Source organism: Bradyrhizobium sp. AZCC 1678, from assembly GCF_036924765.1.
Taxonomy (GTDB): domain Bacteria; phylum Pseudomonadota; class Alphaproteobacteria; order Rhizobiales; family Xanthobacteraceae; genus Bradyrhizobium; species Bradyrhizobium algeriense.
Map to the genome: position 1 here is coordinate 5,335,040 of NZ_JAZHSE010000001.1, position 55,827 is coordinate 5,390,866.

Annotated in this window: 58 protein-coding genes and 1 tRNA gene (1 of these 59 running past the window's edge); 22 read left to right on the plus strand and 37 right to left on the minus strand. The window is 62.6% G+C overall.

Annotation, left to right across the window (positions count from 1 at the left end):
* Positions 1-598: 598 nt before the first annotated feature.
* Positions 599-1,189: a hypothetical protein gene (locus tag V1294_RS25520; protein ID WP_334500969.1), complete on the minus strand. Its 591-nt coding sequence runs from the start codon at positions 1,187-1,189 to the stop codon at positions 599-601.
* On the opposite strand from V1294_RS25520, the gene V1294_RS25525 reads away from it, so the two are divergent.
* Both V1294_RS25525 and V1294_RS25530 read left to right on the plus strand, forming a co-directional pair.
* Entirely contained in the window at positions 1,152-1,544 is a 393-nt protein-coding gene (locus V1294_RS25525) for a hypothetical protein (protein ID WP_334500971.1), read from the plus strand. The genes V1294_RS25520 and V1294_RS25525 overlap by 38 nt on opposite strands.
* Positions 1,545-1,665: 121 nt before the next feature.
* A complete protein-coding gene (locus tag V1294_RS25530) occupies positions 1,666-2,325 on the plus strand; it encodes a peroxiredoxin (protein WP_334438931.1) in 660 nt (219 codons plus the stop codon).
* A 98-nt stretch (positions 2,326-2,423) separates the two neighbouring features.
* Here the strand turns inward: V1294_RS25530 and V1294_RS25535 are convergent, their stop codons facing one another.
* The 3 genes from V1294_RS25535 to V1294_RS25545 all read right to left on the minus strand — a co-directional run bounded on the left by V1294_RS25535 (position 2,424) and on the right by V1294_RS25545 (position 5,679).
* Complete coding sequence (locus V1294_RS25535; RefSeq protein WP_334500973.1) at positions 2,424-2,825, minus strand: DUF2177 family protein; 402 nt, start codon at positions 2,823-2,825, stop codon at positions 2,424-2,426.
* A gap of 111 nt (positions 2,826-2,936) precedes the next feature.
* Positions 2,937-4,673, minus strand: coding sequence for a methyl-accepting chemotaxis protein (locus V1294_RS25540; protein ID WP_334500975.1), 1,737 nt, complete (start codon positions 4,671-4,673; stop codon positions 2,937-2,939).
* Between the two features lie 130 nt (positions 4,674-4,803).
* Complete coding sequence (locus tag V1294_RS25545) at positions 4,804-5,679, minus strand: DMT family transporter (RefSeq protein ID WP_334500977.1); 876 nt, start codon at positions 5,677-5,679, stop codon at positions 4,804-4,806.
* Positions 5,680-5,952: 273 nt separating this feature from the next.
* Here V1294_RS25545 and V1294_RS25550 point away from each other — a divergent pair, with 273 nt between their 5' ends.
* Positions 5,953-8,211: a cation:proton antiporter domain-containing protein gene (locus V1294_RS25550; protein ID WP_442895385.1), complete on the plus strand. Its 2,259-nt coding sequence runs from the start codon at positions 5,953-5,955 to the stop codon at positions 8,209-8,211.
* 125 nt (positions 8,212-8,336) lie between these two features.
* Here V1294_RS25550 and V1294_RS25555 read toward each other — a convergent pair whose 3' ends face one another.
* Complete coding sequence (locus V1294_RS25555) at positions 8,337-8,783, minus strand: hypothetical protein (protein WP_108518287.1); 447 nt, start codon at positions 8,781-8,783, stop codon at positions 8,337-8,339.
* Between the two features lie 337 nt (positions 8,784-9,120).
* Between V1294_RS25555 and V1294_RS25560 the strand changes: the two genes are divergently transcribed.
* Together V1294_RS25560 and V1294_RS25565 are read left to right on the plus strand one after the other, a co-directional pair.
* On the plus strand, positions 9,121-9,378 hold the full coding sequence (locus tag V1294_RS25560; protein WP_334479648.1) for a hypothetical protein: 258 nt from the start codon (positions 9,121-9,123) through the stop codon (positions 9,376-9,378).
* 139 nt (positions 9,379-9,517) lie between these two features.
* Positions 9,518-9,594, plus strand: a tRNA-Arg gene (locus tag V1294_RS25565).
* Positions 9,595-9,663: 69 nt separating this feature from the next.
* Here V1294_RS25565 and V1294_RS25570 read toward each other — a convergent pair.
* Entirely contained in the window at positions 9,664-9,927 is a 264-nt protein-coding gene (locus V1294_RS25570) for a hypothetical protein (RefSeq protein ID WP_334500979.1), read from the minus strand.
* A gap of 151 nt (positions 9,928-10,078) precedes the next feature.
* On the opposite strand from V1294_RS25570, the gene V1294_RS25575 reads away from it, so the two are divergent.
* On the plus strand, positions 10,079-10,699 hold the full coding sequence (locus tag V1294_RS25575; RefSeq protein WP_334500981.1) for a TetR/AcrR family transcriptional regulator: 621 nt from the start codon (positions 10,079-10,081) through the stop codon (positions 10,697-10,699).
* Between the two features lie 36 nt (positions 10,700-10,735).
* A complete protein-coding gene (gene fabA, locus V1294_RS25580) occupies positions 10,736-11,266 on the plus strand; it encodes a bifunctional 3-hydroxydecanoyl-ACP dehydratase/trans-2-decenoyl-ACP isomerase (protein WP_334479645.1) in 531 nt (176 codons plus the stop codon).
* Positions 11,267-11,813: 547 nt separating this feature from the next.
* Here fabA and V1294_RS25585 read toward each other — a convergent pair.
* The 4 genes from V1294_RS25585 to V1294_RS25600 form a co-directional block, all read right to left on the minus strand.
* A complete protein-coding gene (locus V1294_RS25585; RefSeq protein WP_334500983.1) occupies positions 11,814-12,158 on the minus strand; it encodes a hypothetical protein in 345 nt (114 codons plus the stop codon).
* Between the two features lie 332 nt (positions 12,159-12,490).
* On the minus strand, positions 12,491-12,907 hold the full coding sequence (locus V1294_RS25590) for an EAL domain-containing protein (protein ID WP_334500986.1): 417 nt from the start codon (positions 12,905-12,907) through the stop codon (positions 12,491-12,493).
* Complete coding sequence (locus tag V1294_RS25595; protein ID WP_334500988.1) at positions 12,888-13,904, minus strand: alpha/beta hydrolase; 1,017 nt, start codon at positions 13,902-13,904, stop codon at positions 12,888-12,890. The genes V1294_RS25590 and V1294_RS25595 overlap by 20 nt, the downstream gene beginning before the upstream one ends.
* A gap of 476 nt (positions 13,905-14,380) precedes the next feature.
* Positions 14,381-15,556, minus strand: a complete 1,176-nt coding sequence (locus V1294_RS25600; RefSeq protein WP_334500991.1) for a cupin domain-containing protein — start codon at positions 15,554-15,556, stop codon at positions 14,381-14,383.
* Between the two features lie 325 nt (positions 15,557-15,881).
* On the opposite strand from V1294_RS25600, the gene V1294_RS25605 reads away from it, so the two are divergent.
* Positions 15,882-16,250 carry a hypothetical protein gene (locus V1294_RS25605; protein ID WP_334500994.1) on the plus strand — a complete coding sequence of 123 codons (369 nt, stop codon included), beginning with the start codon at positions 15,882-15,884 and terminating at the stop codon, positions 16,248-16,250.
* 19 nt (positions 16,251-16,269) lie between these two features.
* Here the strand turns inward: V1294_RS25605 and V1294_RS25610 are convergent, their stop codons facing one another.
* Together V1294_RS25610 and V1294_RS25615 are read right to left on the minus strand one after the other, a co-directional pair.
* Entirely contained in the window at positions 16,270-16,737 is a 468-nt protein-coding gene (locus V1294_RS25610) for a hypothetical protein (RefSeq protein ID WP_334479636.1), read from the minus strand.
* A gap of 142 nt (positions 16,738-16,879) precedes the next feature.
* On the minus strand, positions 16,880-17,461 hold the full coding sequence (locus V1294_RS25615) for a hypothetical protein (protein WP_334500996.1): 582 nt from the start codon (positions 17,459-17,461) through the stop codon (positions 16,880-16,882).
* Positions 17,462-17,731: 270 nt separating this feature from the next.
* On the opposite strand from V1294_RS25615, the gene V1294_RS25620 reads away from it, so the two are divergent.
* On the plus strand, positions 17,732-18,127 hold the full coding sequence (locus V1294_RS25620) for a VOC family protein (RefSeq protein ID WP_334504821.1): 396 nt from the start codon (positions 17,732-17,734) through the stop codon (positions 18,125-18,127).
* A gap of 176 nt (positions 18,128-18,303) precedes the next feature.
* On the opposite strand, the gene V1294_RS25625 is transcribed toward V1294_RS25620, so the two are convergent.
* Positions 18,304-18,753, minus strand: a complete 450-nt coding sequence (locus V1294_RS25625) for a hypothetical protein (protein WP_334479633.1) — start codon at positions 18,751-18,753, stop codon at positions 18,304-18,306.
* Between the two features lie 237 nt (positions 18,754-18,990).
* Here V1294_RS25625 and V1294_RS25630 point away from each other — a divergent pair, with 237 nt between their 5' ends.
* Positions 18,991-19,341, plus strand: coding sequence for a GrlR family regulatory protein (locus tag V1294_RS25630; protein ID WP_025590730.1), 351 nt, complete (start codon positions 18,991-18,993; stop codon positions 19,339-19,341).
* A 7-nt stretch (positions 19,342-19,348) separates the two neighbouring features.
* Here the strand turns inward: V1294_RS25630 and V1294_RS25635 are convergent, their stop codons facing one another.
* Complete coding sequence (locus V1294_RS25635) at positions 19,349-22,030, minus strand: PAS domain S-box protein (protein WP_334500998.1); 2,682 nt, start codon at positions 22,028-22,030, stop codon at positions 19,349-19,351.
* Between the two features lie 118 nt (positions 22,031-22,148).
* The gene (locus tag V1294_RS25640) at positions 22,149-22,934 is read right to left on the minus strand and encodes an AraC family transcriptional regulator (RefSeq protein WP_334500999.1); all 786 of its coding nucleotides are present in this window, start codon (positions 22,932-22,934) and stop codon (positions 22,149-22,151) included.
* Positions 22,935-23,010: 76 nt separating this feature from the next.
* On the opposite strand from V1294_RS25640, the gene V1294_RS25645 reads away from it, so the two are divergent.
* Complete coding sequence (locus V1294_RS25645; protein ID WP_334501000.1) at positions 23,011-23,433, plus strand: nuclear transport factor 2 family protein; 423 nt, start codon at positions 23,011-23,013, stop codon at positions 23,431-23,433.
* 7 nt (positions 23,434-23,440) lie between these two features.
* On the opposite strand, the gene V1294_RS25650 is transcribed toward V1294_RS25645, so the two are convergent.
* The 12 genes from V1294_RS25650 to V1294_RS25705 all read right to left on the minus strand — a co-directional run bounded on the left by V1294_RS25650 (position 23,441) and on the right by V1294_RS25705 (position 35,452).
* Positions 23,441-24,364, minus strand: a complete 924-nt coding sequence (locus tag V1294_RS25650) for a DMT family transporter (RefSeq protein WP_334501003.1) — start codon at positions 24,362-24,364, stop codon at positions 23,441-23,443.
* A 131-nt stretch (positions 24,365-24,495) separates the two neighbouring features.
* Positions 24,496-25,296, minus strand: coding sequence for an NUDIX hydrolase (locus V1294_RS25655; protein WP_334501005.1), 801 nt, complete (start codon positions 25,294-25,296; stop codon positions 24,496-24,498).
* Positions 25,297-25,300: 4 nt separating this feature from the next.
* On the minus strand, positions 25,301-26,257 hold the full coding sequence (locus V1294_RS25660) for a dihydrodipicolinate synthase family protein (protein WP_334501007.1): 957 nt from the start codon (positions 26,255-26,257) through the stop codon (positions 25,301-25,303).
* 117 nt (positions 26,258-26,374) lie between these two features.
* Positions 26,375-27,256 (minus strand): SDR family oxidoreductase, encoded by an 882-nt coding sequence (locus V1294_RS25665; protein WP_334479624.1) that lies wholly within the window; start codon positions 27,254-27,256, stop codon positions 26,375-26,377.
* Positions 27,257-27,455: 199 nt separating this feature from the next.
* Positions 27,456-28,316: a MaoC/PaaZ C-terminal domain-containing protein gene (locus tag V1294_RS25670; RefSeq protein WP_334501009.1), complete on the minus strand. Its 861-nt coding sequence runs from the start codon at positions 28,314-28,316 to the stop codon at positions 27,456-27,458.
* A gap of 198 nt (positions 28,317-28,514) precedes the next feature.
* On the minus strand, positions 28,515-28,904 hold the full coding sequence (locus V1294_RS25675; RefSeq protein WP_334501011.1) for a Zn-ribbon domain-containing OB-fold protein: 390 nt from the start codon (positions 28,902-28,904) through the stop codon (positions 28,515-28,517).
* Positions 28,904-30,052: a thiolase domain-containing protein gene (locus tag V1294_RS25680; RefSeq protein ID WP_334501013.1), complete on the minus strand. Its 1,149-nt coding sequence runs from the start codon at positions 30,050-30,052 to the stop codon at positions 28,904-28,906. The genes V1294_RS25675 and V1294_RS25680 overlap by 1 nt, the downstream gene beginning before the upstream one ends.
* A gap of 1,073 nt (positions 30,053-31,125) precedes the next feature.
* A complete protein-coding gene (locus tag V1294_RS25685) occupies positions 31,126-31,512 on the minus strand; it encodes a DUF1330 domain-containing protein (protein WP_334501015.1) in 387 nt (128 codons plus the stop codon).
* A gap of 302 nt (positions 31,513-31,814) precedes the next feature.
* On the minus strand, positions 31,815-32,435 hold the full coding sequence (locus V1294_RS25690) for a hypothetical protein (RefSeq protein WP_334501017.1): 621 nt from the start codon (positions 32,433-32,435) through the stop codon (positions 31,815-31,817).
* 4 nt (positions 32,436-32,439) lie between these two features.
* A complete protein-coding gene (locus V1294_RS25695; protein WP_334501019.1) occupies positions 32,440-34,260 on the minus strand; it encodes a hypothetical protein in 1,821 nt (606 codons plus the stop codon).
* 215 nt (positions 34,261-34,475) lie between these two features.
* The gene (locus V1294_RS25700; RefSeq protein ID WP_334501021.1) at positions 34,476-34,781 is read right to left on the minus strand and encodes a CorA family divalent cation transporter; all 306 of its coding nucleotides are present in this window, start codon (positions 34,779-34,781) and stop codon (positions 34,476-34,478) included.
* A complete protein-coding gene (locus V1294_RS25705) occupies positions 34,682-35,452 on the minus strand; it encodes a CorA family divalent cation transporter (RefSeq protein ID WP_334501023.1) in 771 nt (256 codons plus the stop codon). The genes V1294_RS25700 and V1294_RS25705 overlap by 100 nt, the downstream gene beginning before the upstream one ends.
* 918 nt (positions 35,453-36,370) lie before the next feature.
* On the opposite strand from V1294_RS25705, the gene V1294_RS25710 reads away from it, so the two are divergent.
* Positions 36,371-37,003: a nucleoside deaminase gene (locus V1294_RS25710; protein ID WP_334501025.1), complete on the plus strand. Its 633-nt coding sequence runs from the start codon at positions 36,371-36,373 to the stop codon at positions 37,001-37,003.
* A gap of 246 nt (positions 37,004-37,249) precedes the next feature.
* Here V1294_RS25710 and V1294_RS25715 read toward each other — a convergent pair whose 3' ends face one another.
* A complete protein-coding gene (locus V1294_RS25715) occupies positions 37,250-37,825 on the minus strand; it encodes a methyltransferase family protein (protein WP_334501028.1) in 576 nt (191 codons plus the stop codon).
* Positions 37,826-38,308: 483 nt separating this feature from the next.
* Between V1294_RS25715 and plsY the strand changes: the two genes are divergently transcribed.
* Positions 38,309-38,995, plus strand: a complete 687-nt coding sequence (plsY, locus tag V1294_RS25720) for a glycerol-3-phosphate 1-O-acyltransferase PlsY (RefSeq protein WP_334501030.1) — start codon at positions 38,309-38,311, stop codon at positions 38,993-38,995.
* 99 nt (positions 38,996-39,094) lie between these two features.
* Here plsY and V1294_RS25725 read toward each other — a convergent pair whose 3' ends face one another.
* The gene (locus V1294_RS25725; RefSeq protein WP_334501032.1) at positions 39,095-42,592 is read right to left on the minus strand and encodes an indolepyruvate ferredoxin oxidoreductase family protein; all 3,498 of its coding nucleotides are present in this window, start codon (positions 42,590-42,592) and stop codon (positions 39,095-39,097) included.
* 277 nt (positions 42,593-42,869) lie between these two features.
* Between V1294_RS25725 and V1294_RS25730 the strand changes: the two genes are divergently transcribed.
* Both V1294_RS25730 and V1294_RS25735 read left to right on the plus strand, forming a co-directional pair.
* Positions 42,870-44,081, plus strand: a complete 1,212-nt coding sequence (locus V1294_RS25730) for a cytochrome c (protein WP_334504823.1) — start codon at positions 42,870-42,872, stop codon at positions 44,079-44,081.
* Positions 44,082-44,283: 202 nt separating this feature from the next.
* Entirely contained in the window at positions 44,284-44,721 is a 438-nt protein-coding gene (locus tag V1294_RS25735; RefSeq protein WP_334479610.1) for a hypothetical protein, read from the plus strand.
* Between the two features lie 174 nt (positions 44,722-44,895).
* Here the strand turns inward: V1294_RS25735 and V1294_RS25740 are convergent, their stop codons facing one another.
* Together V1294_RS25740 and V1294_RS25745 are read right to left on the minus strand one after the other, a co-directional pair.
* Positions 44,896-45,708 carry an isocitrate lyase/PEP mutase family protein gene (locus V1294_RS25740; RefSeq protein ID WP_334501035.1) on the minus strand — a complete coding sequence of 271 codons (813 nt, stop codon included), beginning with the start codon at positions 45,706-45,708 and terminating at the stop codon, positions 44,896-44,898.
* Between the two features lie 68 nt (positions 45,709-45,776).
* Positions 45,777-46,085: an NIPSNAP family protein gene (locus tag V1294_RS25745; RefSeq protein ID WP_334501037.1), complete on the minus strand. Its 309-nt coding sequence runs from the start codon at positions 46,083-46,085 to the stop codon at positions 45,777-45,779.
* A 174-nt stretch (positions 46,086-46,259) separates the two neighbouring features.
* On the opposite strand from V1294_RS25745, the gene V1294_RS25750 reads away from it, so the two are divergent.
* From V1294_RS25750 to V1294_RS25760, 3 genes are all read left to right on the plus strand, one after another.
* A complete protein-coding gene (locus V1294_RS25750) occupies positions 46,260-46,958 on the plus strand; it encodes an ArsR/SmtB family transcription factor (protein ID WP_334385871.1) in 699 nt (232 codons plus the stop codon).
* Between the two features lie 296 nt (positions 46,959-47,254).
* The gene (locus V1294_RS25755; protein WP_334479605.1) at positions 47,255-48,280 is read left to right on the plus strand and encodes an alpha/beta fold hydrolase; all 1,026 of its coding nucleotides are present in this window, start codon (positions 47,255-47,257) and stop codon (positions 48,278-48,280) included.
* 84 nt (positions 48,281-48,364) lie between these two features.
* Entirely contained in the window at positions 48,365-48,619 is a 255-nt protein-coding gene (locus V1294_RS25760; RefSeq protein WP_108518213.1) for a GCG_CRPN prefix-to-repeats domain-containing protein, read from the plus strand.
* Between the two features lie 168 nt (positions 48,620-48,787).
* Here the strand turns inward: V1294_RS25760 and V1294_RS25765 are convergent, their stop codons facing one another.
* Entirely contained in the window at positions 48,788-49,150 is a 363-nt protein-coding gene (locus tag V1294_RS25765; protein ID WP_334501039.1) for a twin-arginine translocation signal domain-containing protein, read from the minus strand.
* A 169-nt stretch (positions 49,151-49,319) separates the two neighbouring features.
* Between V1294_RS25765 and V1294_RS25770 the strand changes: the two genes are divergently transcribed.
* A complete protein-coding gene (locus V1294_RS25770) occupies positions 49,320-49,838 on the plus strand; it encodes a hypothetical protein (protein ID WP_334501041.1) in 519 nt (172 codons plus the stop codon).
* A 111-nt stretch (positions 49,839-49,949) separates the two neighbouring features.
* Here V1294_RS25770 and V1294_RS25775 read toward each other — a convergent pair whose 3' ends face one another.
* From V1294_RS25775 to V1294_RS25795, 5 genes are all read right to left on the minus strand, one after another.
* Entirely contained in the window at positions 49,950-50,297 is a 348-nt protein-coding gene (locus V1294_RS25775) for a hypothetical protein (protein ID WP_334501043.1), read from the minus strand.
* Positions 50,298-50,381: 84 nt separating this feature from the next.
* Complete coding sequence (locus tag V1294_RS25780) at positions 50,382-51,371, minus strand: Bug family tripartite tricarboxylate transporter substrate binding protein (RefSeq protein WP_334501045.1); 990 nt, start codon at positions 51,369-51,371, stop codon at positions 50,382-50,384.
* Positions 51,372-51,583: 212 nt separating this feature from the next.
* Positions 51,584-52,474 (minus strand): hypothetical protein, encoded by an 891-nt coding sequence (locus V1294_RS25785; RefSeq protein WP_334501047.1) that lies wholly within the window; start codon positions 52,472-52,474, stop codon positions 51,584-51,586.
* A gap of 163 nt (positions 52,475-52,637) precedes the next feature.
* Positions 52,638-53,897 carry a cell division protein FtsZ gene (gene ftsZ, locus V1294_RS25790; protein WP_334501049.1) on the minus strand — a complete coding sequence of 420 codons (1,260 nt, stop codon included), beginning with the start codon at positions 53,895-53,897 and terminating at the stop codon, positions 52,638-52,640.
* A 51-nt stretch (positions 53,898-53,948) separates the two neighbouring features.
* A complete protein-coding gene (locus V1294_RS25795; RefSeq protein ID WP_334479594.1) occupies positions 53,949-54,446 on the minus strand; it encodes a hypothetical protein in 498 nt (165 codons plus the stop codon).
* 243 nt (positions 54,447-54,689) lie between these two features.
* Here V1294_RS25795 and V1294_RS25800 point away from each other — a divergent pair, with 243 nt between their 5' ends.
* The 3 genes from V1294_RS25800 to V1294_RS25810 form a co-directional block, all read left to right on the plus strand.
* A complete protein-coding gene (locus V1294_RS25800; protein ID WP_334479593.1) occupies positions 54,690-54,899 on the plus strand; it encodes a hypothetical protein in 210 nt (69 codons plus the stop codon).
* Positions 54,900-55,044: 145 nt separating this feature from the next.
* On the plus strand, positions 55,045-55,395 hold the full coding sequence (locus V1294_RS25805; protein ID WP_334501051.1) for a cupin domain-containing protein: 351 nt from the start codon (positions 55,045-55,047) through the stop codon (positions 55,393-55,395).
* Positions 55,396-55,620: 225 nt separating this feature from the next.
* Positions 55,621-55,827, plus strand: the 5' end (the start) of a protein-coding gene (locus tag V1294_RS25810) for a VOC family protein (RefSeq protein ID WP_334501053.1). Its footprint extends 249 nt past the window's final position; the window shows 207 of its 456 coding nt (coding positions 1-207); the start codon lies at positions 55,621-55,623; its stop codon lies off the right edge, out of view.

Sequence of the window (55,827 nt, forward strand, 5' to 3'; positions counted from 1 at the left end):
CACCGCCGGGCAAATCACCCGCATAACTCCGCGCGTCTCACCCAATTGAGGGGCGCTCGCGATCGTCACGAACGTGCGGTGAGATGCGGTGGACGCTGGTGGCGCGATAGACGTGCGCGCCGGATGCGTACGGCGAAGTCGTGTGGTTCGGGCGCCGCGGTGCTGGCGTTAAGTTCTCGAGAAGCAAGCTTCTTGGGGGCGACGGAGGCAAAAGAGCCGTTCTCCGGGAAGAGCACGAAGTAAGCCGTAAAGCCACTGCGCAGGGAAGGCCGGGATGCTCCGCCTGTACCTGTATGCTCGTGTGCGTGTTCTTCTGTGCACGTTGCACACGAGACCGCGGGTGCAGCAAGCACCCGGTCTTCCCTGCGCCCTCTATTTCGAGGAGGGCAAACGAAGATGCAAACCTCGGACGCAATGCGCCGCGAGATCGCAAAACTGTATCCACCGTCATTGCGAGCGAAGCGAAGCAATCCATCCCACCGCGAAAAGAAAGATGGATTGCTTCGCTTCGCTCGCAATGACGGCCTCAACAGCGGTGCCAAAACAAAACGGCGGGGAATGACCCCGCCGTCTTCAGATCAGTGATCGCCAGATGAACTTACAGCATCCCCATATCCAGCATGCCCGGCAGTTGCACGAGTGGCAGCGCGGCGGCGCCGATCAGGGTTGCGACCAGCGCTGTGAGGCGGTGGTTGACGCGGCGCTTGCCGCGCATCTGGCTGGCAAGCCATTCCAGCACCTTGGTATCGATCTTGGCGGCTTGCGTCGGCGCCCAGCTCTCGATGTCGGTATCGGGCGACAGCGCCACCGTGCGCGGCGGCACCGGCAGGCCGGATTCGGACGCCGCATGATGGGCGACCGCCTTGGCCAGCAGGTCGTCGAAACGTCCGTCGTCGGTACGCTCGGCGGCGGCGTCGCTGATTTCAAACAGCGCCTCGACTTCGGCGCGGCTCACCGGCTGATGCTCGACCGCGCTGACGGTCAGGATGCGCGCGCACCAGGCAGCGTCATCGGCATCGAGCGCGCGGGAAAAATGGATACGGCCCTTGGTCGTGGGCCCCTCGCCGGTGATCACGCCGTCGCGCACAATGGTGAGCGCGTGCGCCGCGGTCTGACGGCAGGACGGTTGCGGGACGTCGTCGGATGTCTCAATGGACGTTTCAGTGGTCTTGGCAGTCGGGGCAGGCATAGTTGCACTTCTCGATTTCTTTTTCAGGTCCAGCATTTCCATACCGGGCATGAACGAGCGGTTAACGATTCGAAACTGGCATTTCGAGATTTTTACATGGTTGCCAATTGGTCGCTGTGATGCCGGTCACGGTTCAGGCCAAAGCACCCACAACGCACCCTCGGGTGCAAAGCGGCCCGGCGTGATGCGGGCGATAAAAGGCGACATCGGGGCAGCGGCGGCAGAAAAGTGGAACAGTATTGAAAAGATTGCGATCAAACAAAAGGATAGCTCCAGAACCTTACTCATCTTCGCCAAATGCGGGAGCAAACGGGTTCTTTTCGTCGCAGAGGCGCGGATCAAAAGAAGATGCTAGGAGTTCCGGGTTTGCGGAGAAGGATCTCACCTTTTGCGCTAACCGGTTCACTTAACCGCCTCAGACTCGTATAATGCTAGAGACGAATTCTCCTGTAACTTTAATAAGATGAGGTCACATCATGGCACTCCCTATTGGCGCAACCGCCCCCGATTTCGAAGCCCAGACCACCGAGGGAAAAATCAAATTCCACGACTGGATCGGCAATAGCTGGGCGCTCTTGTTCTCGCACCCGAAGGATTTCACGCCGGTTTGTACCACCGAACTCGGCGCTCTCGCGAAGTTGAAGCCGGAGTTCGACAAGCGCGGCGTCAAGCTGATGGGCCTGAGCGTCGATCCCGTCGACCGGCATTCGAAATGGTCCGAGGACATCAAGGAGACGCAGGGGGCGGCGCCGAACTACCCGATGATCGGCGATACCGACTACAACGTCTCCAAGCTTTACGAGATGCTGCCGGCTTCGACCTCGGGCGATCCCCTCACCCGCACGCCTGCAGACAACCAGACCGTCCGCAACGCGATCGTGATCGGCCCCGACAAGAAGATCAAGCTGACGATCGTCTATCCGATGACCACCGGCCGCAACTTCCAGGAGATACTGCGCGCGATCGACTCGCTGCAGCTGACCGCAAAGCATCGCGTCGCGACGCCGGCCGACTGGAAGCAGGGCGAGGACGTCATCATCGCAGGCTCCGTCAGCGACGACGAGGCGAAGACGATCTATCCGGCCGGCTGGAAGGCGCCGAAGCCCTACATCCGGATTGTACCGCAGCCGAAGTGACGAATTGAGATGTCGTAGGGTGGGCAAAGGCGTGCTTGCGCCGTGCCCACCATCAAGAGCGATGCAAGAAGTGGTGGGCACGCTACGCTTTGCCCACCCTACATTTTCGGCACCACCCAATCCGCCACGAGCAATCCGGCGGTCGAGGAGACCGCCGTCACGAACGCCCCCCACGCGATGTCGACGACCGCAACCGGCCAGCTCCAGTGCTTGAGCAGCGCCAGCGAGGTCAGGTCGAAGGTCGCGTAGCAAAAGAAGCCGAACAGCGCGCCGTAGAGCAGCGTCGATTGCCAGGTAGCGCCCGGCCCGCCGCTGACGAAGATCACGACGCCGGCGACATAGAGCAGATAGAACAGGATCGCGGGTGCGAGCTTGATCTCGCCCAGCATGTTGCCGACCTGGGAGGTGAGGAAGTCCCTGGCGACGACGCCAAGGAACAGGAAATCAAGGGGGATGATTACAAGCAGCGTCACCAGATAGAGCGCGGCGTATCGGTTCACGGAAGCCCTCCAGCCCGGGAAACGAGGGCAGTCATTCGCAGTATGGAGAAACTACGAATCCGGAGGCTTCCGGTTTCACCAGCGACGCGATGCGTCGCCGCGACGATGCGGTCAGGCAGCGCGGACGCGGTCGAGGAATTTTTCGACCTCGGCCTTCAGGTGCAGGCTCTCGCTCGACAGATTCTGCGCGGACGCGAACATCCGGCTCGAGGTCTCGCCGGTCTCGTCGGCGCCCTGCGCGGCGTTGCGGATGTTGGCCGCAACGTCTGCCGTGCCGCTGGCCGCCGCGCGAACGCTCTGGGCGATGTTCTGGGTAGCGCCGCGCTGCTGCTCTACCGCCGCCGAGATCGAGGTGGCGATATCGCTGATGCGTTCGATGGTCTGGCCGATCGCCTTGATCGCGCTGACCGACTCTTCGGTCGCAAGCTGCATGTTGCCGATCTGGCTGGAAATCTCCTCGGTCGCCTTCGCGGTCTGGCCGGCGAGGCTCTTGACCTCCTGCGCCACCACGGCAAAGCCGCGGCCGGCATCCCCTGCCCGCGCCGCCTCGATGGTGGCGTTGAGCGCCAACAGGTTGGTCTGCTCGGCAATCGAGGTGATCAATTTCACCACGTCGCCGATCCGGGCGCCGGCTTCGGACAATTCGTTGATGCGCTGGTCGGTGGCGGCCGCCTGCTTGACGGCGTCGGCCGCGATCCCGTTCGATTCCTGGACCCGGCGGGTGATTTCGGCGATCGAGCTGGAGAGTTCGTCGGAGGCGGTCGCCGCGGTGCGGACATGCTCGGAGGCGGTCTCCGAAGCGCCGGCCGACTTGCCCGACAGGCCAGCCGTAGTCCGCGCGGTCTCGGTGAGCTGCTGCGCGACACGCTCGAATTCGCTGGAGGAGTTCAGCACCTTGTCAAGGATGCTGCCGACGCTGGTCTGGAACTCGTCGACGAAGCTCCGCAATTCAGTCTTGCGCTGCTCGGCAGCGGCGGCGGCAGCCGCAATCTGTTCGTCGCGCAGGCGACGGCGTTCGACCGAGTTGTTCTTGAAGACCGCGAGAGTACGCGCAATCTCGCCGATCTCGTCCATTCGGTCGTGGTAGTCGACCTCAACCTCGGTGTTGCCGTTGGCGATTGCCGTCAGCGAGGCCGTGACCGAGATCAGCGGCTTGGTCACCCGGCGCACCAGCACCATGGTCAGCATCATCACGAGCAGCGCAGCGATGCCGGCTGCGATCGCCATGTTCTGAATGGCGTGCGACAGCATGCTCTCGTAGTGCGCCATGGGAATGCCGACATAGAGAAGTCCGATCACCTTTCCGGCCGGATTCATGATCGGGTAGTAGGCCGTCATGAACGTCTTGCCGAACAGCGTCGCCGGCCCCCGGTAAACCTCGCCGCGGCGCACGACCGCCTGCCCCGGATGGTCGGGGGCGAGCTGGGTGCCGACGGCACGGTCGCCGTTCTCCTTCTTGACGTTGGTGGTGCGGCGAACGAACTGGTTGCTGGCATCGTCATAGACGAACAGCGTCGCGTTGCCGCCGGTATAGCCGACTGCACGATCGACGATCGCGTGGTCCTTGAACTCGGGCATCTTGGCAATTTCGGCGCGGACGACGGCCCCGTCCTTGATCGTAATCTTGGCGTCGCTGTAGGTCTCGGCAAACGCCAGGCCCAGGGTGCGCAGGTTGACCTCGATGTCCCGCAGCGCCCGATCGCCGAACTCGGAGGTAAGCGACCAATGGGCCGCTCCCACCACCAGCGCGGTATTGACCGCAATCAGAAGGATGGCCGAGATAACGGCTTTGGTGCCGAGCCGCAGCTTGAGCGCCGGCAGGAACTTTCCAATGGATTGCGTAGTCATACGAGAAATCCCCCAAAATCGTGCCCAATCTGACCCGTTTTGCTTACGATCGCCTTAATGGGCACAACCCAGAGAAAATATTGAGAAGCCTCATGAAATTTATACGTGCATGAAGGTCGAGAACTCTACTTCAAACTGAACGGCGGTTGACCACCAGCACCGCAGCAGCACAGGCGATCATGCCGACAATCGAAACCGCGTCGAGCTTCTCGCCGAACAGCACATACGCCATCAGCGACGTCACGGCCGGGACCAGATAGAACAGGCTCGCCACCGACGTTGCGGCCGAGCGGCGGATCAGCCAGTACAAGAGTCCGATCGACCCGATCGACAACACCACGGCAAGCCAGGTCAGCGCCAGGATGAACTCGGTGGTCCAGTGCACCACATTGGTCTCGAACAGCCATGCGCCGAGGCCGAAGAACATCGTCACCGCGACGTATTGCACGAGATTGCCGGAACGCCAGTCGATCGTGCTGCAGTAGCGGCGCTGGTAGAGCGTGCCCAAGGTGATGCTGACCAGCGATATGGCCGAGGCGAGCCATCCCCAGCCCGCCTCGCCGCTCATCGGCCGGTCGTGCAGGATCAGCACGACGCCGGCGAGCCCGAGCAGCAATCCGCCCCATTGCAGTGGCGTGACGCGTTCACCGAGCCAGCGGCTTGCAAGCGTCGAGGTAAGAATCGGCTGCAGCCCTGGGATCAATGCCGAGAGCCCCGCCGGAATCGAATGCGCGATCGCGATCGCCGTGCCGCCGAGATAGATTCCATGCACCAGAATGCCGGCGACGGCGCTGTGCGCGATGCCGATGCGATCCGGCCAGCGTGGCCGCGCGATCGCCACGATGATCGCCATCAGCCCCACGACGCAGGCCATGCGGATCGCGAGATAGGTCAGCGGCTCGGCATTGTTCAGCACATATTTGGTGCCGATGAAGCCCGTGCTCCAGAGCACGACGAAAATCGCCGGCGCCGCGCGCGCGGCCATTTTTTCGAAGTCGCCAGTCATTTGCGCCCCTGTTGCCCGATCATATGCCACGCGGCAAGGACTGATCGCGCCGGGCTGCCGAGCGCAACCACCCCGGCCGCGATCCAGGCGCCAAACATTCGTTCAGCTGCCAACGCCGCGCGGCCGGATTCGCGTTCGATCCAGCGATCGGCGCTGCCCCCTCATGCCAAAGGTTCGTTAGCCGCTTGAAACCAATCAGCATGAACGCAATTGACTCCGGAAAGGCACGGAATCCAAAAAACTTCCGAATCGCGGATTTTGGGGAATTAAGCGATGGCAGTCAGATGGTGCCGGTCGCGAACCTTGTGGGCGCTCGCTGCATTCCTGCTGATGACAACCATCGCCAGCGCCGAGGGAGAAAAATCAGCCCGTCCGTCCGAATTCCTGCTGCTTGCCCAGATCGCACTCCTGGTGGCGGTTGGACGCGGGCTCGGCGAAATCATGCAGCGGATCGGCCAGCCATCCGTGATCGGCGAACTGTTGGGCGGCCTGTTGCTTGGCCCCTCCCTGTTCGGATGGGTCTGGCCCGCCGCGCACGCCGCGATCTTTCCCCCCTCGCCCGAACAGAAAGCGCTGATCGAGGGCATCGCGCAGGTCGGCATCCTGTTGCTGTTGCTGCTGACGGGGATGGAAACCGATCTTAAGTTGGTCCGCAAGGTAGGCCGTGCGGCTGCCTCGGTATCGATTGCGGGGATCGTGGTCCCATTCATCTGCGGCTTCTCGCTCGGCCAGGTTCTGCCGCAGAGCCTGCTTCCGCATCCCGAAACCCGCCTCGTGGCCTCGCTGTTTCTCGGTACCGCGCTCTCGATCTCGTCGGTAAAAATCGTCGCTGTGGTCGTGCGCGAAATGAACTTCATGCGGCGGAATGTCGGCCAGATCATTGTTGCCACAGCCATCATCGACGACACCATCGGCTGGATCATCATCGCCATGATCTTCAGTCTGGCATCGCACGGCACGCTCGATGTTTTTTCCGTCGGTCAGGCCGTGCTTGGCACCCTTCTCTTCCTGGCCATCAGTTTCACCGTCGGCCGACGGCTGGTGTTCCGCCTGATCCGCTGGACCAACGATTATCTGGTGAGTTCAGCCGCGGTGATCACCGTCATCCTGCTCCTGATGAGCACGATGGCGATGATCACGCACCTGATCGGGGTTCATACCGTGCTCGGCGCGTTCGTCGCCGGCATCCTGGTCGGCGAATCGCCGATCCTGACGCGGCAGATCGACGAGCGCTTGCGTGGCTTGATCACGGGTCTGTTCATGCCAGTGTTTTTCGGTATGGCCGGCCTGAGCACGGATCTGACCGTGCTTCGGGATCCTGGTCTGCTGATGCTGACGGGCGCGCTGGTGCTCATCGCCAGCATCGGAAAATTCGGCGGCGCGTTTGCGGGCGGCGCGCTTGGTGGGCTCACGCCAAGGGAATCCTACGCGCTGGCAAGCGGAATGAATGCGCGCGGCTCGACCGAAGTCATCATCGCCACCATCGGTCTTTCCATGGGGGTACTTAGCCAAAACCTGTTCTCGATGATCGTGACGATGGCGATCCTCACCACCATGGCGATGCCGCCGATGCTTCGCGGCGCGCTTTCCCGTCTTCCGCTCGGGAAGGATGAAAAGGCGCGCCTTGAGCGCGAGGAGTTCGAGCAAAAGGATTTTGTCGCGAATCTCGAGCGCCTGTTGCTCGCCGTGGATGAAGGCGCGAATGCGAAATTTGCCTCTCGTGTCGCGGGCCTGCTCGCAGGAACTCGTGGCCTGCCAATTACGGTTCTTCATGTAGGTGCCCGTGCAAAGCAACAGGAAGGAAAGCGCCAGGATGAAGAGAGCCACGAAGCGGTCGTAAGAGAAGCCGCCACGAAAATCGCAGAGGCCGACCAAGAGAGCGTGGGCGACGTCGAGATAACGACGCGTGCCCGGGCTCAAAAGGCCGCCGATGCCGTCGAGGAAGAGGCGCGAAAGGGATTCGATCTTCTCGTTGTCGGAATGGAGAATGTCTTGGGCAAAGACGGCTTCGACCAGAAAGTCGAAGACGTCGCCTCGGGCTTCAAGGGGCCTGTTGCTCTCGTTGCGGCAAAGGGCGTCCACCTCAAGCAACCCGCGGGTGCGGAGTTCAGGATCCTGGTTCCGGTTTCCGGAAGTGCCGTATCGCGACGCGGTGCGGAGGTCGCGGGCGCGCTGGCGCGCTCGAGCCCTTGTCCACTCAGGGTGGTTTATGTGTCCACGACGAGGGACAAAGGCGCGCGCCGGCGCGGCGCCAGCATGTCACTCGCGCGCGAGGAAGGTATTTTGAAAGACGCCGCCGCGGCAGCGGCCCGCTATGATGTCGACGTCAGAACGACGCTGCGTGCGAATGCGACTCCTGAAGAGGCCATCTTGCAGGAGATCGAGACCAGCGGCGCCGATCTCGTCATATTGGGGGTCGATCGGATGAAGGGGGATGCGCTGAACTTTGGCGGCGTAGCCGCCGCGATTCTCAGCAAATCAAAAGTGTCGGTGCTGCTGATCGCGGACGGAGAAGCCAACCGGAAAGACTAGAGCATTATCGGTTCTGATTGAATCAGAACCGAAGCTCTAGATTCTTGTTTTGACGCGTTTTCTTTACGCGAACCGGTATCCACTTCGCTCAAAAACGCTATAAGCCGCGGCAGACTTGCTGCGCCTCACCACTCTTCCGGGCAGGCATCGACGATCTTCCAGAGCTCGCCGCCGTTCTTGATTTTCTTCATCTCGGTGGTGAGCCCGCCATTGCGGCGGATCCAGTCCTTCACGGTGTCCGGGTAATAGGACATCAGGTCCGACGTCCCTTCCAAACTCGTGACCTTCATGCCGAAGGTGAAGGCTTTGTCGTAATAGGCCTGGTGGAAACCGAGGCTCGCCTTCGGCGTCACGCAGATCTTGTTCATCGGCACGATGCCGAACACCAGCGTGCAGGCCGAGTTGCAGATGCCGTCGATGATGACGCGCTCCTTGCGGTCGCGGATGCGCTTGTACTTGGCCTTGTACTCCTCGACATATCCGCCGTGATCGCGCCTAATATGCAGGTCGGCGCGCGCTGGCGTCGCGACCAGAACCGAGAGGGACAGCAGGGCAAGGGGCGTGATGCGCATGGGTCGATCGGGAACCGGATAGCCTTTGTCAGACGCGGGATAAGTCGGCCCGTAGAGTCAGGACCGGACAGCAAAACTTTGGCCGGACTGTGTTGGGAATTCGTTAAGCATCCCTTGAGGCCAAAAATGGGCGCGTTACGATGCTTTTCCGCAGCTTTTCTACCCGCTTCTCCTAGAATGCGAAATCAGATCAGCCAAAATGTCAGGGAAAACGGGCTTCGATCGAATCAGAGGTTCAGCGTCTATCATATTGTTTTGACGTGCTTTTCTTCACACCAACGGCTATCCGCTCAGCTCGAATTCGCACCTGTTTCTGTGAAACTTCCGGAGAATCGAAATGACCAAAGCGAAGTTTTTCGTTGCCGCCACCCTCCTCGCCACCGCGACCCTCGCCCCAGGTCTGGCCGACGCCCGCCATAATCGGCACCACCTGCACAATTGGGGGCTGCCCTACCCGATCAGCTACCTGCACAATTACGGCCCCGGCCTGCAGCCCGGCACCTTCGCCTATTACGACGGTCCCTCTACCATCCTCTGCCGCCAGGGCGCCGCCGCCTATATCGGCCAGGACCGCCGGCGGTATCCCTGTTACTAGAGCGAAGTGGGGACCGGTTCGCGTCAAGAAAACGCGTCAAATCGAGAATCTAGAGCCCCGTTCCGATCTCAATCGGAACAGGCTCTAGGCATCCGCTGCTGGCCCTGCCGGGCCAAGTCTGATAATCGGCAGACCGCACGCGCTCGTAGCTCAGCTGGATAGAGCATCGGATTTCGATTCCGAGGGTCGGGAGTTCGAATCTCTCCGAGCGCGCCAATTTCACTATTGCGATGTTGAACCCTGCCGTTGCCGCAACGTGCGTTGCTGGCCATGTGGTCACGGTGGTCATGCAATGCGCAAATCGTCCACCCATGCCTCCCCCGTCGGAATCACGTTCATGCTGCTGGACGCAGTGACCGTGAGTTCGAGCTCCGCCCATCGTGCTCCTCGATCGGGAATCGGCACGGATCGTGTGGTCCATTCGTCTTCGGCTGGATCCGAATGCGAGGCTGCATCAACGACCTCGCCATCGACGGTGACCCGAAAGCTCGCCTCGTCGCCGAATGGCACAGCCACAGACAGCCGGAGGCGACGGCGGTAGCGCAGCATGAGTGGCCGACCCGGTAGCTCGATGGTGATGGCAGCCGTCTGCCGTGCCGGTTTAAGCGGAAGCGCTGCTACCTGCCAGGGAAATGTTCGACTTGAGTCCCGACCCGGAAGTCGATATTGAATTGAATTCAATTCAGCGATTGGATCAAAGATGACCCCAACAATCGCGACACGAGAAAGATTGGTCCGAGCGGCCCAGGACGAGCTCATCCAGTGCCATGGCCATCTGGAAATGCAGGCCGTCGCGAAGCGCGCGCGGGTTTCGGTCGGGCTGGCCTATCACCACTTTGGATCGAAGGCGGGCTTGATCGCCGCCGTTGTTGAAGCGTTCTACAGCCGTCTCGATGGAGAGGTTTTCAATGACGCGTGCCGGCCCTCGGAAGGCTGGGCAGACAGGGAAAGGCGGCGCATAGCCTCCTATATCGCCTTCCACTACGAGCACCCCTTCGCACCCCTCGTCATCGGCGCCTTGAGCCGCGCGCCCGAAGTCCTCGATGTCGAGCGAGCTTTCACCAGCAAACAGCTCGCCGGCGGCGCATGCATGATCGAGGCGGCGCAGCGTGACGGCTTCGTTCCCGATCACGTCGATCCACATCTCACCATCGCGCTCATGATCGGCGGAATTCGCCAGGCCCTGATCGGTGCCCTGCTGAGCGAAGCGCGACCCGATCCGGAGAAACTCACGGATGAAATTTGGGCCTTCATAGCCGGAGCCCTGCGCCTGACGGCTGGCGCCGGCATCAAAAAAACCGAACGCGACAAAGTCGCCTGACGCCGAGCTAGCGGCAGCCAAACGAAGGAGTTTGCCTTGTCCAACCCTCGCGACTTTCACGCGCCGCAATCGTCCTACACCAAGGAAGATCTGCTCAGATCGAGCGAAGGCGGTTATTTCGGCCCGGGCAATGCCCAACTGCCGGCACCGCCCATGCTGATGATGGACCGTATCACCGAGATCAGCCTGGACGGCGGCGAATTCGGCAAGGGCCACGTTATCGCCGAGCTGGATATCACGCCTAGCCTCTGGTTTTTCGACTGCCACTTTCCCAGCGATCCCGTGATGCCGGGATGTCTGGGTCTGGACGCCATGTGGCAGATCGTCGGCTATTGGCTTGGCTGGTCGGGCTCACCGGGCAAGGGCCGCGCCGTCGGCGTCGGCGAGGTCAAGTTCCGGGGGCATATAACGCCAGACGTCAAGCGCGTGCGCTACGAAGTCAACATGCGCCTCGTAAGGCGTGGCAAGCTGGCTGTTGGCATTGCTGACGGCAGCGTGTTTGCCGACGACGCATGCGTGTATCTCGCCAAGGATATGAGGGTCGGACTGATCGCACCTGCAATCTGAGATGCGGTCCGAGGAGACTGTGGCCTTTTCATCGGCCGCAGCCCACCGCGCCCCTCACAGCCGAGCGCCGTCAAAAACCAGCAGGCATGCCGATCAGGAACAAATCCAGATGATCGCAACCGCAATCGGGAGACCCAGACCAAGCGCGCCGAAAATCGCCAGGACGAATTCGGAAAGCAGACTTGCCTGGTGTCGTACGCCAGGTGACGACATGACGTTACTCCTTGGAGCCCCGCGAGCCTCAGCCCGCCCCCAAGATGAACGATCAATCGCGCCTCGGACCAAAGCCCGTGGCGACTCTCTACAGAGGGGCAATGCTGGGGCGTTATGGTTAACAAGTGGTTAATGGCATAAAGAGAAGTTTGCAGACCGCGCCTTGACGACGCGCCGCTTGATCGTGAATCGCGTGCCGGCGGTGCACACGTCGTTTCGGCCAATGTTCCGGAAGAGCGCCTCGCCGGCATCGTCGGCCGCTCCCCCGTCTCGCCCGCCGCCGTCAAGGAATAGCGCCTACTCGGCGCCATTCCTTTTCAGCGGCGCACGCCGATCAGAATGAGCAGCCATACGCCGTGAGCGAGGCCTTCGTCGCATCCAGCGTCTGCTTGCAGGTCGATTCCATGGTCGCCTTCGCCGATGGATTCTTCGCCATGTCGACCCACGCCTTGCGCGTCTGGTCGATCTGCGTCTTGTACATCGCGCGCTGTGCCTCGGGGACCTTGGAGACGATGCAGGCATCGTATTTGGTCAGGAAGTCGTCACAGGCTGCGATACCCGTGCTCTGCGCGTGAGCCGTGGTGACGCCCGCGAGCAAGGCGATGCCCGCCGCGAGTGACAGCACTTGTCGGCGGTTCGCGCTCGAACCTGCCGCGGCCTTCGATGTTGCTTGACGCATAACTCTCATTCCTCTGTATCAACTGAATAATTCGGATCGCCGGCAAGCGCCCGGCATCGCCCGTATCTCCCCGATCTATCCGCAAAGCGTCGCGCGCCGACAACCGGTCGGCGTTGCGCACGTTGAGCAGTTCAAGCGTTGAGCAGTTCGAGGCGAGACCGGGCACCTTCATGCCGGCCACGAATAAATGTTCCGTCAATTTGGCGACATTAAGGGTGACAGCGTGGTGACATTGCGACGGCCCACGCGATCAATGACAGGTTGTCGCCATCATGTGCGATTCCGCTGCACTGTGCGGCAACGGCGCTACGACATCAGGTGTCGATCGAATCTCACCCGGCCACGGCGGCGAGTCGCGGATGATCCGACATGCGGTAGCTAGCGATGAACCTCTCGACCTCACCCTGCGGCATCGGCTTCGCAAAGAAATATCCTTGCATCGTCGAGCAACCGAGACGGCCGATGATCTCGACCTGCTCGGCCGTTTCCACACCTTCGACCACGCAGTCGAATTTCAGGTTGCGGCACAGGTCGATCACCGTCTTGACGATGTTGCGGGCGTTGTCCTGCGTCGCGATATTGCGAATGAAGCCCCGGTCGATCTTGATTTTGTCCAGCGACAATTGATGGACATAGCTCAGGCTGGACTGCCCCGATCCGAAATCGTCCAGCGCCACCTTCAATCCCATCGATCGCAGAATCCTGCACCGCTCGTAATAGGCACCCGCTTTACGCGGCTGAGGTATCAATCGAACGGCGTATCACCCGCCGCACTTCCGCATTGGACAGGAACAAATCGTGGTTGATGATGCCCCAGCCGGCCTCGGAGGCATCGATGACGCGCACCCCGAGTTGCTCGATGGCGGCCTTCTCGGCGGCGCCGACCCGTGTCATCCCGCCAGCCAGTCGTCCCGACAGCGCCAGAGCGCGGTCGTTCGTCGCGGCGACGACGGTGATCTTGCGGCCGAGCGGACCGATGCGGACAACCGCCGACGAGAACACGTCCATATCGATGTCAGGTGAGGCAAACACCACGGCCCCGATCTTGTCCGTAACGCTGTCGCCATTTCGCGCATAGAGCTGGCGCAGGCTTTCGAGCGTCAGCATGGTGCCCATACTGTGCGCGACGATGTGAACGCGGCCGACGCCGCGAGCCGTGACGGCGGATTGGAGCACGCGTTCGAAGCCATCGCGCGACCACATCGCGCTGTCACGGTCATAGGCGTAGTCGAACAATCCCGCCTTGGACGGCCAGGAGAAGACCATCGTCTGGCCGCGGAATTTGATGCCATCGGCAAGATGTGCGGCATCGAGCGCCGCTGTCTCAAATGTTTGCTTGAAACCGTGCACATAAATCAGGACGTCGCCTCCGCCGCTGGCGAGAAGATCGCTGACCTCTCCCGACACCGGCTCGACCCCATCGAGACGCCAATCGCCAATACCGGCTGCGGCGAGCGAGAAGCGGCTCTCGTCAGGCGGCACCAGCTTCGCCCGGCCGACGGTCATCCTTGTCGCGCGCTCCGGCCCGAACCAGGGTTTCGTCCGCCCGCCGTTCACCGGCTTGCGCGTGGTTGCAACGAGCAATGTCGGCTCCGCCGAGAGCGACGCCGCATCGTAACGCGCGCCCGTCGCGCCCAAGTTGGCGCAACCGCCGAGCGCGAGCACGCTGGCTGAGGACGCAATCCCACGCAGGAACGCGCGGCGGGACGTAATAGCCTCGTCTTGCAGCAAATGTCGAACGATCACGCGGAACCTTTGGGAACACGGCCTTCGCAGACCTGCCGCCGCAGGTCTCTCGAACTAGGATGGCGAGAAAAGGGCGGGCGATGACGATCGAACGTCCAGTTCCGTCGCGATTCCGTGATCCGCAGGCGGCGCAACGAAACCATTTCGATCCGCCGCGAAGTCCTCCGGAAACAAAGGTCCCCTACGGTGTTATCAATCAAACCCCGGGGTTAGATCATGTTTGTATCGGTCCTCAACCTCATCTACCGCGAGTTCCTCAAGCGTGCCCTTCTCGGCATGACCATACAGGGAGGAAGGCTATGACCGAGGTCGTGACGGCATTCCTTATCTTCGTCAGCATCGGCATATTCCTGGCTCACGCATTTGACGCCTACCGCCTGCGCTAGATCGGCGCGATAGCACACGGACGCAATTGCGCCACGAGATCAGTCGACGTTTTAATGCACGCTTGTTAATCCAGGCTTGGCGGCCCTCTCCTATCGGGCCGCCCCATCCTTGCCGGCGATGAACACGTCGCGATCCGGGAATTTTCCGAACACTTCCGCCGGTTGGCCAAAATTCGTGGCGAGCACATCCTTTGGATTTGCCGCGATCCATTGCGACAGGTCGATGGTCTCGTAGATGCCGGCATTGAATCCGATCAGGATGCGCGCCGGTCCGCTGCCGACATTCTCGATCGAGTGACCATAGCCTTGCGGGATGTAGCCGACGTCGCCCTTCTGCAATCGCTCGACCCGGTAGCGGCCGTGCGAGCCGAACAGAGTGACGCTCACCTCACCCTCAACGACGTACTGCCACTCGTCGGCGTTCGGATGCCAGTGCAGCGTCCGCAGCGCGCCGGGATCGAGATCGAGTACGACGCCCGTGATCGTCTTCGCAATCGGGAAGCTCAAGGAATCGACGCGCCACTCGCGGCCGCCCCGATAGGTCGCATGCGGCGGCTGCGCCAGCAGGCGGTATTTATGGGTCTGCGGCGGCAGCTTCCAGCCCTGCAGCGGCTTCGACGGCTCGGCAGGCGGCAGATTGCCGCGCGCAAAATACACTTCCTCCTTCGGAAACGTTGCGAACGCTGCTTCGGGCAGGCCGAAATTCTTCGCCAGCAGCGCCGGCGGCGTATGTCCGACCCAATCGGTGATGCTGAAGGTGCCGAATTCGGAGAAGTAGCCGTTGTCGAAGATCAGGATGAAGTGACAGGGCTTATCGCCAAGGCATTGCAGCATGTGGCCATGGCCGCGCGGGAAGTACCAGACGTCGCCGGGATCGAAATCGTTGGTCTCGGCGAGGCCACCTGGGTCAACGACGGTGGTGCGGACGCGGCCCTCGAGAACGAACGCCCATTCCGCCGCGGTGGCGTGCCAATGCAACTCGCGCATCGCGCCGGGCTCAAGCCGCATCGAGACGCCGGCGATCCCCTTGGAGATCGGCAATTGCGCAACCGTCGCCTCCTTGCCGTAACTGTTGCCGATGACCTTGCCGTCCGACTTCTCCAGCGCGAATTTGAAGGTCGGCAGATCCTTGCCCGCGAGCGTTGGGTCCGGAACATTGTTCATGAAACTCGGGTCGCCGCCGGCGGCCGGCTGCGCTCCGCCCAGCGCTGCCAGCGAGGCAATGCCTGCGGCGGCCAGAAACTCCCGACGTTGCGGATCGGACATTGATGCTCTCCCTCTGCGGGCCAGCGAAATGCTCCGGCGCCGCCCACGCGACCGCCGAAGGGAGTGCCCACTAGACTACAAAGCTGGCGATGGGGTGTGCCGACCACAAGCGGAGCGGCCCGGGGCAACGAGACGTCAAGCAAGGTCCGGCCCTCCGGGCGGCCGCAGGCTCAATTGAATGGCTATTAAATCAACAAGTTAGACAGACGCTCGGGGATGATGCTAGAGAATGCAGGCGCGCAGCGGGACTTCGATTCCGAGGGCTCGGGAGTTTCTGGTCTCTCCAGGCGCGCTCGTTCGGCTTGCAGCTATTCGGACATTTCACATGAGAAAGATCATACTGACGCTGGCGATCCTGTATCCGGCGGCGGCGCTGGCTCAGGGGACCGCCCCCGCCAATCCTCCGACCATTGGCGGCAAACCGCTGGTTGTGGTCGGGTCGCAGAAAGCTGCTGCGGGCAAGAAGGAAAAAGAAAAGCCTTCATCGGTCGCCCAGAAGTTGCAGGCCTGCCAGGACATCGACGATGCGACCAAGGAACGGCTGAATTGCTACGACGCCGTTTATGCGCCGCAGCCCAAGCCGAAGGCGCCGGCAGCGAAGGGCGTCAATGACTGCCGCTTCCTCAAGGAGGAAGACGAGCGGCTGACCTGCTACAACGGTTTTGCGGATAAGATTCCGAAGCTGCCGCGCTAACTAAATCAGGCGGGGCACCCTACCAGGTGCTGTTCCAGTTCGAACCGCCGAAGAAGCCGAAATGCGACTGCTGCGCGACCCGCATTTGCGGCGGCTGCGCGAACTGCATCGGCGGCGCCTGACGGCTCTTGGCGATCTTGCGCTTGCGCTGAACCTGCGGCTCGGGCTTCTTCGCCTCCGGGGGCACGAACTGGGCAAACGTCTCCCGCGCGCGGGCCTGGGCGGTGGCATCGGCCGAGGCCACGGCAGGCACCGACGGCGCGACGGCCCGGGCCGTCACAGTCGGCGGAACAATCGTCGGAAGGCTGGTGTCATAAACCACCCGCTCCGGCGGCTTCTGGTCGGAACGAATGCGAACCACGGTCTTGTCGACCGAAGGAGCGGTCTGGCTGGCCACGACGGCCTGCTGCGGGACGAGCGCATCGATCGCCAACAACAGCGCGAGCAGCACTCCGCCGACAAACAGGAAATAACGCGCTACGGGCATCGATCTCGCTCCCCCCGCGCGAGCACCGCGCGGTTCAATCGCCTAACGGGCGATACACCAGTTAGTTCCTACCCCACCGGCAAGGTTCAAAGGCGGCGATCACATTTTCGGGTACGGGAGCGCGCGTTTGATTCGCACAGGGTTAAATTCGGCTGGCTGTAACCACTGAACATTTCGCCTTATTTGCGTTGACGTTGACGAACCCGACCAGCATGCCGGCATAGCGCTTCCGGCTCTTCATGTTCACGGTATCGGGAATGATACGCCTGCGGTCGGTCAGGTGGCTGCCGTCCCGGCGGGCGAAACTGCAGGCGATTTCGATATCCCTCACCGCGTAGTCATTGGCGTTGCGGAGCGTGAAGGTCACCAGCGCTTTCGAGCCCAGTCCGCCCCTTCGCCACGACTGCGAAATAATTTTCAGGCCGTCGAGCGGCGACGTGGCGGATTCCACCGTTTCCGGCGGCGCGATGTCGAGAGGCGCGGCAGCCGGGTTGGCATCGGTCGGCGCCGGGCTCGACAGGGTCGCCTGGGTCCCGGCCGTGTCGTCGTTGCGGGATGTATCTTGCGTGACGCGGGTGACTTCAGGAGACGTTGCAGTGGCATGCCCCTCGGCATCGCTTGCTTGCGGGAGCATCAACCATATGGCGCAGCCCGCGATGGCGATGGCCGGTAGCACGGCGAGCCGTGCTTCGGACTTCCCGAACGACCACCCGGCGATTCTCATAGCCGCGCCCTCACCCCGCAGCGCCGGCGATTGCCGTGCCGCGCACGAAAAAAGCCCTACGGGCGTTTCCCCGTACGGCTTCTGTCACGACCGCCGCTGTACGGATCCCGCCGCCCGTCAACAATCACCCAGAGCAGAAATGGTTTCATGCCACCTCGACAATATTGCGGCGGCGGCCCAACCGGGATGGAATTGCGGATGCGCGGCGGCTACATTGGCCGCGCCGCAACCGGCCTTGAGCGCCGCAACAACAATAATGGGGAGACCGAAATGCCGACCGTCGATTGGGCACTTACTTGGGATCATGTTCATCTGCGCAGCCCCGATCCCGAAGCGACCGCGGCCTGGCTGGAAGACATCCTGGGCGGCGAGATCATCCGTGGTCCCGGGCGGATCGACGTCAAGCTCGGCGGCGCCAATGTGTTCATCGCACCCGTCACCGCCGGCGACGGCGTCAACACCCCGCCGGTGACGCCCTATCAGGGTCTCGACCATTTCGGCCTGACCGTGAAAAACATCGACGCGGTCGCCGCCGAGATCAAGGCCAAGGGCGTCGAGTTCACGAAGGAGCCGACCACCATCCGGCCCGGCGTACGCATCTGCTTCATCCGCGGGCCGCAGGGCATTTCGATCGAGCTGCTGGAGCGCGACAAGAAATACGCGTGAGCGTCGCTTGATCCTCATGGTGAGGAGCGCGGCACGCGCGTCTCCGGACGATGCTGCGCATCGCCGTGCGAACCATGAGGCCACAAGCGGGCCTGCATCATTCGAGACGCCGCTGGCGCGGCTCCTTCGGAATAAGCGCAAGAGCGCTTATTCCGAAGATGAGGATTGATGGTTGCTCACGTCATGCTGCCCGGCATGAAGCAGCGGATGCTCAATCCTTGATAACCGCGCATCGGCCAGACCATGGTTCGGCCGACGCGATTTGGTTCGGTGATCACGGCGTCGTCAGGCACCTCGTGCCATTCGCCGTCGATCCGCACGCGGTAATGCCCGTTGCCGGACTCCCAATCGACATCGCTCAGCGCATATCCATCAGCGTCGGAACAGCACGGCCCCTTGCCGCTTCTCAGACTGTCGAACCATTGCTTCAGCGGTGAGTTGGCATAGCGTCCGTCGGGATCGCGGGCCTCGCCGCGATCGGCGGCGAGCGGCAACATCAACAACACGCTGCCGATCATCATCCACTTTTTCCAGCGGCCCGCGCGATGACGGCCCGTAGTTTCACGGTTGCTGTTTCCGATGTATGGGTGCGGCACGTGGCCGCCGGAATTGATCCAGTTGGTCACCTGTTTCTCTTGCTCCAGCACCCGCCGGCCGGTGCCATACTGAACTATGCATTTCGCGGGCCAACTTGATTCGGTCCATCGTCCATCACCCTCGCATCACGTCGGAGTGGTACGCTTCGCGTTTGCTTCCTGCACGGGGAATTGGCAGGCAGCCTGACGCGTTGACGGTGCATGCCGCACTTTGGCATAACTCCTTGACCGGCTTCCGTGGGCGCGGCGGCCGGCATCTGGGACGTCATGAAGAACGGGCTCTATTCGATCCACGTCACCCTGCTGGATGGGCGCATCGGCAAGGGCAGTGGCGTCATTCTGTTCCGGGACGGCCAGATCCTCGGTGGCGACGCCTATCTGTTTTATACCGGCAGCTACACCGTCAAGGGCGATACCTTCAAGGGCGAGGTCCTGGTGCAGCGCCACACCACCCCGCGCGACAATGACAATCCGCTGTTCGGCGGACCTAACCCCGTCGGCATCGGCGTATCCGGAACTTTCACCGACACCCGCGGCAGCATGAATGGAACCGCGCTGGTCGGCAAAGCGAGCCAGATCTTCGGCGCCACGCTGCACAAGCTGGCTGACATCAATTAGCAGTTCCCTATTCCGCCGCCTGTTCCAGCGGCGCGGTGCGCGGCAGGATCATCTGGATGCGCGTGCCGCCGCCTGGCTGGGAATCGAGATCAAGCCGGCCGCCCAATCGCGTCGTCACAATGCTGTAGACGATGTGCAAGCCGAGCCCGGTGCCGCCCTGGTCGCGCCGCGTGGTGAAAAACGGATCGAAGGCGCGGCGGCGGACGTCGAGGCTCATGCCGATGCCGTTGTCCGAAAAGATGATCTCGACATTGTCCTTGCCGGACTCCCGCACCTGGATATCGACCGTGCCGGGCTTGCCGTCCGGGAACGCATGCGCCACCGAATTGAGGAACAGGTTGGTGAGCACCTGTCCGTAAGGGCCGGGATAGCTGTTCATCATCAGATTGGGCTGGCACTCGACATTGAGCGTCAGATTGTGTTTGCGCAGGCCCGGCCGCAGGCTCATCACCACCTGCTCGGTGAGATCGCCGAGGTCGAAAGAGCGCTGGTCGGAATAGTTGCGGTCGGCGGCGACCTGCTTGAACGACTGGATCAGCTCGGCGGCGCGGTTGAGGTTGGCGACGAGCTGTGATGATGCATCGCGGCTGGTCTCGAGAAAATCGTTCAGGCTGGAGCGCCGCAGTTCGCCGCGGGCGACCTCCGCGGTAAAGTTCGACGTCTTGCGCTCCAGCGCGGACGCAACCGTCAGGCTGATGCCGACGGGGTTGTTGACCTCATGGGCTACGCCCGCCACCAGCCGGCCCAACGCCGCGAGCTTTTCCGCCTCGATCAGCGAATTCTGCGTCTCGCGCAAGTTCCGCAGTGCCCCCTCCGCCGAGTCCTTGGCCTTGCGCATCTCGGATTCGACGCGCTTGCGCTCGCCGATGTCGAGCGCGACGGTGACGATGTTCTCGATCTCGCCGGCCGCATCGAGGATCGGCAGCTTGTTGACCAGCCATTGCCGCATATGGCCGGACGCATCCTTGTATTCCTCCTCGTAAAAGCCGAGCTCCTTGCCGGCCGCCAGCACCCGCTTGTCGGGCTCGTCGGTCTTTGCGGCGCCGTAGCGCGACATCAGATCCGCCGTGGTGCGGCCGATTGCATCCCCCGGCTCGACCCCGAAAATGCCGGCCATATAGCGGTTCATCAGGACGTAGCGGAGCTCCTTGTCCTTGACGTTGATGACCGCGGGCACGGTGTCGATCACCATTTGCAGCAGGCGGCGGCCTTCGGCGATCGCGTCCTCGGCCCGCTTCTGGTCGGTAATGTCGCGCACCGTTCCCTCGTAGCGGACGATGACGCCGGCCTCGTTGTGCACGGCGCTGGCGCTGTCGGAGAGCCAGAGCACCAAGCCGTTGCGCGTGCGAACCTGGTACTCGTATTCACGGACCATGCCGTCGCGCTGCATCAGCCGCTCGTATTCCGCCCGCGCCTCCGGATGGACATAGACCGTACCCGCGATGTCGCCGATGCCGTTGATCAGATCCTGCGGCGTGGCATAGCCCATCATCCGCGCCAGCGCCGGGTTGGCGTTCAGCAGCGTGCCGCCGGGCGTCGTGACATAAATTCCGTCGACCGAGGACTCGAACAGCTTGCGGTAACTTTCCTCGGCAAGCCGCTGTTCGGCGAGCGCGCGCACCGCCGCCTCGCGCGCCGCGTCTGCGTCGACCAGCGTTTGCCGGAATACTTCGGCCGCGCGGGCAATGTCACCGATCTCGTTGTCTACATCCGTCGCCGGGATCGAGGCGTTCTTTTCGCCGCCGGCCACCGCGCGGATCGAGGTTGCGATCGCGCCAAGCGGACGCACAGTGCGGCGAACCACCAGCAATGACGCGAATATCCCGATCAGCACGCCGGCGGTGCCAAGCACGATGCTCTGCCACTTCGCTTCCGCCAGCGTCCTGGCAAAATCACGCGAGAGGACGCGACCCCGCCGCTCACTGACCTCGCGCAGCAATTCCGTGACGCGCTGGATCAGGCGGCCCTCTGCGCCCAGCACTTCCTTGTCGATGTCCGATATCTGCCCTTCGCGCCTCGATATGCCGATAATCACGTCGGCATAACCATCAACAGCCGCGCGAAGCTTCGGCTCCGTAATGGTCATCGAGCGCATGCCCTCTGCGGCATTTTCGGCAGCGGATGGATTACGCGCCAGCAGCGCCGAGGCGATCCGGCTCTGGGCCTGAAACAATGCCGACGCAATGTGAGGATCGGGCGTGTCGGCGATCGCGGCATCGAACCTCTCCCGCAAGGGCGGCAGGGCCACGATCATTTCGGCGCGGCGATTGATCAGCGCGGAAATGCGCTCGATGCCGTTTCGATAGGTCGTCAGGCGCTCGGTGACGCCGTCGATCATGTCCTGCTGCTCGGGGGCGAGCTCCAGCCGCGTCTTCTTCAAGACGTCGCCGAGCGCGGTCGCGGCTTCGCCGACCTGGACCGACTGCGTGCCGGGGTCGGTAACGAAATCCCGCGCGGCGAGCCGCAATTCGTTCATGCGGCGGTCGATGTCCTGGGCGAGGTCGCCGACGCTCTGCAGCCGCTGCAGCTCGGCAAAGGTCGAATCGATGTGGCGGATGGCGATGACACTGGCGGTCGAGGTGATGATAATCACCGCCAGCACCAGCATGAAACTGCCGAATGTCAGTTGGCCGATCGAAAGCGAGAACGATCGCGGCGGCAGCGAATTCGGCGGCGTTTCAGCGGTCATGTGGGTCGGGGCCGGCTCCTATCGGGGCGCAATATACGATTTATTTCAGGCCATGGGGAACATGCCGGCCGGTGGTTAATGGCGTTATATAAGTCGAATTCCTCGGGGCTGGCCCGGCTCACAGCCCGGTCACACTTGGGCCCCCCGGGCTCAGCGCCCTCGCCAAATCCGACGGCGTCATGCCGAACATGTCGCGAAAAGCGCTGGAAAAATGCGCCGAGCTGGCAAAGCCGGCGGCGTGGGCCGCTTCCGTAAGCGAGGCGCCCTCGCCGCTGGCGCGAAGCGCCGCGCCCATCCGGTTCCAGATGCGGTAGCGCCGCAGCGGCACCCCGGTCTCCGCCTTGAACAGGTGCAAAAACCGCGATGGCGACAGGCTCGCCCGCGCCGCCAGGGTCGTCAGCCGATGGGCGCGCTGCGGTTCATCCCGCATATGCCGTAGGGCTGCGGCAATGCGCGCGCTGGTTTTCCCGCGCGTCCCCACACCCAGCAGTTCGCCGAGCAATGCGCGTCCCTCCTGCGGCGCGATCCGGCTTTCGGCCAGGCCGGTCATGATTTCGATCACGCCGGACTCCTCCCTGAGGTCGAAGGCGGCCCGTGGCGTTGCGTTCGTCATCCGCACGATCAACGCCTTGAGGTCGCGCCCCAACGGATCGACATAGAGGAATGCCATCCGGCCCCGTTCGATGCGCAAATGATGCAGGCTGTTGGGCAGGATCAGCACGCTGCGGGCTGCGCGATAATGCGCCGTGCGATCCGCCGGATCGTCAGCGACTTCGAGCGGCTCTTCGAGGCCGACGGCAAGGACGGCGGTCGCATTCCGGTGCGGCGTCAGCCCGAAGGCCGGGCCCAGATACAGCACCCGTGCGCCCCACCCGATCAGTTTCGCTGCCGTTATTGCGCGCATAGCCAGTTCTTGAAAGCCCGGATTGTCGGGTGGATCTAATGTCAGGGATGGCAATGATCCCCCGAGATGGACAAGGATGGCAAATAACCGGTCCGAAATCGAGCACCAGGCCGCGATTGAGCGCACACGACTGGTCGTCAGCCGCTACGCGAGCGCATGGCTCGCTGGTGACCACGCAGCGCTTGCCGCCTGTTATCATGACGACTTCACGCTGCACTATTTCGGCCGCAACCCGCTGGCTGACGACCACGCCGGCAAGGCCACAGCGCTCGGCATCCTGGCCGAGGTGACAAGGCGGACCAATCGCAAACTGCTTGCCATCGTCGATGTCATGGCCGGGCCTGAGCGTGGTGCGCTGCTGGTCCGCGAGCGTTTCGAGCGCGACGGCAGGACGGCCGAAGTCGAGCGCCTGCTGGTCTATGCCGTGCGCGATGGACTGCTGTCCGAATGCTGGGTCTACCACCAGGACCAGGCGCAGGTCGACGCCTTCCTGACGTGAAGTCCGTTCAGGCAGCCTCCCCGATCGGTCTCGTCTTCCGCGCCGGAATTGTCATCGCGGCGACGCCGACGACGACACAGGCGAGCCCGATCCAGGCGGTCGAACTCAACTGCTCGCCGAGGAAAACCACGCCCACCGCGACGCCGATCGGCACGCGCAGATAGGCCTGCGCCGTGGCGCCGATCGATCCCAGGGTCTGGATCAGGCGGAAATAGATCACGAAGGCGAGCGCGGTGGAAAACACCGCGAGCGCGAGCAGCGCCAGCATCGAACCGGCCGACGGCTGCAGCGTCCACGGCCGCTCCAGTACCAGGCTCACGGGAATCAGGATCGCCGCGCCGCACAGCAACGATCCCGCCGCGGGGACAATCGGATCGAGATCCCTGAACCCCCGGCCGAGGATGGCGGCGCCTGCGTAAGCGATGGCGGCAAGCACCATCGCGAGCTGGGCCGTCAGTTCCTCGCCGAAGCCGGACAGCGCCTGCATCCCGACGATCAGGCAGATGCCGGCCATCCCGGCGAGGACGCCGAGCAGCTTCCGTGACGTCACCGCCTCATGGCGCGTGATGGCGAGCGTCAGGAAAAACGTGAATATCGGCGCCGTGGAGTTGAGGATGGTTGCCACCCCCGCATCCAGCGTCCGCGATCCCCAGGCAACCATCGTCCACGGGATGACGCTGTTGAGGCAGGCCTGGAACAGGAAGCGCCGCCAGGTCGTGGCATCGACGGGCATTCTCACGCCGCGCCAGCGCATGATGGCCAGCAACAGCAATCCGGCAATCAGCGTGCGGCACGCGATCAGGGTGATCGGCGGGATGGTCGCAACGCCGATCCGGATGAAGGTGTAGGACGCCCCCCACAGCGTCGCGAGCGCAAGCAGCAGCGCCAGTTCGGCCGCCGCGCTGGCGCGCTTGGGATGGCTATCGCCCATGTCCGTCCTTTCCCGGTCTCGATCAATTCCGGGACGGACATTACAGCCGGACGCCCGTCGATACTTCGTTATGCGCCGAAGTGTGGATGCAGCTTTCGCCCACGGCGGGGGCGTCGCGCGCGACGGACGCGTCAGCCGACCGAGCCGACCTCGAACACCTCGCCGTCGTAACCGGCTTCGAGGGGAATCCGGAGCTGGCGGCCGCCATTGTTCCGGGTCATGACAGGCGTCACGGTGACGACGGATTTGCCTCTGGAGTCGTCGAGTGCTGCCTTTACGCTCGCCTGCTTGCCGAGCTTGATCAGGTTGCGCGTGGTCGGGAACGGCAGCTTAAAGCGCCCGCTCTCGCCGCCCTCCAGCGCCTCGCGCGGCGAGACCCAGATCGAATCGGTGGATTCCTTGCCGTCATGGGCGCCGACCTGTTCCGGCGGTGCGGCGGCGAGGAAGAACCAGGTGTCGAACCGCTTGGGCATTCCCTCCGGCGTGATCCAGTGCGCATAGGGCACGAGTTCGTCGAGCGCCAGCACCATGCCGTTATCGGAGAGCACCTTGAGGAAAGCGATCTTGCCGTCGCAGAGGTCGGCGCGATGCGCCGCCTCGATTTCGCTCGCGCGCTTGGCGTCGACCAGCGCCTTAGACCCCTTCGGCCGCGCCAAAAGGATACCGCTCTCCTCAAAGGTTTCGCGGATCGCGGCGATGCGGAAACTCAAGGTGGCCTCGTCGAGCCCCTCACCGCCCGAGTACAGCGCCGGCGTCGCGATGATCTCCTTGTCGCCCTTGTCGACGCTGCCGCCGGGGAACACCAGCGCGCCGGAATTGAAGTCGATTTCATAATGGCGAACCATCATGAAGACCTCGACCTCCTTGGCGGCAGCGCTGTCGCGCAGCAGCAGGATGGTGGATGCGGGACGCGGGGCGACGGCTTCGGCCATTGGACTAGCCCGCCGCGCTGGATTGCGGTTGCAGGTTGGCGCGGCGGTCGACGCGCGCCACCCGCGACAACAGATACTCGACCTCGGCCTTTGCGGTTGCCGTAATCGTCGCGCCGGGCTTGCGCTGCGCGCTGGACGAAATGATGCCGCGCTTCTGCAGCACGTATTTGCGCACCGCGAGACCCGCGCCGGGCTGCTGCTCGTAACGGATCAGCGGCAGATGGGCGTCGAACAGGTCGTGCGCGGCATCGCGCTTGCCGGCCTTCGACAGTTTTACGACGTCGATCAGCAATTCCGGGAAAGCGTAACCGGTCATGGCACCGTCGGCGCCGCGCTCCATTTCGAAATCGAGGAACAGTCCGCCATTGCCTACGAGAATTGAAAGCGGCCGCAGCGAGCCGTCTTTCTGATAGCCGCGCAGCGTGGAGATCTTCTCCAGGCCGGGCCAGTCCTCATGCTTGAGCATCACGCAGGACGGCGAGTCCATAACGATCTTGCGGATCACGGCCGGCGTGAAGATGACGTTGAGCGTCAGCGGATAGTCCTGCAGCACCCAGGGAATCTCGTCGCCGATCGCTTCCTGCGCCTGCTTGAAATAGCCCGTGATCTGGTCGTCGGTGCGCAAGTTCGGCGGCGGCGCGATCATCACGCCGGCCGCGCCCGCATCCATCGACGCTTTCGCCAGCGAGCGCATCGAAGCAAATCCCGGCGCCGAGACGCCGACGATGATCTGCATGTTCTTGGCGCGCTTGACGAAGCGAACCGCCACCTGCTCGGCTTCCGCCGCATCGAGCTTCGGCGCCTCGCCCAGAATGCCGAGCACGGTGACGCCGTCGCAGCCGACTTCGGCGTAGAAGTCGGTCAGCCGATCGATGGATTTCTCGTCGATGCGGCCGTCATCGTGGAACGGGGTCGGCGCGATGGCGAAGGTGCCGGCGGCCTGGGCGGTGAGTTTGGTCATCGAGTGCCTCTATCCTTTTCGTCATTCCGGGGCGCGAAGCGAACCCGGAATCTCGAGATTCTCAGGTGCGCAATTGCGCACCATAGTTCGATGCTTCGCATCGCCCCGGAACGACATTTACTTGAATCGCCGCGCCGACTTCTTGATATCCTCCTCGGAGAAGAAGATGTCCTTGGCGTGGGTAACGATATCCTCAGCCTTCCACCCCGTAAACGGCGGCGTCCAGCCTTCCATTTCCATCATCCGCATCTCCCGCACGCCGCGCGGGCCGGAGACGCCGAGCACCTTGCCGGTCTGGTCGCCCGACAAATCGCTGACCATGTATAGCACGGCCGGCGCGATGCCGTCCGGGCCCAGCGCCGCGCCGGGGTTCTCCTTATAGCGCGGCAGGTCGGCGGTCATGCGGGTCAGCGCGCCCGGGGCCAGCGTCCAGATCCGGATGTTGTATTTGCGGCCCTCGATCGCCAGCACGTTCGACAGTCCCCAGATACCGCCCTTGGCGGCGCCGTAATTGGTCTGGCCGAAATTGCCGATCAGGCCCGAGGTCGAGGACGTGTTGACGATGACGCCGCCGCCGTTCTCGCGCATCCATTTGAACACCGGCTGGGTGCAGCAGAAGGTGCCTTTGAGGTGCACCTTGATCACCCTGTCCCAGTTGGCCTCCTTGGCTTTTGCAAATGTCTCGTCGAGCAGGATGCCGGCGTTATTCACCAGAATGTCAGCGCGGCCGAAATTCTTGATGGCGTCCTCGAACACGGATTGTCCGCCTGCGATGGTCGAGATGTCGGATCCGTTGGCGACGGCACGGCCGCCCTCTTCCTTGATCGCGTTGACCACCTTCTGCGCCATCGACACGTCGGCGCCGGAACCGTCGCGGGGACCGCCGAGGTCGTTGACCACGACCGCCGCGCCCTCGCGCGCGAACAGCTTTGCGTAGGCCTCACCGAGCCCGCCGCCCGCGCCGGTGATGATCGCGACCTTGCCGTCGAGTAGTCCCATGGTGTTTCTCCCTTATTGCTTTCTTCCTTAACCTCGCCCCGCTTGCGGGGAGAGGTCGGATCGCCCTTGCGATCCGGGTGAGGGGGTACAGGTCTAACCAGCAACACCAGACTCGCGGATAGTCCCCTCACCCCAACCCTCTAAGAGCGAGCTTCGCTCGTCTCGACCCCGCGAAGAGCGGGGCGAGGGAGCGCACCGTCTAACCCAGCACCGTCTTGCCGCTCTTGATCACGGTGACGCCTCTCGCCTTCACCTTGGCCTCGAACGAGACGACGTTGCCGTCCTTCCACAATTCCATCGTCACGGTCTCGCCGGGAAACACCGGCGAGGAAAAGCGCGCGACGTGTTGCTTGAAGGCGGACGGATCGTAATCGGCATAGGTCTGCAGCACGCCGCGGCAGGTGATGCCGTAGGTGCACATGCCGTGCAGAATCGGCCTCGGAAAGCCGGCCTTCTTCGCAAACTCCGGATCCGAGTGCAGCGGGTTGCGGTCGCCGCAGAGGCGATAGACCAGCGCCTGGTCCGGCCGCGTCGTGATGTCGACGATCTTGTCGGGCGCGCGGCTCGGCACCTTGTGCGGCTCGGGTTGGCCTTCGGACGGCCCGCCAAAGCCGCCGTCGCCGCGCGCGAAACGCGAGGCAACCAGCGTGGCGAGCTTCTCGCCGTTCTCATCCTTCAGCACGGTCTGGTGCCGGATGACGGCGCCCTTGTCCTTGCCCTTGTCGAAGACGTCGAGCACGGCCGAGTCGGCCGTGATCTTGGCCGCGCCCGGCAGCGGCTTGTGGAAGGTGATGTCGCGCTCGCCGTCGACCACCATCACGCGGTTGAGATTCATCTCGCCGGGTCCTGACCCCCACGCCGCTACCGAGGCGAAGGTCGGTACGACCTTGAGGGGACGCGGGGTGAAGGTGCCTTCGTTGACGTAAGCGAGTTCGTTCTCGTCCATGGGGTCGGCGCCCATGCCGATACCGTAGGCGTAGAGCATCACCTCACGGTCGGTATAGGCATATTTCTGGCCGAGATTTTTCAGGGCCATGAGCTGTTCGTAATTGATCGGCATCTAGTAGTTCCTCTCCCGAACTTTCTTCTTCAGCGGCGCCAATTGCAGCGCCCTCTCCCCTTGTGGGAGAGGGCGTCACCGGCAGCAGCCACAAACTCGCTTGGGTGAGGGGTTGGCTCCGCAAGCACAGTGCTCGCGGTGAGAACCCCTCATCCGGCGCTTCGCGCCACCTTCTCCCACAGGGGGAGAAGGTACTTCTTAGGCTGCCGTGAAGAACGGCAATGGCGCGCCGTCGGTCGGCTTGAACACCACTCTCACCTTCTGGCCGATCTTCAGCTTATCAAGATCGCAGTCGACAATGTTGGTCTGCAGCGACGGGCCTTCCTTCAGCGTGACATAGGCGATCGCGTACGGGCCGGTCGGCGATTTGCGCATCAGGCTGTAGGTGTAGATCGTGGCTTCACCCGAGCTTTCTTCCCACACCGTCTTGTCGGAGAAGCAGAACGGGCAGATCGAGCGCGGGAAGTAATGCGGCTCGCCGCAGGCGGTGCAGCGCTTGATCATGAACTTGCCGGCCTTGGCCGCTTCCCAGAACTGCGCGGTCTCGGGATTGGTCACCGGCGCCGGATATTTTTTCGTTTCAGCCATCACACGCGCTCCAGAATGCAGGTTGAGGCGGCGTGACGCACGCCGAGAAGTCCGCCGGTGCCATGGGCGATTGCGAGGTCGCAATTCGGCAGCTGCACCTTCGGATGGGCTTCGCCGCGCAACTGGCGGACCGCCTCAAGAATTTTGGTCATGCCGCCGCGGTTGACCGGGTGATTGCTGCAGAGGCCGCCGCCGTCGGTGTTGAACGGCAGCTTGCCGACGCCCGAAATCAGATTGCCGTCGGAGACGAACTTGCCACCCTCGCCCTTCTTGCAGAAGCCGAGGTCTTCGAGCTGCATCAAAACCGTGATGGTGAAGCTGTCATAGATCGAGGCGTACTTGATGTCCTTTGGCGTGATGCCCGCTTCCTCGAAGGCGCGCGGGCCGGACCAGACGCCGGCGGAATAAGTCAGATCGAGATCCTTGCCGCCGCGCGGGCCCTTCATCGCTTCGCCATGGCCGATCAGCCGCACCAGCGGCTTCTTCAGGCTCTTCGCGATCTCCGGCGTCGTCACGATCATCGCGCCGCCGCCATCGGTGACGACGCAGCAATCCATGCGGTGCAGTGGGTCCGAGATCATCGGCGAGTTGATGACGTCCTCGACGGTGACGACCTCTTTCAACATCGCGTGCGGGTTGTACTGGGCGTGATGGGAAGCCGCGACCTTGATCCAGGCGAGCTGTTCGCTGGTGGTGCCGTAGTCGTGCATATGGCGCATGGCACACATGCCGTAGGCATTGTGGGTGGTGGCCCCATAGGCCGCCTCGAAATCGGCTTCCGCGCCTGCGGCGCGCGGCGGCATCACCCCGGTGCGCGGCTTGCCGGCGAGCGTGACCAGCGCGATCGAGCATTTGCCCGCCGCGATCGCCTCTGCGGCGTGGCCGAGATGGATCAAATAGGAACAGCCGCCGGTCTCGGTGGAATCGACGTGACGCACCTTCAATCCGAGATAATCGACCATCGGCCAAAGCCCGCCCGGGGCGTCGCCGGCGCAGAAATAGCCGTCGATGTCGGCCTTGGTGAGCCCGGCATCTTCGATCGCGCCCTTGGCGACCTCGGCATGCAACTGCGCAGTTGATTTATCGGGTGCGTGCCGGGTGGGATGCTCGTAGATCCCGGCAATGTAGGCTTTGCCCTTGATGGTCAAATCGTTCTCCGTTGGCGTTTCTTCTTCCTGGTTTTTTTCTGGCCTGTCGCCGCTCCCTTGGCAAGCGCCGAAATATTCCGCCGGGCGAGACGGTAGCGACTGGACTCAAGTCGGGATGATTATCGACGGAAATCGTATCAAGTCGTGAGAGGCGGATATGCCGGTACGCTCTCGCGGCGCAGCGCGCCCGAGTTGTACCTGATCGCTTGCCCCCTCAGGGATGAGAGGGCGCAGGGAAGACCGGGTGCGCGCTGCACCCGCGGTCTCGTGTGCAATATGCACGAAGAAGTGCGCACACGGGCATACAGGTCCAGCGGAGAGCATCCGGCCTTCCCTGCGCAATGGCTTGACGGCTTATGGCGCGCTCTTCCCGGAGACGAATTCCCGTTGCCTCCGTCGCTGCCGGATTGACGGCCGATCGAACCCGGTTGGATTCGATCAGCCTCCGCCAGCTTGACACCAGCCACGGGTGCCAGAACCACACGCTTTTGCCGTACGCAATAACGCCGCTCGTCCTGCGCGGATCAATCGCTCACAGCCTCAAGACCAAGCTCAAGGCCGCCCTGCAATGCCTCGCGCGCGCAACGCCATCGCGTCCACCGCAACCCGCACTCCACGTATCGTGACGACGCGTACGCCCCTCTTCGATGAGGCGGGATGGCGCGAAGATGGAGCTGATTTGGGGGAAATGAGAAGCGGAATATTTTCAATGCGCAATCTGGACGACCCAAATCACGTTGAATTGGCTGGTGAAATTCGTGCTTTGGCGCAGCGCTTTTCATGGGCTTGGGTTAGCGGGTCGGGCTGTCGCGCACCCGAAACGCTTACTGATTTGCCCGTCCGGCGACCGGCAAGAGCGATGCCTTCAATGGGAAACCGAACAACAGCACTTCCGAAATTACCCCCGTCATCGGACATGAAGCAGACATGCCAAGATCGACGCGAATGACTCATCTCCGACATCACCTCGCCCGCAGGCCCTCACAGAACCGCTCCTGCCCTTTGGTGGCGCGGAAGGAAGAAGGCCGCCAGCTAAGGCGGCCTTCAATCCGGCACGCCCGTTGTCCGAATAGCTATTGAGGTACCCCCTCAACGGCGTAGCTGCGGAACTTCGCCATGCTGTTGCGGAGCGGCAAGAGGTCTTTGAAGGCCGCCGAATCGCGATACGCTTGGATTTTCTCAACGCTATCCCACTGTTGGATAACAACGCGTGCTTTCGGCGGCTCTCCTTCGATTGTCGTGGTCTTACCTCCGGCGGCAAGGAACTTGCCGCCAGCAGCTTTGATGGCGGCCTGAGCCTTCGGGACGTAGTCCTTCACGTAGGCCTCCATGTTCGAGGGCTCGATTTCAACGACTTGGTATACCGGTGGCTTAGCCTGGGCATGGAGTCCTTCAACCGCGACTGCACCGAGTCCGAAGCCCGCCAGCATCGCTAATGTCACTGAATGGTGAGTCTTCATGACGTTTCTCCCTTGTCACTGCGAAAAGGTCGTGCTGGCTCGCACGACCGTGCGATTGCGAAAAGGCACCGGCTAAAAGATCGTCGGTCTATTGAAGTGCGACGCCTGCCGACAGCATCGACGCTGCCAATACGAAACGGGGACTTCGGCACGCCCCAGTGGCAGCTCGCGGACTAACTCGATGTCCGTCCACTCAGCCTATAACGTCGGCCGGGTTGTCGGAAGAGTACAGGACAGACTAGGCCCTCGCGTTCCAGTCTCTCTCGCTGAAAGGCGTGGCGCGGCCGGCCGATGAATCGATCTCAGTGCCCGGCCAGCGTCTTGTACGCGGCGATGGCGCGCTTGAGGTCGTCGTATTCTTCGCAGGGAAGCAGGCAAAGATTTTCCAATGCCACCAACAATTGCTGTGCCTTGGCCGGTTCGCCCAGTACCAAATAAGCTTCACCGAGATGCTCATGCGCGCTGCGGTGGCGGGCATTCAACAGCAGTGCTTTCTGATAATGGCCAATCGCTGGCCCCATCTGACGCATCCGCCGATAGGCGTAGCCGATGTAGTTCTGGATATCGGCATTGGTCGGGTCACGCAGTGCCGCGAGTTCGAACGCCGCGATTGCGCCACTCCAATTCTCTGCGCGCAGCGCCTTTTTGCCAGCCTTGAAATCGGGATCGAGTTGGGCCCAGTCGGCGTCCGGTGCAACGGAGGCCATGGAGGTGCAGATCGGCCAGGCTTCGGCCGTGGCGGCGGTCTCAACCGGACGGTCGCGTACGCCGACCAGCGGTGCGATCGCGGTCCGCCAGCCCGGCGTTATGATATGGGCGGCCACGCCGCTCACGAGCACGCCGAGCATCATTGCCAATGCGACTGCGCGGATCATCGCTGTCTTCTCGAACTGATGGCTGCCGGGCGCCGGGCCGGCAGCCAAGGGACTATTTTCGCGCACTACCTATCGTGTCATCCTGGCGCGCATATGCCCGGGCCACACGGATTTCCTGCCGCTCCGTATCGGCATTGCTGGCGAGGTTCACCAGCTTGTCAAAGTAGTCGGACGCCTTTTGACGATCACCGGCGCTGTCGGCGGAGCGGGCGGCTCCCCAGAATGCGCGGAAGCGGTTGGGCGTCTGCTTGAGAGCGGTCTCGAACTCGTTCAGGGCCGCGGCGGGCTGGCCCGTCTCAAGGAGTAGTTCGCCAAGCAATTCGCGGAACGGATAGAGACGATTCTCCATCGCCACATGCTTGACGCTGCCATCTTCGCCATCGGCGGCGGCGCGCATGAACCGCTGCGCCTGATCGGTCGCGCCTTCCTTCAGTGCGATCCAGGCCAAAACGGCAAGCATCTGCTCCTCGGTCCGGTCCGCCCAGTAGGACTGGTCGGCGCGCTGCAGTGTCGTTTGCAACGCCTTCATTGCTTCGATCTCTGCTTTGGCGCCCGAGAGATCGCCGGTGCGCGCCATGCCCAGACCGCGTGTAAAGCGGACCAACGAATCCGCCATGGGATATTGGGTGGCGGTTATCGGCAACGCGGCAGCGCCGGCCCAATCCGCCCGTTCCAGGACGTAACGCGCCGGCATCGCGGCCTTGGCGGTAAAATGAACGAAGTTGATCGGACGATCGCCGCGGTCGGCGGTGGCGAGCGACTTCTTGATCATCGCCTCGGCCTTGGCATCCTGCGCGAGTTGCAGATGGGCGTAGACCGAAAAATCCGACGCGTGATAGTAGTCGGGCTGGATCTCGAGCGACGACGCGTTCGAGGCGATGGATTCTTCCCAAAGCCCGACCATCGAGTAGATATGCGACGGCATGTGCCGGGCGTGTGGCACGGCCGGCGCAATGCCGGCATAGCGCCGCGCCGACGCGATTCCCTTCTCGGCAAGCGGCGCGAAGTCGTAGGCGTGGATGAGGTAGTGCGTCACGCCTGGATGCTGCGGATTCTGCTCGAAGAGTTTCTCCAACAGCGCCGCCGACCTGATCTGATTGGCGTAGGTGAGATCGCTCTTCGGTGCCGAGGCTTGAAGCGTCAGCGCGTAATAGACCTGCGCCTCGTAGTCATCAGGATAGGTTTGCGCCACCCTCTCCATCGCGGCACTATAGGCTGCCAGTCGGGCATCCACGGCCACCTTGTCATGATCGCGGAAATAGACGCCAAGGGCATCGATCCAATCGCGCTCCCGCTGCGTCTTCGCACCCGTTGCCTGCGCTTTTTCGATTGCTTCCCAACCCGCCTGGGCCTCGGCTCGCGTCGGCGTAGTGGCAAGGGTGTTACCGAGGCGATCCATCGCCACGCCCCAATACGCCATGGCGCAAGTGGGGTCCTGCTTCAGGATCTCTTCGAATTTGCGGCGGGCAATCAAGAACCAGTACGAATGGAGCATGGCGACGCCGCGGTCGAACTCGACTTGCACAGCTGGGTCGCAGGAGGTAGCGAAGGTTACCTTACCGAGCTTGTCGTCTTGCTGGCCGATTGCGCCGCTGATGAGCGCCGCACTGATCAGGCCGGCGGCAAATAAGGTTCGTCCCGATTTCGCGTTCATCGTGAGTCTCCTCTGGGCCTTGCGAGTGATCGTCCGTAAGCTTGAGTGATCAGATACCTCTCTGTCCCTCATTCTCCAGTTTCGACCTATTGCCCTGTGTCCGTGCGTTACACGCACCGGCCACTGCGCGGCACTTGCGCGTGCAACCAGTCTTGAATGAATGTGCGATGCTTGCTGTTGAAGGCACCGACGTCGCCCCCAATCACAGGATTTCGGCACGTCTATCTGGCGCTGATCGACCGAAGTCTAACTCTCTTTCCACGCCCTCGAAAGAGCGGAGAGTTGAGTAGCGGAATGTGCACAAAGGCGGGCATTTGACCGCAGCTTTGGATCCATAGGTTCCGCGCCGGGGTGGGCGGAGCGAAGCGTGCCAGCCGGGGCGATGCCTGCTTCGCGGGCATGACGGCAGAGGCTCGTGTCACACCATGATCGGCCTACAGCGCCTTGGTCCGCCTGAGCAGCCACCAGGTCAGTCCTCCCGCGGCGATCACCAGCAGCAGCGCGTACCAGGTGCCGCCGTCGCCGCTCTGGAACGGCATGTCCTTGGTGTTCATGCCGAAGAAGCCGGTGACCAGCGTCGAAGGCAGCATGCACGCGGTCAGGACCGACAGCGTGAACAGGCGGCGGTTGGTGATCGCGGTCATGCGGCCGGCGATCTCGTCCTGCAGCAGCCGCGCGCGCTCATAGACCGCGCTGAACTCGTAGTCGAGCGCGTCGAACTTCTGCGCAAGCTTGCGCATCGCCGACAGCAGGGTTTCGGATTCGACGTCGTCTCCAGGCGGTGAAACAGCGCCCGGATCTGCGAGAGCTGCCGCCGCGTGCGGATTGCTTGCAGGCGCACGCGGCCGAGCCGCAATCGCTCTTCGTCGATCTCGTCGTGCAGCACATGATCCTCGACGATGTCGAGCTCGTCGCCGAGGCCCGCCGAATAGCGTCCGATCACATCGGCGAACTGGTCGACGATCGCATCGAACAGCGACACCGGCGTGGGAAACTTGCGGCCGCTATCGATCGCACGCCGTGTCAGCTCGATCGCGCGCAGCGGCTTGCGCCGGGCGGTGATCATCAGCCTTGACGAGATCGCAAAGTGCACCCGCAGGAGATCGTCGCCCTCCTGCATGAACTGCTGATGCAAGTCGGGCAAAACGCCGGCGATCTCTTCATTGAAGATATCGAGGCGGATATGCTCGTCGGCATCGAGCAGGGTCTCACGCGCGACATCGGACAGCGACGCACTCCTGGCGAGCCAGTCGTGGCAGCGACGGTTGGCCAGGTTGAAATGCAGCCACAGCCAGCCGTGCGGATCGGCGAGTTCCGCATCGAGGTTGGCGACGTCGAGCTTCGTCGCGGAGCCGTCGCTCGCGAAGCGATAGGCGGAGATGATGCCGATGTCGGCGAGGGGCTGGTCCATCCGCTAACCCGTTGCTGGTGAGAAGCGGGCCATGCGTCAACGCAGTGACAAGCTGATGGCGACTACACCCCATCGAAGCTCTGGAGACAAGCTTTTGATTCAATTGAGCAGTTCATCGGGCGTGCGGTCGCTGATCTTTCTGAAATTGGATCGCAAGCCGTTGCATAGCTCCCCGGCCAGATCTGCAATTCTCGCCATACAGTGGGGTATTGCCCCAAAGGGCAATGCGCCTCCTACGATGTTTTGGTAGGCTAGAGCAGCCTGACAAGGACTCGTCGTGTCTGAACCTCAAAAGTAACGTCAGGCCGTCGCTTCGGGCCGGCGTTGAACGTGCCCGATTGAACCGCTGCGCTGGTCGAAGGCGTCGTCAGCCGCATCTGAACGACAACGCGAAGGAGCCGACAACTTGACTTAAATGGAGCACCCGAATGACACACATAATGCGAGCGTGTTCAGTACTCATTGCGGTCACGCTAGGCTTGGTAGCAGTAGCGACGCCGGCACCTGCCCAGAACCAATGCGTGGTGTCGGGATCACCGCCAGCAGGCTGGGGCTTTAACTCGATCGGCTATATCATGATCGCTTCCAGGGGCAGTTGTTTGTTTACCATCAATATTTCGGGCGAAATATTGAGTTCGAGAGTTTCACAAAGACCGGCGCACGGGAAGTTGCAAAGGCTCAACAGGTCCTCTTACGTATACACATCGCAGGCAGGATATAGAGGCAGCGATGCTTTCTCCGTTCAAGCGACAGGCAAGAGTCCGACCAGTTCCGGCACGTCAGTAGCTACCGTTAACGCAACCATACAATAGTCGTTCTAACCCTCCGTCAGGATGATCGCCCGCTGTGCGAACCATAGCGGGTGGTAAAGCGGCGCCGATGTGCTGCAAAAGTCAGTGCCATAACCAAGTCAGTGCCATGAACAAGCATGATTCAGAAGCATTCGATATAGCAATGATGCGCCGCTGCGTTGCTCTGGCACAATCCGCGAGTTCAAGGAGGGAATACCCGTTTGCAGCCGTCATCGGACGACGAGGCGAATTCATTTGCGAATCGTTCAATATGGTCAGAAACGAACGAGACGTTACGCGGCACGCTGAGATGGTCGCGATTTCTTCAGCTCAGAAAAAATTAGGGTCAACGAGCCTTGATGAGTGCACGATCTATTCAACTATTGAGCCCTGCGCGATGTGTTCTTACGCCATCCGGGAAAGCAGGATCGGCAGAGTGATATTCGGCCTGCGATCCCCGGTAATGGGCGGTAACTCACGATGGAATATTCTAACCGATGCCGGTTTGTCCTCAACATTGCCGGAGGTGTTTGCTTCCCCGCCCGATGTCGTGTCAGGATGTCTGCACGACGAAGTTCAGAAGGTTTTTCAGAAGCGGAATCCGTTCATTTGGGAATTCGTGAAAGCTCGAAGGATATTTGTAGATGGCTCCGGAGATGATCTCGCCGGGACTTTAAAAGGCAAGATACGAATTGGGCGCGGCTCGCGCCTTGCAACTTGGGCAAGGGTTTTAGTTGTTGATCGCCTTTGGCGCGGTTAGGATTCTTCACATCCGCTGATGACTCTGAATTGGTTTGTTGGGTCTGTCCCTCTTGGATTGTTGTCTCCGACGCGGCTCTTAGCGCGCCTCAAGGGCGGCATAGGCTACGCATGAATGGGAACTTCGCCGTCGCTGCGGCTTCGAGATATCCATAGTCCGGAGGTCAGGCAGAAGGTCACGGGCCGAGGTTCGCGATTATTCTTTGCCGCATCGCGTAACAGTTAATCGACACGTCGTGGGCAGGGTCTAGAGAAGGTACGGGATGATCATCTTGGTTCGCTGTCGATAGACCTCGAAGCGCTCGCCAAATGTACGGCTGAGCAGTTTCTCCTCCGCGCGGGCGCGCCAGGCCAAGGTCGGGACGATCCCCGACAGCGCAATAAAGAGAGCCGGCCAGCTGCCGAAGGCGAGCGCTTCGCCCATGACGAGCAGTGCAAGGCCCAGATAGATGGGGTGTCGCACGAGGCGATAAGGGCCGGTTGTGACGAGGCCGGTGCTCTGATCTGCTTTGGGCGCGAAGCTCCAAGCGGCACCGAGCTCGGCCCGGCATCTGACGACGAGAGCGGCGCCCACTAGCGCAAGAAGGGACCCTGACAGCGCCAGCAGCAGTGCCGTGAAACCGGCGGGGCTGCTGGAAAAGATCAGAAGCGAAAGGAAGAACAGGCCGAAAGCAGTGAGGTTCGCCACCAGCGGTGCTCGGTCGCCACGATCCTGACGTGCTCGCGTCTTGGCTTGTCCGCGAGACCAGCTGACTGTCAACAATGTGAGTCCCGCAAAGGCGAGCAGGGCGACGATACGCAGGACGATGGTCAGTGTTAACATTTCTTAGGCGCCGAGTCGCATCAGATAGAGCGCGATGGGTAGCAGTAGTATGGAGAGCACATAGCTCACCGCAAGGGCAGCGACCGGCCGGTTCCAAGCATTCTTCGGAATGAATATCATTCCGCCCTTCTCAAAAGGGTGTCTAGCATTGTTCAGCGTGAAAATTCCGCTGCCTTTCATAGGATAGAAGGCTCGTCCATCCGCAAGTGTCGGTGGATCGGAATGCCCCCACCGACCGGCACCTGCCGGGACCCAAGGTGAGAGTTGTCGGAGCCTATGGCGGGGCAGACCTTGATGCAGTGCGTAGGTGGGCAAAGCGAAGCGTGCCCACCGTTGACGCCGCGAATGTTGATAGATGGTGGGCACGGCGTTTGCGCCTTTGCCCACCCTACGGACTGAATCCGTCTACAATGACTCAGGACGATCAAAAAGGTAGACGACCAAATGATGATCGCCTGAAATCAGAGCGTCGAGGTGAATCCCATGGTTTTCTGGATAGCGAGCGTGGTTGGATTGGCGATCGCCTATCTCTTCGGTTCTACGCCCACGGGCTATCTGGCGGGGAAACTGCTCAAGGGCATCGATATCCGGGAGCATGGCTCCAAGTCCATTGGAGCAACGAACGTATTGCGGACCCTGGGGAAATGGCCTGCGTTGGTGGTGCTCCTGGTAGATGTGCTGAAAGGTGCGGCGGCGATCGTCTTTGCCCGCTGGTTTTATCCCTGGTTCTATGCATTGCCGTCCGTCACGCCACCGGCAGCGCTTGATCTGCAAACCTGGGTGCCATGGGCTGTTTGCCTGGCCGGACTTGCCGTGTTGATGGGGCATGGCCGTTCGATTTGGTTGAATTTTACAGGCGGCAAATCCGCTGCGACGGGGCTCGGCGTGTTGCTGGCGATGTCCTGGCCGGTAGGTTTGGGTGCTGCGACGGTTTTTGGCGTTGTGCTGGTTATTTTTCGGATTGTTTCCCTTGGTTCGATGCTGGCGGCGTTGACGGCGATCGCCCTCGTCTGGGCCTTGGAGCAGCCGACGCCCTATCGGTTACTGGTGATGGCAGGTGGCATTTACGTGATTGCGCGCCATCGTGCCAACATTCAGCGGCTACTGGCTGGGACAGAGCCACGCCTGGGGCAAAGCAGCCCAGAAGCGAAAATGGAATCGCAAATTTAGAATCGTGGGGTGGGCAAAGCGAAGCGTGCCCACCATTGCGAGCGGAATGCTTGATGGTGGGCACGGCGCAAGTGCGCCTTTGCCCACCCTACGGCAGCCCTACTCCGCCGCGATCTGGCGTGGCGCGGGCGGCGGGTTGGCGAGATCGGCTGCCAACTGCGCGTAGCGGGCCTTGGCGTCCTGCACCGCCTTCTCCTTCACCGGGCCGTAGCCGCGGATGCGGTCGGGCAAGGACAGGAGTTCGACGGCAGTGTCGTGCGTTAACGGCGACAGCAGGCCGAGCACGGTGGCGACGTCTTTCTCGTAGCCTGCGATCAGGTCGCGCTCGAGCTTGCGGTCGGGGCTGTAGCCGAAGATGTCGAACGGCGTGCCGCGCAGGAAGCGCAGTTTTGCCAGCGTCCGGAATACCGGCATCATCCACGCGCCGAACGCGCGCTTCTTCGGGCGACCGAGTGCATCAAGGCCGCCGCCGAGAATGGGCGGCGCGAGATTGAAGTTGAATTTGAATTCGCCTTCGAACTGGTCACGGAGCTGCTTTTCGAAACGGCCATCGGTGAACAGCCGTGCGACTTCGTATTCGTCTTTGTAAGCGAGCAGCTTTGCGTAGTTGATCGCAACCGCCCGCGGCAGCGCTTCGCCATAGCCGCCATCGGTGGCCGCATCGCGCACGCGCTTCACCAGACCCCGATAGCGCTCGGCGAGCGCGGCATTTTGATATTCGGCGAGGTGCGCGCTGCGATGGGCGATGATTTCCTCCAGCGACATCGCATCCAGCGTCTTCGGCGCGACCGTCTCGTCCTGGCCCTTCATCATCGCCTCAAGCCGCGCCGGATCGGCAGCGGCGAGACGGCCGAGCTGGAAGGCCTGCGTGTTCATCTTGATCGAGACGCCGTTGACCTCGATCGCCTGCAGAATAGCCTTCGCCGACAGCGGCAGCAGACCCTTCTGATAGGCGTAGCCCAGCATCATGATGTTGGTGGCGATGGAGTCGCCGAGCAGCGCTTCGGCCGGCTTGGTGAAATCGTAGAACGACGAATCCTTGCGCAGCTCGGTCTCCAGCACGTGGTTGACCTTGCGGCTCTGGAAATTGAAATCGCGGTTGAGGATGAAATCGGCGGTCGGAATGACGTGGGTGTTGATGACGCCGACAGTGCGGCTGGCTTCGCAGAGCGTGATGGTGTCCTTCGCGGCCGCCACCACCTCGTCGGCGGCCATCAAGAGGTCGGCGGTGCCGGTGACGATGCGCGAACAGGTGACGTCGGCGGTGTGTTCCGACAGACGGACATGGCTCAGCACCGCGCCACCTTTTTGCGCGAGGCCGGACATGTCGAGGATCATGCTGGCCTTGCCTTCGATATGCGCGGCCATGCCGAGCAGCGCGCCGATGGTCAGTACGCCGGTGCCGCCGACGCCGCCGACGGCGATGTTGTAGGGCCGCTCCAGCGAGGGAAACGAGGCCGGCTCGGGCAGATCATCGAGGCTTGCGTCACCGAGGCTTGCCGGCGCGCGGCGGCGCGGCTTGCCGCCGTCGATGGTGACGAAGGACGGGCAAAAGCCCTTCAGACACGAATAGTCCTTGTTGCAGGTCGACTGGTTGATGGTGCGCTTGCGGCCCATCTCGGTTTCCAAAGGCTCCACCGAAATGCAGTTCGACTGCACAGAACAATCGCCGCAGCCTTCGCAGACGGCCGGATTGATCATGACGCGACGCGCCGGATCTTCCATCAGGCCGCGCTTGCGGCGGCGGCGCTTTTCGGCGGCGCAGGTCTGCACGAAGACGATCGCCGAGGTGCCCTTCAGCGTGCGGCAGGTTCTCTGGACAGTGTCGAGTTCGTCGCGATGCGCGACCTTGACGCCGGGGGCGATGTCGGAGGCCGGATAGGTGCCGGGATTTTCCGAAACGAGATAGATATTGCGGATGCCTTCCGAATGAAGCTGGAAGGTGATCTGCTGCGGCGACAATTCGCCGTCGACACGCTGGCCGCCGGTCATCGCGGTCGCATCGTTGTAGAGAAGCTTGTAGGTGATGTTGGCGCCTGACGCGATCGCCTGGCGGATCGCGAGGCTGCCGGAGTGGAAGTAAGTGCCGTCGCCGAGATTGGCGAATACGTGCTCTTCCTTGGTGAAGGGCGCGACGCCGACCCACGGCACGCCCTCGCCTCCCATATGGGTGTAGGTCTCGGTGTTGCGGTCCATCCACAGCGCCATGAAGTGGCAGCCGATGCCGGCAAAGGCACGGCTGCCTTCCGGCACCTTGGTCGACGAGTTGTGCGGGCAGCCCGAGCAGAAATAGGGTGTGCGGGTGACGGGGGCGACCGCCTGCATCTGGGTCGCCTGCCGGCCGTTGAACCAGTCGGCCTTGGCGCGGAGCATCGCGGCGATTTCGGGATTGAGATTAAGTCGAAGCAGGCGTTCGGTCAGTGAACTCGCTAGCGAGGCGACGCTAAGCTCGGCGGCGAAAGTGAGAAAACGCTTGTCGTGGTCGTCCATCTTGCCGACGATGCGGGGGCGGACGTCGTCGCGCCAGTTGAACAGTTCCTGCTTGACTTGATTTTCGACGATCTCGCGGCGCTCTTCGACGATGAAGATTTCCTCGAGGCCCACGGCAAAATTGCGAACGCCTTCCGGCTCCAGCGGCCAGGGCATGCCGATCTTGTAAAGCCGCAAGCCGATCTTGGCGGCAACTTCCTCGGTGATGCCGAGCTCGCGCAGCGCCTGACGGATGTCCTCGTAGCTCTTGCCTGACGCCATGATGCCGTAGCGGGCATTCGGCGAATCCATGGTGATGCGGTTGATCTTGTTGGCGCGCGCAAACGCAATCGCCGCATAGCCCTTGTAATCCTGCAGGCGCAGGTCCTGCGCATAGCGATCATCGGGCCAGCGCAGGTTGAGTCCACCCGGCGGCATCTCGAAATCGGTCGGGATCGCGAATGGGGTCATCTCGTCGGTGAGGTCGATCTCGGCGGTGGTCTCCACCGTCTCGGTGATCACCTTCATGCCGACCCAGCAGCCGGAGTAGCGCGACATCGCGATACCCAGCAGGCCCATCTCGATGATTTCATGGATGCTGGAGGGATAGAGATACGGCATCAGCGCGGAGATGAAGGCGTGGTCCGACTGATGCGGGACGGTCGAGGATTTGGCGCCATGGTCGTCGCCGGCGAGGCAGAGCACGCCGCCGTTTTTGGCCGAGCCTGCCGTATTGCCGTGTCTAAAGACGTCGCCGCAGCGGTCGACGCCGGGGCCTTTGCCGTACCAGATGCCCACCGCGCCATCATATTTGGCGCCGGGCGAAAGGTTGAGCTGCTGCGAACCCCAGATCGCGGTCGCCGCGAGATCCTCGTTCACGCCGGGCTGAAACTTGATGTTGTATTGTTCGAGGTGTTTTCGCGCGGCGAAGAGCTGCTGGTCGTAGCCGCCGAGCGGCGAGCCGCGGTAGCCGGAAATGAAGCCCGCGGTGTTCAGCCCCGCGGCGCGGTCGCGGCGGATCTGGGCCATCGGCAGGCGGACCAGCGCCTGGATGCCGGTCAGGAAGATGTGCCCTGTACCTTGGGTGTATTTCTGATCGAGACTGATCGGACCCTGGTTGATTCCCATTGCACCCTCTTGAGCCTGGATCGGGATGACTGTTTTTAGCTAGTCATCTGAGCTTGTTAGAACCAGTCTATGTCGGATTTTCTTGGCCACGCACTACAAATCTCGCCCCCAGCGCCGCGCTTTCAAAGATCGCAATTTCGTGCCGGGAATAACGGCGCAGCTTTTCGGTTTGTGTCGTCCGGGAGCCTCGGCGCGAAACGGCATGACATCCCTCCCCTGTCCGCTTTCGCGCTATAACGCCCCGGGAGGCCAGATGGTGCAGGGACCACGCCGGATGATGCGGACGATTCTCGCTGCCATGCTCTTGTGCACTGCGTTCGAGCGCGGCGAGGTCCATGCCCAATCTGAGCCAACTGCTGAGGATATCGCGCGCGGCAAGGCGCTGACGGAAGCCGGCGACTGCGCGAGCTGCCATACCGCCGATCCCGCAAAACCATTCGCCGGGGGCAAGCGGATCGATACCCCGTTCGGCGGCATCTACTCGTCCAATCTGACGCCGGATCGCGCGACGGGCTTGGGCGCCTGGAGCAATGACGATTTCTACCGCGCCTTGCGCTTCGGCGTGGCGCGCGACGGCTCGCGCTATTACCCGGCCTTCCCCTATCCGAATTTCACCAGGCTGACGCGCCAGGACATTTTCGCCATTCGCGCCTATCTGGCGACGCTGACGCCGGTGAGTAATGCGCCACGTGCGCCCGAGCTGCGCTTTCCGTTCAACTATCGCGTCGTAATGCGTGGCTGGAACTGGCTGTTCTTCAAGCCCGGCATTTTGATGCCCGACCAGCAAAAGAGCGCGGAGTGGAATCGCGGCCGCTATCTGGTCGAGGGCGTCGCACATTGCGGCGCCTGCCATACGCCGAAGAACATGTTTGGCGCCGACAGACGCGGCCAGAAGTATGGCGGCGGGCGGGTCGCGGGCATGTTCGCGCCGCGGCTGGACGGTGCTGAACGTAGCGGCCTGAAATCCTGGAGCGTGGAGGACATCACCGAGTATCTGCAGAGCGGCCGCAACGGCAGGAGCCATGCCGGCGAGCTGATGTCCGAGGTCGTGGTTAATTCGACCTCGAAGATGAGCGATGCGGATGTCAGAGCCATCGCGGTTTACCTGAAGGACCTGCCGGTGGGCGCGCCGGAACCGAAGGTCACCCCGCCCTCGCCGGCACAAATGGCAGAAGGCAAAAAACTCTATGACGGCGCCTGCATCGCCTGCCACGAAGAAGATGGCTCAGGTGCGCCGCGAATCTATCCGCCGCTGCCCGGCAACGCCAATATGCAGTCCGCCGATGCCACGAGCACGCTGCGCATCATCCTCGACGGCGCGGAAACCGTGACGACGCCGCGCGCGCCGAACAAGGGATCGATGCCGGCCTATGCCGCGAAGATGACCGATCAGCAGATTGCCGACGTGACGAACTACATCCGCAATGCCTGGGGCAATGCGGCACCGCTGGTGACGGCGGAACAGGTCGCGAAAGCGCGGCGCAAATGATCGTGTCCCGCGCACGCGGTGCGCCGCAGAGCCGGCACCCAAGCCGTGCCACGGACCCCTGGATCAGCAGCGCATCACGCCGCGAGCGCGGCGCTACCTCACATGGGAACTGAGGTTCCAACATTACGGGGTTGCAACATCGGCGCGGAACATCCGGGCGCGCCAGCCATTGTCTTCGGGATGCTAACGGAGGAACCCATTCATGGCTTACCAACCCAATCCGAACGATCCCTACCGCCCCGGCCTGAGCGATGAAGAAATCCGCCATCAGGCCCGCCTCAACAATCTCGACAATGAGTTGCAGGCCGATCCCGGCCTCGGTGAGGGTCCTCCCAGCGGCGCCAAGGTCGCCATGTTCGCCGTCGCCATCGCCGTGGTGCTGGGCGCCCTGTTCTATGGTCTCAACAATACGACTGTGAACCAGGCGGGTACCTCGCCGGAGAACCGGACCGCGCAGCAGACGCAGCCGGCTAACCCTGCGGCGCCTCCGGGCATGCGTGACGTAACGCCGCGCAGCAACGCCGATCCGGGTACGACCACGGGTGCGGCGACGAATCGCCCGACGCCGCCATCTCCGCCCAGCACGGACATGAACAAGTCGACCACGCCGCCTGCGGACAACGCGCCGGCCAAGCAGTAACGGTCATCATCCGAAACAACGCGCAGCGGGCCGACCGGCCCGCTGCTTTTTTGTGGCTCGTTGACTTTGGCGCTAGAGCCTTTTCCGTTCCGATAGAATCGGAACGGGGCTCTAGATTTTTGTTTTGACGCGTTTTCTTAACGCGAACCGGTTTCCACTTCGCTGGAAAACGCTCTAGCTGAACATCTTGTTGAGTTCGCCGCCGGGATAGCCGTTCGCGAATTCGGTGAACGTCCCCTGCTCCGCCATCTCCTTTGATGCCTTCATGAAGCCGGCCCATGCCATCCGCGCCAGCGAGGCGCCGACGCTGATCCGGCGCACGCCGAGATCGGAGGCCGCCTTCAGCGACGGGCCGGCCGCGCCGACCAGGAGATTGACGGGCTTTGGATGCACCGCCTTCACGACAGCCGAAATCTCTTCAGCCGTCGTGATGCCGGGCGCATAGAGGCAATCGGCGCCCGCCTCGGCATAGGCGGTGAGCCGGCCGATCACGAGCGTCAAATCCTTCTGCCCGCGCAAAAACGCCTCGCAGCGGCCGGTGAGCAAGACGCCGCTATTGTCGGCATCGATGGCTTTGCGCGCCGCGCTGATGCGATCGATCGCAAGCGCTCGATCGAACAGCGGTTTTGCGTTTTCTCCGGTAAAATCCTCGATCGAAAGGCCGGCCACGCCGGTTTTCACGGCGCGGGCGACGTTGACACCGACCTTGTCCGGTTCGTGGGCAAAGCCGTCCTCGAAGTCGGCATTAACAGGAATATCGACCGCGGCGCAGATCGCGGCCAGATGGTTGCAGACGTCGTCGACGGTGACGCGGTTGTCGGCCTTGGCAATCGTCCAGGCAAAGCCCGCGCTGGTGGAAGCCAGCGCCTTGAAGCCGAGATGCTGCAAGGCTACCGCGCTGCCGACATCAAAGGGATTGGGGATGATGAAGCATCCGCTCTCGTGCAATTTCCTGAACGCGGCGCGTTTGTCAGCAGGTGTCAGCATGGGTCGCTCCCCTCAATGTTTGTTGGCGCCGCGTAGATAGGAACGCAACGCCTGTTCTGCCAGACGCCTCACGCCACGACCTTGCGCAGGAAGGTCCGCTCCTCAGTGAGGATGAACTTGTTCTCCTCGGCGAAATTGAAATTGGCCATGCCCTCGCTGTCGGCGCGCAGCCGCGCCCGGTAGCTTTCATAGGCGGCGAGGCTCTCGAACGAGATCAGCGCAAACGCGATGTTGTTGGTGCCCTCATGCGGCATCCAGTAGCCGAGCAGGTCGCCGCCGCATTTCGGGATGATGGTGAGCCAGTTTTTTGAGTATTGCTCGAACTGAGCTCGCTTGAACGGATCGAGTTGGTAGCGGATGAAAACGGTGACGGTCATGAGGTTCTCCAATACTTCTGCACCGTCATTGCGAGGAGCGAAGCGACGAAGCAATCCATTCCTCCGCTTGTGGCGGCATGGATTGCTTCGCTTCGCTCGCAATGACGGAGCCTGGTGTTGCAGCCGTGACAATACCCGCTTGCCCGACGTCAATGCTTCGGCTATCATCGAACTATGAAAGCAGGCCCCGACATCGCCATGGTCGCCTCGCTCGTCGGCGATCCCGCGCGTTCCAACATGCTGACCGCGCTGATGACCGGCCGCGCGCTGACCGCGAGCGAGCTGGCGCACCAGGCCGGCATCACGCCGCAGACCGCGAGTTCGCATTTGGCGAAACTCGAAGCCGGCGGCCTGATCGAGCCGGAGAAACAGGGCCGTCACCGCTACTACCGCCTCACCGGCCCCGACGTCGCGCATGTGCTCGAAGGCCTTGCGGGCCTTGCCGAGCGCGCCGGTCACACCCGCGTGCGCACGGGGCCGAAGGAGCCGGCGCTGCGGCGGGCGCGGATCTGCTACGATCATCTCGCCGGCGATCTCGGCGTGCAGATGCTCGACAGCCTGCGCAAGCAGCGGCTGGTCCGGCAAACAAAACAGGACATCGAACTCACCGGCGAGGGCAAGCGCTTCATGGCCGAGGCGCTGCAGATCGACACGGAGGCGCTGGCCCATCCGCGCAGGCCGGTCTGCAAGGCATGCCTCGACTGGAGCGAACGCCGCCATCACCTCGCCGGCACGCTGGGGGCAGCCGTGATGAACCGGTTCACCGAACTCAACTGGGCAGCGCGCGATCCTGCGCCGGGCAGCCGCGTCGTGAATTTTACGCGCACCGGCGAAAAGCGGTTCGCCGCGCTGTTCGGCAGCGAGCCGGCCTAACGTTCCCGCCTGGAAGGAATTACGCCGGCTTGCCCTCGTGGTTCTCCCGGCGATTCGGAGCCTCGTCCGAAGACGGCGTGGAGCCTGTCATCACTTTGCGAGCGCAATTGCGCTCGTCATCACCTTGCGAGCGCAATTGCGCTCGTCATCGGGCCGCGCTACGCGCGGACCCGCTGGCGCCTCCTCACCATGAGGGTCGACCAGCTCATGCTCTCGCCAAAACGTGAAATGGAAAGTCTTTACACTGCGCGACGTCCGCATCAATACGCACCTGCCTTCAGAACAGGAGCCTTGGGATGCGACGAACATTTGTTGGTGTGCTGGCAGCCGCCTTGTCCGTACTGTCGCTGTTGCCTGCAATCGCAGCGGAAACTGAGCGACCCGCTCAACGCGAGCCCTACGGCATCGGGCTCGAGGGTTTTGCCTATCCCTACCCCGTCCACCTGTTGCCGCTGGTGAACGACGGCGAACAGGTGCGGATGGCCTATATGGACGTAGCTCCCGCGCAGCCGAACGGCCGCACCGTGGTGCTGCTGCATGGTCGCAATTTCCCATCGAGCTATTGGGCGCCGGTGATCAAGACGCTGAGCGATGCCGGCTATCGCGTGGTGGTGCCGGACCAGATCGGCTTCGGCAAATCCTCCAAGCCGCAAGGCGACCTGCATTTCGATACGCTGGCGCGCAACACGATCGCGCTGCTCGATCATCTCAACATCGCCAAGGCCGACATCGTGGCGCATTCGCTCGGCGGCATGCTCGGCGTGCGTATCGCGCGCGCCTGGCCCGACCGGATCGCGCATCTGGTGCTGACCGCTCCCATCGGCCTGGAGGATTATCGGCTCTACGTGCCGCCGACGCCGACCGAGAAGATCTTGGAGAACGAGGACAAACTCACCGCGGACGGCTATCGCAAGCAGCTCGAGACCAACTACGCGCTAAAGCTGCCGCCCGAACAGGTCACACCGTTCATCGACGCGCGTTTCAACATCAAGGGCAGCGCCGAATATCCGCGCTGGCTGCGCGCCTTCGTCAGCTCGGCGCAGATGATCTACCGCGAGCCCGTCGTGCACGAGATCCCGCTGATCACGCAGCCGACGCTGTTCGTGATGGGCGCCGACGATCACAACGCGCCGGGACGCGCGAATGCGCCGGAGGCGCTGCGCGCGAAAATGGGGCAGAACGCCGAGCTCGCCAAAGCGCTCGCCGCCAGGATGGCCAAGGGCCGGGCCGAGGTGGTGGCGAATACCGGCCATCTGGTATTTCTGGAGGCGCCGGCCAGATACAGCGAACTGGTGCTCGGATTTCTGGCCGTCGCCCCATGACAAATCACGACATTCATGTTCCATTCAGGTGTTCGTGACTAGGTTCCGACCGTGCCGCCTTGCGGCCAAGAACGGGAGAAAACATTGAAGTATCTTTTCGCAGCAGTTTTGGCCCTGGGCACCGTTGCCAGCTTCAGCGCGGCGGAAGCCGCAGGCGGATGCGGCCCCGGCTGGCATCGTGGCCCCTATGGCGGCTGCCAACCCAATCGGCGGGCCGTTGTGGTTCGTCCAGGCCCGGTCGTCGTGGTGCGGCCCGCAGCTCCGGTCGTCGTGGTGCGGCCCGGCCGCGGTTGCCCTTACGGCACCGTGTGGCGGTATGGACGCTGCCGCGCTTACTGACATTCCCAAAGTATGACAAAAGCCCCGCTCGCGCGGGGCTTTTTTATTCCTTGCAAGCCCGTTCCGATAAAATCGGAATGGCTTTCAATTTTTGATTTGACGCGTTTTCTTGACGCGAACCGGTCTCCACTTCGCGGGAAAACGCTCTGAACAATCCCTGACGGCGACTTACCAGTAGTAACGACGACGGCGCCAGTAGCGGCGGCGCCAACGACGGCGGCGATGCCAGCCCCAATACCTGCGACGCCAGCGGCGGCGGCGCCAACCCCAGTGCCGGCGACGCCAGCCCCAGCGCCGGCGGCCCCAGCCACGATGGCGGCCGCGGCCGCGGCCCCAGCGCACTTCTTCCGGCGAGAGGCGATCGACCTCCTCGCCCGACGTGACGGCGGGTTGAGCATCAGGATTAGCGGGCAGTTTGGCGTCGTCAGCGAGCGGCGCCGGCATCAGCGGCGCGGCCTGCGCGCTCGCTGCAAGCGCGACACCGCCCGCGGCAAATCCAAAGGCGAGTTTCAGAAAGTGGCGGCGTTCCATCACATCTCCTCCTCCGTCTGCTGGGTGCGAAGAAGAGAGTTTCAAGCTGCCTAGATGAACGCGCGGTGAACTGCGCGTTCAGCTTTGCGCGAACGAAGCCGATCCGGAATTATTTTCGTAGCGCTGCTACTCGCAGCGGAACATTTGTCGCCGCTGCGGCATTTCTGCATTGCTGGACGCCTACAAGAAAGCCGGCATTGCCCCGGGCGATGTGTTTGCGCAAAGTTTTAATCTCGCCGACGTGCTCTACTGGGTGAAGACCGAGCCGGCGTTCGGGGCGCAGGCGGTGTATCTCGAGGACCGCTACGAGAAGCAGGGTCTCGATCCCAATAAGCCCGACACCTGGAAACCCTCGATGGCGGAATTGAAGGCGCAAGGCGTCGCGATCCTCGGCCCGCCGATCTGGACCATGCTGACGCTGAACGACAAGCGCGAGATCGTCCCCTCCGAATACGCCAAGGCCGCGAAGGCCGCCGGGCTCGACCTGATCGGCTGGTCGCTGGAGCGCGACGGCCCGCTGCACAAGGGCGGCGGCTTCTATCACAAATCGATCAAATCAGTCGTCGATCGCGACGGCGATACGCTGACGGTGCTGGACGTGCTGGCAAAGCAGGTCGGCGTGCGCGGCATGTTCTCGGACTGGCCGGCGACGACGACGTTCTATGCGAGTTGCACCGGGATGAAGTGAGGGGCTTCGTAGGGGCAAAGGCGCATATGCGCCGTGCCCACCATCTCTGTGAGGCAGCAAAAGCGGTGGGCACGCTTCGCTTTGCCCTACGCACTGCCTTTGCGAGGCACGTCAACTCAGTTTCATGGGGCTATCCCCGACCACCCGGAGATCGATCCTGCCGATCAGATCCGAACGGAGCGCCTCGGCGGCGCCGATGGCGTCCGTCGTCTGTCGCAACGTACTGACATTCGATCCGAGCGACACGATTCCACCCAGCACCGCGGCGATCGACCCGAGGGCAACGACCTGACTGGACCCGAACAGGCCGAGCATCATGACGAGCAGCAAGGCTGCGCCGCCGGCGATGGCCACCTTGGAAAACAGAATGATCTTTCGGCATCGCTCCGAGACTTCGGCAAGCTCCTCGAGCCGCTCCTCGATGAGCGAAATCTCGTCTGTCGGGTCGTCCTCAGCCATCACATTCAAGATCGAGCACCAAGTGCGGTTTCGTAGGGTGGTTAGCGTAAGCGTACCCACCCTACCCGCTGATCGGCTTTCGCGCTAGGCGGGCTCCAGGCCGAGCGCCTGCGCGCTCTCGATCCAGGTCGGCAATTCACGCTGATACAGGGCGTTGCTTTCCTTGAAGCCGAGCGCCGGATCCAGCACGAAGGTAGAGAGAACTTCCTTCACCTTGGGATCGCCATTGGCCGCCACGCACAGTTCCGACAGCCGATCGACGATCGGTTGCGGGGTCGCCTTTGGCAACGCCCAGCCGGTGAAGCCGCTTACCGTGAAGAACTTCGATGTCGCGCCTTGCTCAGGCAAGGTCTTGATATCAGGGATCGCGGCGACCTTCTTCGAATGCACCGCGAACACAACGCCTTTATTGCCTTGCAGGACGGTTTGGGCTGCCGTGTAGCTGCCCATCGCGACATCGAGCGTGCCGTCCAGCAGCCCCGTCCACATCGGCGCTTCGCCCCGGTAGTGGATCGGTTCGATCTTGAGATCATACTGCTTGTTGAGTTCGTTGATCGTCATGTGCGGCACCGAGCCCGCGCTGTAGGTGCCGAAGTTCACTTGCCCCTTCTTGCGCGCGAACGCGACGAAATCGTCCAGCGTCTTGACGCCGGACGCCAGGCTCGCGACCAGCGGCAGCCCGGCGCCCGGGATGATGCTGACGAGGGTCAGGTCTCTATCCATGTCGTAGCCGGGATTCTTCATCATGACCCGGTTCATCACATAGGTCGTCGAGATGGAGCACAGGATGGTGTGGCCATCCGGCGCCGCGCGCGCGACTTCCGCCGCACCGATCGAGCCGGAGGCGCCCGCCTTGTTTTCGACGACGACGGTCTGCCTCACCTGCCTGGTGATGAAATCGCCGAAGGCGCGCGCCAGCAGGTCGGTCTGCCCGCCGGCCGGGTAGCTGCAGACCATGCGGATATTGCGCGACGGCCACGCGGCTTGCGCCGAGGCGCTGCGCGAGAGGAAAGGCATCGCGGCGGCTGCCGTGCCGGCAGCGATGAAGTGACGGCGATTGATTCTCACTGACATTGATTCCTCCCTGATTTTTCAGGGAGCGTAGCGCATCGTCCGGCTACCGCCACATGCCAAGGCCGGGACAGATTGGCGCACTTAACGAAATTCGCGTTAGGCGCGCCAACCAATGAATGGTATTTGCGACGGCTATATTCCGAGCGCTGGAAAATATTGCGATCAGCGAGAGAGGCGACACAGCCTTCGGTGGACGACGGCGCCTCTGAAAACTACTGTTGTCGGGCCTGCAACTGCACTGGCGCCCGCGCTTGCGCCCTCGCTTGCTTCGGCGGAAGCGTCGACACGGGCTTGCGCGCAGCGTTGGCAACTCGCCGTGGCGGATTGGCTGATGTAGCAGCAGGTGTCGCGGCAGATGCCGGCACTGATGTCCTGAGCCGCAGATTCTGCTCGGAGGCGCTGGAGATCGCGCGCGCCATTTGTTCCTGGTGTTCTTGGCTCGCCTTGAGCTGTTCGGCAGTCCTGGCATTTTCGCGGGCCAATGCTTCCTGGGCGGCCTTGAGCTGCCCGATCTCCTGCTGCACGCTTGCGAGATCACGCGCCATCGTTTGGAGCGACTGCGTCACCTCGGGTGGGATCGCGGCGGGTGCCGCGTCTTGCGGCGCGGTCTGAGCCGCAGGTGACAATTGCGAAATGGCCGCGTCCGCCGCAGCCACCTGAACGGGTGGCGGGCTCTGCTGGGCGGCAAGCTCCGGTGTTGCCGACGGCAACGACGAAGCCAGTTGCGGCGCCCACCGGGAGATCATCTGCCTGGCCGTCTCGCCATAGGACTGCGAAGCGAAAGCGGCAAAACAGATGCCCGCCGTCAGCAGCAGGCCCATGAAGCCGCGCAGCGCCGGCCTGCCACGCGACGGCCGACGAAGCTTGCTCACGGCCTGCTTCCGCGCGGCATCGTCCTCCATCCTGGAAATCTGTTCATTGACACGCGCGAGTTGCTCATCCGCGCTGGCGATCTGCTCATAAGCATGTGCGAGCCGTTCATCGGCGCGCGCGACCAGCTCCAAGTCTTGCGTGGACAATCCTTGCGTGGACAGTCCCGGACTAACATCGCCCGGACTGACATTGCGAGAATCGGTTTGCTTGGTGTTCGCCGAGGACTCCATAGGCGCCTCCTCCCAGTTTTGCCGTCAACTGAACGGGCGATCGTCGGATTGTGGACACTCCCTACCGCCGTTTTGACCAAAGCAAGGCTGGAGGATGGAAAGTATAGGGCAACAGCCCTTCAGGAACCGCCTGGGAGAAGACCAGGGCCCGCGGCAGCACGGCTCAGTTCGCCTTGCGGCTCAGGAAGGCCGGGATATCGAGGACCTTTTCCTCGACCGGGTTGCGTACGGGCGCGGCGCGGCCGAACGGATCGAGGCGCTGCGGCGCCGCCGGCCGCGCATGTTCCGCGACCGGCCTTACCGGTCGCACTTCGGGGTGGCGGGCCACCGGGAGCATCGACGGATTCTCAAATCGCGGTGGCGATACACTGCGCTCGATCCGCTCTGCGGTTCGGCGCCTGTCGTTGCTCAGCCGGCTGGCGAGGTCCGTCAGTGAGCTTTCCGCCGGCTGGCGCTCGCGCGCCGCGCCGAGATTATCGATGCCGGTCGCCACCACCGAGACGCGGACGACGCCGTCGAGGCTGGCATCGAAGGTGGCGCCCACGATGATGTTGGCGTCCGGATCGGCCTCGTCGCGGATGCGGGTGGCGGCCTCGTCAACCTCGAACAGCGTCAGGTCCCTGCCGCCGGTGATGGAGACGATCAGGCCGCTGGCGCGCTTGATCGAGGGATCCTCGATCAACGGATTGGAAATCGCGGCCACCGCGGCGTTGAGCACGCGCTTGTCGCCGGAAGCCTCGCCCCTGCCCATCATGGCCTTGCCCTTCTCGCGCATGACCGAGAGAACGTCGGCAAAATCGAGATTGATCAGGCCTTCCTTGACGATGAGGTCGCTGATGCAGGCGACGCCCGAATAGAGCACCTGATCGGCCATCGCGAAGGCATCCGAAAATGTGGTCTTCTCGTTTGCGACCCGGAACAGGTTCTGGTTCGGGATGATCAAGAGGGTGTCCACCTCCTTCAGCAGTTCCGCGATGCCGGCTTCGGCGTAACGCATGCGGCGCTGGCCTTCGAACTGAAATGGCTTGGTGACGACACCGATGGTGAGGATACCGAGTTCGCGCGCGGTCCTGGCGATAATGGGGGCGGCCCCCGTGCCGGTGCCGCCGCCCATGCCGGCGGTGACGAACACCATGTGCGCGCCGTTCAATTGCTCGCGGACCACCTCGATGGCCTCTTCCGCTGCCGCGCGCCCGATGTCGGGCTGCGCGCCGGCGCCAAGACCGCCGGTTACCTGCCTGCCCATCTGGATGACGCGCCCGGCCTTCGAACTGGTGAGCGCCTGGGCATCGGTATTGGCAACGATGAAGTCGACGCCTTCGAGCCCGGCCTCGATCATGTTGTTGACGGCATTGCCACCGGCGCCGCCGACCCCGCATACAATAATGCGCGCCTTCAACTCGCGGATATCAGTGCTAGACATTCTTGCCCCACGATTGCTCCGCGACGCTGCGGAATGAGAAGACTGGGATAGCTACCCACGTGCCGCCTTGCGGTCTGATTCCACCAGGGTCGCGGCGAGCTGCCCCAGCCGGCGTTCCGTCTTGTCGATCGAGCTGTCGGTTCGGGCACGGGCCCGCAGGACTGCCACCTCCCCCTCAAGCCGCGCAGCCGCCTCTCGGGCGGCCGTGGTCTCGGCAGCCGCATGCAGCAGCTCGGTCACCAGGCGTTCCGCGCGCTCGCGTTCGCGCTCGAAATCGGCGCGGTGACCGGCGGCCATTGCTTCGAGCTGCACGATCTCGGCCTGCAGTGCCACGACCTTGGCCGTCAGCTGGGCGACGGCGCCTGCCTGGCGACGGCCCGGCGGCTGTGGCGTGTGCCTTATTTCGGCGAGATCAACGCTCACCAGCGCCTTGCCGTCGTCCGACAGCGAGCGCGGCAGCCGGAGCCGCCTGGCAAGCGAACGGGCGGCCACGGGCGAGATGTTCAGGCGGGCGCCGAGGGCGTCATAGGTCAGAGTCTCAACGGACATCGGCTGTTCTCCCCGAACGAACCGGGCGGTAATCCGCTAGTGGTAACAGGCAATGACCGCAGGCTAGGCCGGCATGGTTAACAGAGGGTTAACGGAGCGAGCGGCGCGCCGCCGATGCGGGGCCTGCCGCGGCAGCCGTGACCATCTGACCTCGCTCGCGGGCGGCGATTGAGCGCGTCGAAAGCTGGCGCGGGATCAACAGGTTGCGGTATATTTGGGGATAGCGGCTGAGGCGCGATGCCCATGGACGACGAACAACTCGCTGACCTGCACAGATTCCTTGCCGAGTACCATCGAAAGCTCGCCAAGGACGCCGTGCTCGACGTCGTGCAACAATATCACTCCGACCTCGCGCAGCGACTCGCGGACGAGGCCGCGCTGATACCGAGGCGAACGGCGATCGCGCAGCGCCTTCGGGACGGCGAGCAGCAGAAGAAGAACAATCTGGAGTGATGAGGCGCGGCGCGGCAGTCTCAGCTTCATAGGATGGATAGAGCGGAAGTGAAACCCATCCTACTGCCCATTTCGTGAAGGCCAGCGCAAGGCTATCATCGCGCATCACCACGCGTTGGGGGCGGATGATCCGAGGAAGGCCGTCATGAACCAGCCGCAGCCAGTCAAGGACGCCAGTCCGCTGTACGAAGTCGAGCGTCGCGCCGAGCACGCCGCGCGCCCCGGCTTTCGCATTACGGAGTTGCAGCTCTCCGCAACCCAGAAGGTGCCGTGGCACACCCACACCAATGTGTCAGATACGTTTTACGTCCTGGAAGGCCAGATGCGGCTGTTCCTGCAGGATCCGAAAGAGGAAGTGAATTTGCAGCCCGGCGAAGTCTATGTCGTCAAACCTGCGCGACCGCATCTGGTGACCAACGGCGGCACGACGTCGCTCACCTTCCTGGTTCTGCAAGGGGTCGGCGAATACGATTTTGTTCCGCTGGTGTCGCGTTAGGCCGAGCATGATGTCGAGGAATGCTCCGCGCGATCTGCAGAAGCGTGCGCCTGCGCGCGCACGCAAAACCATCGCGTCATCGTGATCACGCGGAACCCGCGACCCCGCCGTCGCCGCAATGAGCCCGTCACACTTTCTACAAACAACCGCGTGAAAATCCAAAGGAACAAGGGGGAATGTTGGGTCGTTCTGCTGCAGGCGTCATCCAAACCAGAGGAGACAGCTATGGCAACCAAGGTAAAACCCGTTCCTGAAGGATATCACACCCTCACGCCTTATCTCGTCGTCGACGGCGCGGAAAGGATCATCCAGTTCATGAAGAGCGCATTCGGCGCACAATTCGTGTTCGAGCCGATGATGCGGCCCGACGGCAAGATCATGCACGCGGAGCTCAAGATCGGCGATTCCGTCGTGATGATTTCCGATTCTTCC

Coding starts and splice junctions, on each gene's coding strand:
- V1294_RS25765 (WP_334501039.1), bottom strand. CDS start 49,150: ATGGAACGCCGCCACTTTCTGAAACTCGCCTTTGGATTTGCCGCGGGC.
- V1294_RS25575 (WP_334500981.1), top strand. CDS start 10,079: ATGACCCCAACAATCGCGACACGAGAAAGATTGGTCCGAGCGGCCCAG.
- V1294_RS25785 (WP_334501047.1), bottom strand. CDS start 52,474: ATGGAGTCCTCGGCGAACACCAAGCAAACCGATTCTCGCAATGTCAGT.
- V1294_RS25610 (WP_334479636.1), bottom strand. CDS start 16,737: ATGCCCGTAGCGCGTTATTTCCTGTTTGTCGGCGGAGTGCTGCTCGCG.
- V1294_RS25630 (WP_025590730.1), top strand. CDS start 18,991: ATGAAGAACGGGCTCTATTCGATCCACGTCACCCTGCTGGATGGGCGC.
- V1294_RS25545 (WP_334500977.1), bottom strand. CDS start 5,679: ATGACTGGCGACTTCGAAAAAATGGCCGCGCGCGCGGCGCCGGCGATT.
- V1294_RS25710 (WP_334501025.1), top strand. CDS start 36,371: ATGAACAAGCATGATTCAGAAGCATTCGATATAGCAATGATGCGCCGC.
- V1294_RS25660 (WP_334501007.1), bottom strand. CDS start 26,257: ATGACCAAACTCACCGCCCAGGCCGCCGGCACCTTCGCCATCGCGCCG.
- V1294_RS25745 (WP_334501037.1), bottom strand. CDS start 46,085: ATGACCGTCACCGTTTTCATCCGCTACCAACTCGATCCGTTCAAGCGA.
- V1294_RS25555 (WP_108518287.1), bottom strand. CDS start 8,783: ATGCGCATCACGCCCCTTGCCCTGCTGTCCCTCTCGGTTCTGGTCGCG.
- V1294_RS25560 (WP_334479648.1), top strand. CDS start 9,121: ATGACCAAAGCGAAGTTTTTCGTTGCCGCCACCCTCCTCGCCACCGCG.
- V1294_RS25750 (WP_334385871.1), top strand. CDS start 46,260: ATGAAAGCAGGCCCCGACATCGCCATGGTCGCCTCGCTCGTCGGCGAT.
- V1294_RS25780 (WP_334501045.1), bottom strand. CDS start 51,371: ATGTCAGTGAGAATCAATCGCCGTCACTTCATCGCTGCCGGCACGGCA.
- V1294_RS25615 (WP_334500996.1), bottom strand. CDS start 17,461: ATGAGAATCGCCGGGTGGTCGTTCGGGAAGTCCGAAGCACGGCTCGCC.
- V1294_RS25640 (WP_334500999.1), bottom strand. CDS start 22,934: ATGCGCGCAATAACGGCAGCGAAACTGATCGGGTGGGGCGCACGGGTG.
- V1294_RS25605 (WP_334500994.1), top strand. CDS start 15,882: ATGAGAAAGATCATACTGACGCTGGCGATCCTGTATCCGGCGGCGGCG.
- V1294_RS25730 (WP_334504823.1), top strand. CDS start 42,870: ATGCGGACGATTCTCGCTGCCATGCTCTTGTGCACTGCGTTCGAGCGC.
- V1294_RS25620 (WP_334504821.1), top strand. CDS start 17,732: ATGCCGACCGTCGATTGGGCACTTACTTGGGATCATGTTCATCTGCGC.
- plsY (WP_334501030.1), top strand. CDS start 38,309: ATGGTTTTCTGGATAGCGAGCGTGGTTGGATTGGCGATCGCCTATCTC.
- V1294_RS25805 (WP_334501051.1), top strand. CDS start 55,045: ATGAACCAGCCGCAGCCAGTCAAGGACGCCAGTCCGCTGTACGAAGTC.
- V1294_RS25715 (WP_334501028.1), bottom strand. CDS start 37,825: ATGTTAACACTGACCATCGTCCTGCGTATCGTCGCCCTGCTCGCCTTT.
- V1294_RS25525 (WP_334500971.1), top strand. CDS start 1,152: ATGGACGTTTCAGTGGTCTTGGCAGTCGGGGCAGGCATAGTTGCACTT.
- V1294_RS25655 (WP_334501005.1), bottom strand. CDS start 25,296: ATGGCCGAAGCCGTCGCCCCGCGTCCCGCATCCACCATCCTGCTGCTG.
- V1294_RS25550 (WP_442895385.1), top strand. CDS start 5,953: ATGGCAGTCAGATGGTGCCGGTCGCGAACCTTGTGGGCGCTCGCTGCA.
- V1294_RS25755 (WP_334479605.1), top strand. CDS start 47,255: ATGCGACGAACATTTGTTGGTGTGCTGGCAGCCGCCTTGTCCGTACTG.
- V1294_RS25800 (WP_334479593.1), top strand. CDS start 54,690: ATGGACGACGAACAACTCGCTGACCTGCACAGATTCCTTGCCGAGTAC.
- V1294_RS25600 (WP_334500991.1), bottom strand. CDS start 15,556: ATGTCCGATCCGCAACGTCGGGAGTTTCTGGCCGCCGCAGGCATTGCC.
- V1294_RS25705 (WP_334501023.1), bottom strand. CDS start 35,452: ATGGACCAGCCCCTCGCCGACATCGGCATCATCTCCGCCTATCGCTTC.
- V1294_RS25700 (WP_334501021.1), bottom strand. CDS start 34,781: ATGCGCAAGCTTGCGCAGAAGTTCGACGCGCTCGACTACGAGTTCAGC.
- V1294_RS25520 (WP_334500969.1), bottom strand. CDS start 1,189: ATGCCTGCCCCGACTGCCAAGACCACTGAAACGTCCATTGAGACATCC.
- V1294_RS25670 (WP_334501009.1), bottom strand. CDS start 28,316: ATGCCGATCAATTACGAACAGCTCATGGCCCTGAAAAATCTCGGCCAG.
- V1294_RS25645 (WP_334501000.1), top strand. CDS start 23,011: ATGGCAAATAACCGGTCCGAAATCGAGCACCAGGCCGCGATTGAGCGC.
- V1294_RS25585 (WP_334500983.1), bottom strand. CDS start 12,158: ATGCGTCAAGCAACATCGAAGGCCGCGGCAGGTTCGAGCGCGAACCGC.
- V1294_RS25725 (WP_334501032.1), bottom strand. CDS start 42,592: ATGGGAATCAACCAGGGTCCGATCAGTCTCGATCAGAAATACACCCAA.
- V1294_RS25665 (WP_334479624.1), bottom strand. CDS start 27,256: ATGGGACTACTCGACGGCAAGGTCGCGATCATCACCGGCGCGGGCGGC.
- V1294_RS25735 (WP_334479610.1), top strand. CDS start 44,284: ATGGCTTACCAACCCAATCCGAACGATCCCTACCGCCCCGGCCTGAGC.
- V1294_RS25530 (WP_334438931.1), top strand. CDS start 1,666: ATGGCACTCCCTATTGGCGCAACCGCCCCCGATTTCGAAGCCCAGACC.
- V1294_RS25635 (WP_334500998.1), bottom strand. CDS start 22,030: ATGACCGCTGAAACGCCGCCGAATTCGCTGCCGCCGCGATCGTTCTCG.
- V1294_RS25570 (WP_334500979.1), bottom strand. CDS start 9,927: ATGCTGCGCTACCGCCGTCGCCTCCGGCTGTCTGTGGCTGTGCCATTC.
- V1294_RS25675 (WP_334501011.1), bottom strand. CDS start 28,904: ATGGCTGAAACGAAAAAATATCCGGCGCCGGTGACCAATCCCGAGACC.
- V1294_RS25540 (WP_334500975.1), bottom strand. CDS start 4,673: ATGACTACGCAATCCATTGGAAAGTTCCTGCCGGCGCTCAAGCTGCGG.
- V1294_RS25650 (WP_334501003.1), bottom strand. CDS start 24,364: ATGGGCGATAGCCATCCCAAGCGCGCCAGCGCGGCGGCCGAACTGGCG.
- V1294_RS25740 (WP_334501035.1), bottom strand. CDS start 45,708: ATGCTGACACCTGCTGACAAACGCGCCGCGTTCAGGAAATTGCACGAG.
- V1294_RS25775 (WP_334501043.1), bottom strand. CDS start 50,297: ATGGCTGAGGACGACCCGACAGACGAGATTTCGCTCATCGAGGAGCGG.
- V1294_RS25795 (WP_334479594.1), bottom strand. CDS start 54,446: ATGTCCGTTGAGACTCTGACCTATGACGCCCTCGGCGCCCGCCTGAAC.
- V1294_RS25685 (WP_334501015.1), bottom strand. CDS start 31,512: ATGAAGACTCACCATTCAGTGACATTAGCGATGCTGGCGGGCTTCGGA.
- ftsZ (WP_334501049.1), bottom strand. CDS start 53,897: ATGTCTAGCACTGATATCCGCGAGTTGAAGGCGCGCATTATTGTATGC.